The organism is Thalassolituus sp. UBA3500, from assembly GCF_002377545.1.
Lineage (GTDB): Bacteria > Pseudomonadota > Gammaproteobacteria > Pseudomonadales > Oceanobacteraceae > Thalassolituus.
Genome location: NZ_DFQB01000001.1, coordinates 271,019 through 328,689 on the forward strand (window position 1 = coordinate 271,019; position 57,671 = coordinate 328,689).

The 57,671-nt window shown below is 51.4% G+C and carries 55 protein-coding genes (1 of these 55 cut by a window edge); 39 read left to right on the forward strand and 16 right to left on the reverse strand.

Translation table 11 applies throughout. The features are described 5' to 3' along the window. Positions 1-2,296 (reverse strand): ATP-binding protein (locus tag B2R29_RS01265; protein WP_301179429.1); only part of this gene is annotated, 2,296 nt, incomplete at its 3' end. 127 nt (positions 2,297-2,423) lie between these two features. Between B2R29_RS01265 and cysM the strand changes: the two genes are divergently transcribed. The 4 genes from cysM to mazG all read left to right on the forward strand — a co-directional run bounded on the left by cysM (position 2,424) and on the right by mazG (position 7,814). Further along, positions 2,424-3,329 (forward strand): cysteine synthase CysM, encoded by a 906-nt coding sequence (gene cysM / locus B2R29_RS01270; RefSeq protein WP_301179430.1) that lies wholly within the window; start codon positions 2,424-2,426, stop codon positions 3,327-3,329. A 96-nt stretch (positions 3,330-3,425) separates the two neighbouring features. Continuing rightward, entirely contained in the window at positions 3,426-4,751 is a 1,326-nt protein-coding gene (locus tag B2R29_RS01275; RefSeq protein WP_301179431.1) for an rRNA adenine N-6-methyltransferase family protein, read from the forward strand. Beyond that, positions 4,751-6,994 (forward strand): GTP diphosphokinase, encoded by a 2,244-nt coding sequence (relA, locus tag B2R29_RS01280; protein ID WP_301179432.1) that lies wholly within the window; start codon positions 4,751-4,753, stop codon positions 6,992-6,994. Before B2R29_RS01275 ends, relA begins: the two co-directional genes overlap by 1 nt. 1 nt (position 6,995) lies before the next feature. Beyond that, entirely contained in the window at positions 6,996-7,814 is an 819-nt protein-coding gene (mazG, locus tag B2R29_RS01285) for a nucleoside triphosphate pyrophosphohydrolase (protein ID WP_301179433.1), read from the forward strand. A 66-nt stretch (positions 7,815-7,880) separates the two neighbouring features. On the opposite strand, the gene B2R29_RS01290 is transcribed toward mazG, so the two are convergent. Further along, entirely contained in the window at positions 7,881-8,213 is a 333-nt protein-coding gene (locus B2R29_RS01290) for a type 1 pili tip component (RefSeq protein WP_301179434.1), read from the reverse strand. 248 nt (positions 8,214-8,461) lie between these two features. On the opposite strand from B2R29_RS01290, the gene ppc reads away from it, so the two are divergent. The 6 genes from ppc to B2R29_RS01320 all read left to right on the forward strand — a co-directional run bounded on the left by ppc (position 8,462) and on the right by B2R29_RS01320 (position 15,949). Continuing rightward, positions 8,462-11,095: a phosphoenolpyruvate carboxylase gene (ppc, locus tag B2R29_RS01295; protein WP_301179435.1), complete on the forward strand. Its 2,634-nt coding sequence runs from the start codon at positions 8,462-8,464 to the stop codon at positions 11,093-11,095. Between the two features lie 191 nt (positions 11,096-11,286). Continuing rightward, on the forward strand, positions 11,287-11,940 hold the full coding sequence (adk, locus tag B2R29_RS01300; protein ID WP_297533234.1) for an adenylate kinase: 654 nt from the start codon (positions 11,287-11,289) through the stop codon (positions 11,938-11,940). Between the two features lie 536 nt (positions 11,941-12,476). After that, positions 12,477-13,511, forward strand: coding sequence for a hypothetical protein (locus tag B2R29_RS01305; protein WP_301179436.1), 1,035 nt, complete (start codon positions 12,477-12,479; stop codon positions 13,509-13,511). A gap of 135 nt (positions 13,512-13,646) precedes the next feature. Then, positions 13,647-14,342 carry a tRNA (adenosine(37)-N6)-threonylcarbamoyltransferase complex dimerization subunit type 1 TsaB gene (gene tsaB, locus B2R29_RS01310; protein WP_297533232.1) on the forward strand — a complete coding sequence of 232 codons (696 nt, stop codon included), beginning with the start codon at positions 13,647-13,649 and terminating at the stop codon, positions 14,340-14,342. An 18-nt stretch (positions 14,343-14,360) separates the two neighbouring features. Then, positions 14,361-15,158: an undecaprenyl-diphosphate phosphatase gene (locus B2R29_RS01315; protein WP_301179437.1), complete on the forward strand. Its 798-nt coding sequence runs from the start codon at positions 14,361-14,363 to the stop codon at positions 15,156-15,158. An 89-nt stretch (positions 15,159-15,247) separates the two neighbouring features. Next, on the forward strand, positions 15,248-15,949 hold the full coding sequence (locus B2R29_RS01320; protein ID WP_301179438.1) for a class I SAM-dependent methyltransferase: 702 nt from the start codon (positions 15,248-15,250) through the stop codon (positions 15,947-15,949). Here B2R29_RS01320 and plsB read toward each other — a convergent pair. Together plsB and B2R29_RS01330 are read right to left on the reverse strand one after the other, a co-directional pair. Beyond that, the gene (plsB, locus tag B2R29_RS01325; protein ID WP_301179439.1) at positions 15,946-18,396 is read right to left on the reverse strand and encodes a glycerol-3-phosphate 1-O-acyltransferase PlsB; all 2,451 of its coding nucleotides are present in this window, start codon (positions 18,394-18,396) and stop codon (positions 15,946-15,948) included. The genes B2R29_RS01320 and plsB overlap by 4 nt on opposite strands. An 81-nt stretch (positions 18,397-18,477) precedes the next feature. Beyond that, on the reverse strand, positions 18,478-18,708 hold the full coding sequence (locus B2R29_RS01330; RefSeq protein ID WP_301179440.1) for a SlyX family protein: 231 nt from the start codon (positions 18,706-18,708) through the stop codon (positions 18,478-18,480). 150 nt (positions 18,709-18,858) lie between these two features. On the opposite strand from B2R29_RS01330, the gene B2R29_RS01335 reads away from it, so the two are divergent. After that, the gene (locus B2R29_RS01335) at positions 18,859-19,350 is read left to right on the forward strand and encodes a cold shock domain-containing protein (protein WP_301179441.1); all 492 of its coding nucleotides are present in this window, start codon (positions 18,859-18,861) and stop codon (positions 19,348-19,350) included. A 251-nt stretch (positions 19,351-19,601) separates the two neighbouring features. Here the strand turns inward: B2R29_RS01335 and B2R29_RS01340 are convergent, their stop codons facing one another. After that, the gene (locus tag B2R29_RS01340; RefSeq protein WP_301179442.1) at positions 19,602-20,372 is read right to left on the reverse strand and encodes an inositol monophosphatase family protein; all 771 of its coding nucleotides are present in this window, start codon (positions 20,370-20,372) and stop codon (positions 19,602-19,604) included. Between the two features lie 152 nt (positions 20,373-20,524). Between B2R29_RS01340 and B2R29_RS01345 the strand changes: the two genes are divergently transcribed. The 15 genes from B2R29_RS01345 to B2R29_RS01415 all read left to right on the forward strand — a co-directional run bounded on the left by B2R29_RS01345 (position 20,525) and on the right by B2R29_RS01415 (position 34,432). Beyond that, positions 20,525-21,295: an RNA methyltransferase gene (locus tag B2R29_RS01345; RefSeq protein ID WP_301179443.1), complete on the forward strand. Its 771-nt coding sequence runs from the start codon at positions 20,525-20,527 to the stop codon at positions 21,293-21,295. Continuing rightward, on the forward strand, positions 21,292-22,086 hold the full coding sequence (gene cysE / locus B2R29_RS01350; protein WP_084188495.1) for a serine O-acetyltransferase: 795 nt from the start codon (positions 21,292-21,294) through the stop codon (positions 22,084-22,086). The genes B2R29_RS01345 and cysE overlap by 4 nt, the downstream gene beginning before the upstream one ends. 76 nt (positions 22,087-22,162) lie before the next feature. Further along, complete coding sequence (gene iscR, locus B2R29_RS01355; protein WP_301179444.1) at positions 22,163-22,660, forward strand: Fe-S cluster assembly transcriptional regulator IscR; 498 nt, start codon at positions 22,163-22,165, stop codon at positions 22,658-22,660. Positions 22,661-22,716: 56 nt separating this feature from the next. Further along, complete coding sequence (locus tag B2R29_RS01360; RefSeq protein WP_301179445.1) at positions 22,717-23,880, forward strand: aminotransferase class V-fold PLP-dependent enzyme; 1,164 nt, start codon at positions 22,717-22,719, stop codon at positions 23,878-23,880. 101 nt (positions 23,881-23,981) lie between these two features. Continuing rightward, positions 23,982-24,407, forward strand: coding sequence for a nucleoside-diphosphate kinase (ndk, locus tag B2R29_RS01365; RefSeq protein ID WP_301179446.1), 426 nt, complete (start codon positions 23,982-23,984; stop codon positions 24,405-24,407). Positions 24,408-24,489: 82 nt separating this feature from the next. After that, complete coding sequence (rlmN, locus tag B2R29_RS01370; protein ID WP_301179447.1) at positions 24,490-25,623, forward strand: 23S rRNA (adenine(2503)-C(2))-methyltransferase RlmN; 1,134 nt, start codon at positions 24,490-24,492, stop codon at positions 25,621-25,623. Then, positions 25,623-26,411, forward strand: coding sequence for a tetratricopeptide repeat protein (locus B2R29_RS01375; protein WP_301179448.1), 789 nt, complete (start codon positions 25,623-25,625; stop codon positions 26,409-26,411). The genes rlmN and B2R29_RS01375 overlap by 1 nt, the downstream gene beginning before the upstream one ends. An 8-nt stretch (positions 26,412-26,419) precedes the next feature. Continuing rightward, complete coding sequence (gene ispG / locus B2R29_RS01380) at positions 26,420-27,526, forward strand: flavodoxin-dependent (E)-4-hydroxy-3-methylbut-2-enyl-diphosphate synthase (RefSeq protein ID WP_301179480.1); 1,107 nt, start codon at positions 26,420-26,422, stop codon at positions 27,524-27,526. Positions 27,527-27,552: 26 nt separating this feature from the next. Beyond that, the gene (hisS, locus tag B2R29_RS01385; protein WP_301179449.1) at positions 27,553-28,833 is read left to right on the forward strand and encodes a histidine--tRNA ligase; all 1,281 of its coding nucleotides are present in this window, start codon (positions 27,553-27,555) and stop codon (positions 28,831-28,833) included. A gap of 38 nt (positions 28,834-28,871) precedes the next feature. Beyond that, entirely contained in the window at positions 28,872-29,537 is a 666-nt protein-coding gene (locus tag B2R29_RS01390; RefSeq protein WP_300428725.1) for a YfgM family protein, read from the forward strand. Further along, positions 29,537-30,739, forward strand: coding sequence for an outer membrane protein assembly factor BamB (bamB, locus tag B2R29_RS01395; RefSeq protein WP_300428724.1), 1,203 nt, complete (start codon positions 29,537-29,539; stop codon positions 30,737-30,739). Before B2R29_RS01390 ends, bamB begins: the two co-directional genes overlap by 1 nt. Positions 30,740-30,772: 33 nt before the next feature. Beyond that, positions 30,773-32,275 (forward strand): ribosome biogenesis GTPase Der, encoded by a 1,503-nt coding sequence (gene der, locus B2R29_RS01400; RefSeq protein WP_301179450.1) that lies wholly within the window; start codon positions 30,773-30,775, stop codon positions 32,273-32,275. Between the two features lie 59 nt (positions 32,276-32,334). Then, positions 32,335-33,315 (forward strand): GlxA family transcriptional regulator, encoded by a 981-nt coding sequence (locus B2R29_RS01405; protein ID WP_301179451.1) that lies wholly within the window; start codon positions 32,335-32,337, stop codon positions 33,313-33,315. Between the two features lie 6 nt (positions 33,316-33,321). Beyond that, entirely contained in the window at positions 33,322-33,762 is a 441-nt protein-coding gene (locus tag B2R29_RS01410; protein ID WP_301179452.1) for a YbaN family protein, read from the forward strand. 1 nt (position 33,763) lies between these two features. Next, a complete protein-coding gene (locus B2R29_RS01415) occupies positions 33,764-34,432 on the forward strand; it encodes a phosphatase PAP2 family protein (protein WP_301179453.1) in 669 nt (222 codons plus the stop codon). A gap of 321 nt (positions 34,433-34,753) precedes the next feature. On the opposite strand, the gene B2R29_RS01420 is transcribed toward B2R29_RS01415, so the two are convergent. From B2R29_RS01420 to B2R29_RS01435, 4 genes are all read right to left on the reverse strand, one after another. Further along, complete coding sequence (locus B2R29_RS01420) at positions 34,754-35,575, reverse strand: Tim44 domain-containing protein (RefSeq protein ID WP_068440644.1); 822 nt, start codon at positions 35,573-35,575, stop codon at positions 34,754-34,756. Next, positions 35,575-37,686: a methionine--tRNA ligase gene (metG, locus tag B2R29_RS01425; RefSeq protein WP_301179454.1), complete on the reverse strand. Its 2,112-nt coding sequence runs from the start codon at positions 37,684-37,686 to the stop codon at positions 35,575-35,577. Before metG ends, B2R29_RS01420 begins: the two co-directional genes overlap by 1 nt. A gap of 109 nt (positions 37,687-37,795) precedes the next feature. Further along, entirely contained in the window at positions 37,796-39,082 is a 1,287-nt protein-coding gene (locus B2R29_RS01430) for an HlyC/CorC family transporter (protein ID WP_301179455.1), read from the reverse strand. Positions 39,083-39,166: 84 nt separating this feature from the next. Next, positions 39,167-39,967, reverse strand: a complete 801-nt coding sequence (locus B2R29_RS01435; protein ID WP_301179456.1) for a cytochrome C assembly family protein — start codon at positions 39,965-39,967, stop codon at positions 39,167-39,169. A gap of 172 nt (positions 39,968-40,139) precedes the next feature. Here B2R29_RS01435 and ffh point away from each other — a divergent pair, with 172 nt between their 5' ends. After that, positions 40,140-41,546, forward strand: coding sequence for a signal recognition particle protein (ffh, locus tag B2R29_RS01440; protein WP_068440636.1), 1,407 nt, complete (start codon positions 40,140-40,142; stop codon positions 41,544-41,546). Between the two features lie 189 nt (positions 41,547-41,735). Then, the gene (locus B2R29_RS01445) at positions 41,736-42,155 is read left to right on the forward strand and encodes a secondary thiamine-phosphate synthase enzyme YjbQ (RefSeq protein WP_068440633.1); all 420 of its coding nucleotides are present in this window, start codon (positions 41,736-41,738) and stop codon (positions 42,153-42,155) included. 16 nt (positions 42,156-42,171) lie between these two features. Here the strand turns inward: B2R29_RS01445 and B2R29_RS01450 are convergent, their stop codons facing one another. Together B2R29_RS01450 and B2R29_RS01455 are read right to left on the reverse strand one after the other, a co-directional pair. Then, positions 42,172-42,885 carry a hypothetical protein gene (locus tag B2R29_RS01450; RefSeq protein WP_301179457.1) on the reverse strand — a complete coding sequence of 238 codons (714 nt, stop codon included), beginning with the start codon at positions 42,883-42,885 and terminating at the stop codon, positions 42,172-42,174. Next, positions 42,879-43,943 (reverse strand): hypothetical protein, encoded by a 1,065-nt coding sequence (locus B2R29_RS01455; protein WP_301179458.1) that lies wholly within the window; start codon positions 43,941-43,943, stop codon positions 42,879-42,881. Before B2R29_RS01455 ends, B2R29_RS01450 begins: the two co-directional genes overlap by 7 nt. A 117-nt stretch (positions 43,944-44,060) precedes the next feature. Here B2R29_RS01455 and B2R29_RS01460 point away from each other — a divergent pair, with 117 nt between their 5' ends. Together B2R29_RS01460 and B2R29_RS01465 are read left to right on the forward strand one after the other, a co-directional pair. Continuing rightward, positions 44,061-44,753 (forward strand): hypothetical protein, encoded by a 693-nt coding sequence (locus tag B2R29_RS01460; protein WP_068440625.1) that lies wholly within the window; start codon positions 44,061-44,063, stop codon positions 44,751-44,753. 28 nt (positions 44,754-44,781) lie between these two features. Beyond that, positions 44,782-45,177 (forward strand): hypothetical protein, encoded by a 396-nt coding sequence (locus B2R29_RS01465; RefSeq protein ID WP_301179459.1) that lies wholly within the window; start codon positions 44,782-44,784, stop codon positions 45,175-45,177. A gap of 43 nt (positions 45,178-45,220) precedes the next feature. Here B2R29_RS01465 and B2R29_RS01470 read toward each other — a convergent pair whose 3' ends face one another. Beyond that, the gene (locus tag B2R29_RS01470) at positions 45,221-46,336 is read right to left on the reverse strand and encodes an NADH:flavin oxidoreductase (protein WP_301179460.1); all 1,116 of its coding nucleotides are present in this window, start codon (positions 46,334-46,336) and stop codon (positions 45,221-45,223) included. A 205-nt stretch (positions 46,337-46,541) separates the two neighbouring features. On the opposite strand from B2R29_RS01470, the gene B2R29_RS01475 reads away from it, so the two are divergent. The 6 genes from B2R29_RS01475 (at position 46,542) to B2R29_RS01500 (ending at position 52,496) form a co-directional block, all read left to right on the forward strand. Next, complete coding sequence (locus tag B2R29_RS01475) at positions 46,542-47,048, forward strand: DUF3087 family protein (RefSeq protein ID WP_301179461.1); 507 nt, start codon at positions 46,542-46,544, stop codon at positions 47,046-47,048. 82 nt (positions 47,049-47,130) lie between these two features. Continuing rightward, the gene (gene thrC / locus B2R29_RS01480; RefSeq protein ID WP_068440796.1) at positions 47,131-48,540 is read left to right on the forward strand and encodes a threonine synthase; all 1,410 of its coding nucleotides are present in this window, start codon (positions 47,131-47,133) and stop codon (positions 48,538-48,540) included. An 89-nt stretch (positions 48,541-48,629) separates the two neighbouring features. Further along, on the forward strand, positions 48,630-49,097 hold the full coding sequence (locus B2R29_RS01485) for a DUF2947 domain-containing protein (protein WP_301179462.1): 468 nt from the start codon (positions 48,630-48,632) through the stop codon (positions 49,095-49,097). A 92-nt stretch (positions 49,098-49,189) separates the two neighbouring features. Continuing rightward, complete coding sequence (locus B2R29_RS01490) at positions 49,190-49,936, forward strand: ATP-dependent zinc protease (protein WP_301179463.1); 747 nt, start codon at positions 49,190-49,192, stop codon at positions 49,934-49,936. 20 nt (positions 49,937-49,956) lie between these two features. After that, entirely contained in the window at positions 49,957-51,489 is a 1,533-nt protein-coding gene (locus B2R29_RS01495; protein WP_301179464.1) for an inactive transglutaminase family protein, read from the forward strand. Next, positions 51,486-52,496, forward strand: coding sequence for an alpha-L-glutamate ligase-like protein (locus B2R29_RS01500; protein ID WP_301179465.1), 1,011 nt, complete (start codon positions 51,486-51,488; stop codon positions 52,494-52,496). Before B2R29_RS01495 ends, B2R29_RS01500 begins: the two co-directional genes overlap by 4 nt. Here B2R29_RS01500 and B2R29_RS01505 read toward each other — a convergent pair. Beyond that, the gene (locus tag B2R29_RS01505) at positions 52,449-53,288 is read right to left on the reverse strand and encodes an HDOD domain-containing protein (RefSeq protein ID WP_301179466.1); all 840 of its coding nucleotides are present in this window, start codon (positions 53,286-53,288) and stop codon (positions 52,449-52,451) included. The two genes, B2R29_RS01500 and B2R29_RS01505, sit on opposite strands and share 48 nt — an antisense overlap. A gap of 133 nt (positions 53,289-53,421) precedes the next feature. On the opposite strand from B2R29_RS01505, the gene B2R29_RS01510 reads away from it, so the two are divergent. Together B2R29_RS01510 and B2R29_RS01515 are read left to right on the forward strand one after the other, a co-directional pair. Continuing rightward, a complete protein-coding gene (locus B2R29_RS01510) occupies positions 53,422-54,312 on the forward strand; it encodes an NAD(P)-dependent oxidoreductase (RefSeq protein ID WP_301179467.1) in 891 nt (296 codons plus the stop codon). Continuing rightward, a complete protein-coding gene (locus tag B2R29_RS01515; RefSeq protein ID WP_301179468.1) occupies positions 54,309-55,091 on the forward strand; it encodes a hydroxypyruvate isomerase family protein in 783 nt (260 codons plus the stop codon). Before B2R29_RS01510 ends, B2R29_RS01515 begins: the two co-directional genes overlap by 4 nt. On the opposite strand, the gene B2R29_RS01520 is transcribed toward B2R29_RS01515, so the two are convergent. The 3 genes from B2R29_RS01520 to B2R29_RS01530 all read right to left on the reverse strand — a co-directional run bounded on the left by B2R29_RS01520 (position 55,073) and on the right by B2R29_RS01530 (position 57,048). Beyond that, positions 55,073-55,495 carry a DUF1289 domain-containing protein gene (locus B2R29_RS01520; protein ID WP_301179469.1) on the reverse strand — a complete coding sequence of 141 codons (423 nt, stop codon included), beginning with the start codon at positions 55,493-55,495 and terminating at the stop codon, positions 55,073-55,075. The two genes, B2R29_RS01515 and B2R29_RS01520, sit on opposite strands and share 19 nt — an antisense overlap. 109 nt (positions 55,496-55,604) lie before the next feature. Further along, positions 55,605-55,817 carry a cold-shock protein gene (locus B2R29_RS01525; protein WP_068435608.1) on the reverse strand — a complete coding sequence of 71 codons (213 nt, stop codon included), beginning with the start codon at positions 55,815-55,817 and terminating at the stop codon, positions 55,605-55,607. 262 nt (positions 55,818-56,079) lie between these two features. Beyond that, entirely contained in the window at positions 56,080-57,048 is a 969-nt protein-coding gene (locus B2R29_RS01530; RefSeq protein ID WP_301179470.1) for a bile acid:sodium symporter family protein, read from the reverse strand. Positions 57,049-57,204: 156 nt separating this feature from the next. Here B2R29_RS01530 and B2R29_RS01535 point away from each other — a divergent pair, with 156 nt between their 5' ends. Beyond that, on the forward strand, positions 57,205-57,671 hold the 5' portion of the coding sequence (locus B2R29_RS01535) for a flavin reductase family protein (protein WP_301179471.1). It continues 145 nt past the right edge of the window; 467 of the gene's 612 nt are visible here — the first part of the coding sequence; its start codon is at positions 57,205-57,207; the stop codon falls past the right edge of the window.

Consider the following 57,671-nt stretch of genomic DNA (forward strand, 5'->3'; position numbering starts at 1 on the left):
AATCGCTGAAGCCATTGGCTATTAATGCCTGCCGTTCGTCTGACATCGCGTGAGCAGTCAGCGCAACGATAGGCAGGTTACGTTTGCCTGGTAGCTTACGAATGCGAGCGGTCGCTTCATTGCCTGACATTCCAGGCATCTGGATATCCATTAAAATCAAATCCGGACAGTCACGCGTCGCCATCGCAACGGCATCAAAGCCTGAGGGTGCCTGTAGGGTGTTTACGCCTAATTCATTCAGTAACGTTACTGCCAGCTTGAGGTTAGCTTCGTTGTCGTCGACGGCCAGAACGGTGGGCACTTCCTGCGGCGTTGGCGTATCCGGTGCCGCAAGTGGTTCTACGTTGTGACCGCACAGCTGCAATACCTGCCTGACCAATTGAGTCTGTGTATAAGGTGCTGTAAGGAGCGGTGTTGTCAGCGATGCACTCATACGTTCTGGCAGAGCATTTCTGCTGATATTCAGCACGGGAATTCCTTTACCGGAACAGATTGTCATCCATTCTTCCATGCCGCCCTGACTGATCATCTGGCGATCGCAGAAAATGATAGCAACGTCGGTCTTCTTCTCGCCGCAGGTGACCGGAACTTCGTTGGGGCTATGATATTCCTTCAGGGTTGCTCCGCGTTTCTCGAGCAGCTCAATGGTGTCGCGTGATGGTGCACCGCTCGGATTGATCAGGGCAATTTTGCAATCGGCCAGAGACTGTGGGAGTTGAGCATTTTCTTCATCGATTTCTGCTTCGATGGTAAACGAGAACGTCGACCCTGCGCCTTCGTCACTGTGCACTCTGATATCGCCTCCCATTGCCTCGACAAGGGCTCGGGAAATAATCAGACCTAGCCCTGTTCCGCCATACTGACGGGCGATTCCTGGGTCTGCCTGGGAAAATGCCTGGAATAACCGTGCTTGTTGTTCTGAGCTGATACCGATACCGGTATCAGCGACATCGAATTGGATGCTGATATGCCCATTCTTTTGTTGAATAGGAATCACACTGATCGAGACGCCGCCTTCGTGAGTAAACTTCACTGCATTGCTGCAAAGATTGGTGAGTACCTGTTTGAGACGTAAACGGTCAGACACGATCAGATCAGGCATATCCGGCGAAATATACTGATAAACCTCAATGCCTTTTGAATATGCATTCGGTGTCAGTACCTGCAGAACCTCTTCAACGAGGTCGCGAAGGTCGAAATTTTCCGCTTCAAGAATCAGCTTGCCGGCATCAATTTTGGACAGGTCGAGAATATCGTTAATGATATTAAGAAGATCTTCTGATGATCTGCGAATCGTGTCGACGTATTCGCCCTGACGCTCATTTACCTGAGTTCGGGCGAGAAGATCTGAGAAACCAATAATACCGTTGAGAGGCGTTCTGATTTCATGAGACACGTTGGCAAGAAACTCGGATTTTGTGCGGCTGGACTCAAGGGCATTACGGTGCTCAATCATCAATTCGTGGTTACGGATTTCCAGTTCGTCGATGGTTTCCTGACTTTCTCTGGCCGATTGCTCCATCGAATGCTGGTGCTCGATATTCGCACGCTGAATGGCGGCAGCCATGGCATTCACACCCGCCGCGAGGTCCTGGAGCTCTCCGGTTGAATTTACGTGAATACGAGTATCCAGTTTTCCACCGCGGATTTCATTCAGTGCGTTCAGAATATCCTGAACCGGATCAGAAATGTTCCGGCTGATGCGAATGGCGAAAAATGATCCCAGTAACAGGACGAAAGCGATGATGGACAAAGAAGAGGCGAGCAACTGGTACTGCATTAATCGGGTATTGCTATTCGACAGCTCGATTTCTGCCCACCCAAGCAGGCGCAATTCGGTATCTTGCGTTTGAGCATAAAATTGCTCGGTCAGCTGATCTGAGATTACCAGGTTTTGCGCAAAAATCGGGGCCTTTACCCGAACTGAGCCCGTTGTTGTCGCGAGCTGTAGCTGGTTTTCTTTCAGCTCTGTGGCACTGATCCGGTCAGTGATCATGCGTGGCCCTGAATGAGCCAGAAGGTTCATATCCTGATCAAACAGATTGACCGCACGTACATCACGCTCTTCAAGCATGTTGTTGGCAATGTTCTGGAGAATGCCTGTGTTACCGGTCATAACGCCGTACTCACAGGTGGGCGCCAGTTGTTTGCCCATGGCAAGGGCACGTGCTTCGAGCAGGTCGCTCAGGTCGGTCGCCCGACCAACGATGAAGAACATCCCAAGGACCAGCGATACCATGACACCGGGTAAGAGTGCCATCAGAAGGATGCGATTGCGGATGCTCCAGTTATTCATACGGGCGTGTCTGATAAAAATCCCAGAATATAGGTCGGACTGTCGCGGTGCAAATCTGACATGCACTACCTCCGCCTCTTAGTTAGAATAGCGCGCCATACGTATACGCCTGATTACCGGAGTCCTCATGACAGATCCTCTTTATCCTACCATCGCAGACTGTGTTGGTCAGACGCCTCTGGTTCGTCTTCAGCGGATGCTGGATACCGACAATGGCAGTCAGGTTCTGCTCAAACTTGAAGGCAACAATCCCGCAGGGTCAGTCAAGGATCGTCCGGCGCTGTCGATGATTCAGCAGGCTCAGGCGCGTGGCGATATATCTCCGGGAGATACCTTGATTGAGGCGACCAGTGGTAATACCGGTATAGCACTGGCAATGGCGGCAGCCATCATGGGCTACCGGATGATTCTTATCATGCCAGATAACGCCACCATGGAACGTCGCTGGTCGATGGAGGCCTATGGTGCTGAGCTGATACTGGTTTCGAAAGAAGAAGGTATGGAGGGGGCTCGTGACCTTGCGCTTAAGATGGAAAGCGAAGGCAAAGGTGTTGTATTGAATCAGTTCGGCAACCTGGATAACCCCGAAGCGCATTACCATGGTACAGGGCCGGAAATCTGGCAGCAGACCCACGGTAGGGTTACGCACTTTGTCAGCTCCATGGGTACAACCGGAACAATCATGGGCACATCACGTTACCTCAAGGAACAGAATCCAGATATTCAAATTATTGGCCTTCAGCCTTCGGACGGTGCAGCTATTCCGGGAATACGTCGCTGGCCGCAGGAATATTTGCCGACGATTTTTGACAGTCAGCGTGTAGATACGTTGAAGGATATCAGTCAGGATCTCGCTGAAAACACCATGCGTGAATTGGCGCGACGGGAAGGGATTTTTTGTGGCGTCTCGTCTGGTGGTGCCGTGGCCGCCGCACTGGATATCGCGCGCTCTCATGAGGGAGCCACTGTCGTAGCGATCGTCTGTGATCGGGGTGATCGTTACCTGTCGTCAGGTGTTTTTGCGACCTCTTGAATCAATGAAAAACGCCCCAATTTAGTGCTTCACGAGAATATCTGCCTCAGGCATTGATGCGGTTTTACTGAACGAACAACAACGGATGGAAGACGTGTGAAGCAGTCAGGAAAGGGCCGTGAACTCAGCCTGATCATCGACAACCTGAATTCTGAAGGGCAGGGAGTTGCCCGTTCCGGGCGCGATGTCTATTTTGTGCCGGGTGCATTGGTCGGGGAAAAAGTCCGGGTGCGCATGCTCGAGCGCAGTAAGAAAATATGGCACACCCAGCTTCTGGCCATCGAAGCAGACGAGGCTGAAGCCCGTCGCCCCGCGGATTGCCCTCACTACCAGCGCTGTGGTGGATGTGACCTGCAGCATATGCAGTACGATGCGCAGGTGCAGTTCAAACAGAGCCGGGTCGAGCGTGAATTCGGCCGCCAGAAAGTAACGGTTGATACCTGGGCCGCGCCTCTGGTCAGCGAAGAGTGGCACTACCGACGCAAGGCGCGTCTGGGGGTTCGCTTCAGCAAAGAACAACAAAAGAATTTCATCGGTTTTCGGGAGGCAGCAAGCTCGCATCTCACTGACATAGACCGGTGCATCGTACTGCCTGATCATCCGGCTCTGAACTGGTCAGAGTGGCGGCGCATTATCGGTTCTCTGGAATCGGCTTCTCTGATAACTCAGATTGAACCGCTCTGGGCTGATAGTGCTCTGGTGTTTATTCTCCGCGTTCTCAAGCCTCTCTCAACCAATGATCAGCGAGTCTTGGTTCAGGCGTTTGAAGACTGGCAGACCACATCGGATTTACCTTTGCAGGTATGGGTCCGCACCGAGAAACATGCCGCCCCTGTGGCTTTGTGGCCAGCAACTCCCGCAGACATCTGGCACGAAGTCGATGGCTTAAAGCTGCGTATTCAGGCCGATGACTTTATACAGGTGAATCGTTCCATTAATCAAAGCATGGTGGCACAGGCTCTCGAGTGGCTGGAACCGGCGCAAGATGAGCAGATCTGGGACCTGTTTGCGGGTCATGGAAACTTCTCAATGCCGCTCGCTAAACGCTGTAAACATGTTATTGCAGTAGAGGGCCAGCAGGCGATGACAGACAGCCTTCAGGCGCAAGCAGAGAAATTGGCCCTTTCTTTGCAAACCAAGTGTGCTGATTTATCGGCATCAGGTACGCTCGAATCGTTAACCGAGCCTGATGCAGTGTTACTCGATCCGCCGCGCGCTGGTGCAGATACGGTCATGTCGGAATTGATTCGCAGACGAGTCGGCAGGATTCTTTATGTTTCCTGTGACCCTGCAACTCTGGCACGGGACCTCGCACAATTGTTACCCGCGGGTTATGAGGTTATTAAGGCAGGAATTATGGATATGTTCCCGCAGACGCATCATGTCGAAACCATGGTGCTACTGAAGTATCGGGGAAAATAATGGTTAAGGTACGCGAAGATCACCCACTGTTACACGATGGGTCTCTGGATATAGATCGTTGGTTAGAAGAGATTTCTCACACCTCTGATCTGCATAACCCAGAAGAACTGCGTGATGCATTGGAGCTGGCCAAAAAGCTGTCTGACGAGGCGATTGCAAATCGCACTTACTGGTCAATTGATAGCGTCCAGATGGGTATCGAAATGGCGCAGACGTTAATTGATCTGCGTCTTGATAATGCATCGATCATTGCGGCGATTCTTTATCGTGCAGTCCGTGAAGGGCGTTTGGCACTGCAGAAAGTAGAGCGACAGTTCGGTGAAGAAGTCGCCAAATTGATTGAAGGTGTTCTGCGAATGGCTGCCATCAGCGCTATTCAGAACTCCAGCGATGAAGTCGTTCTTGGCCAGCGTCAGGCACAGGTCGATAATCTGCGCAAAATGCTGGTGGCGATGATTGATGATGTCCGTGTTGCGTTGATTAAACTTGCAGAAAGAACGTCGGCGATTCGCGCAGTAAAAGATGCGCCCGAGGAAAAACGACGTAAAGTCGCTGAAGAAGTTTTCAACATCTATGCACCTCTGGCACACCGGCTGGGGATCGGCCATTTAAAATGGGAACTGGAAGATCTCTCCTTTCGTTACCTGCAGCCAGATGCTTATAAGAAAATTGCTTCGCTGATTGACGAAAAGCGACTCGCGCGTCAGGACTATATTGACAACGTTGTTCAAACATTACGTGATGAGCTGAATGCGGCTGACATACATTGTGATGTCTACGGCAGAGCAAAACATATCTACAGTATCTGGCGGAAAATGAGCCGTAAGAATCTCGATTTTTCGAAGATTTACGATATTCGTGCAGTGCGCATTCTGGTGCCTGAACTCAGAGACTGCTACGCAACTCTGGGGATTGTTCACTCACTCTGGCGTCATATTCCGAACGAATTTGACGATTACATCGCGAACCCGAAAGAAAACGGATATCGGTCACTGCATACTGCAGTCATCGGGCCTGATGGCAAAGTTCTGGAAGTACAGATCCGCACCAATGCGATGCATGAAGACGCAGAGCTGGGTGTATGCGCGCACTGGCTTTATAAAGGCACAGACATCAACGCGAAAGATCAGGGGTACGAACAGAAAATTGCCTGGCTGAGGCAGGTGCTTGAGTGGCAGGAAGATCTTGATGATTTACCTCGCTTCTTTGGCGAATTGCGTAGCGATATTAACCCGGACCGGATTTATGTATTTACTCCCGAAGGGCATGTAGTTGATTTGCCGACTGAGGCCACTCCTGTTGATTTTGCCTACCGTGTGCACACTGAGGTTGGAAATAAATGCCGGGGTGCGAAGGTTGATGGTCGTATCGTTCCGCTGACCTATCGTCTCAATACGGGCGAGCAGGTCGAGATTCTGACACACCCGGCAGCGCACCCTAGTCGGGACTGGCTGTATCCTGATTCAGGATACATACATACAGCGCGTGCACGGGCAAAAGTAGCGCACTGGTTCAAGCTTCAGGATCGCGACAAAAATATTGAAGAAGGGCGCCAGCTGGTGCTGCATGAAATGGATCGCCTGGATCTCGTCGATGAGCCGCTTCATGACGTTGCCCGCCAGTTGAATATGAAGGCCGTTGAAGACATGTTTGCCGCCGTCGGTGCAGGTGACCTGCGTCTCGGGCAGATTATTCATCAGTTGCTCAAACAAGCGGATACCAATACGCACCGCCAGCAGGAATTGCCCCTGCTGCGTCGGCACGAAGCCTCGAAATCAGATGCCGCCGACGACGTATTTATTGAAGGCGTTGGTAATCTCATGACTCAGATGGCGCAGTGCTGCCATCCGGTACCGGGGGATGATATCCGTGGCTATGTCACGATAGGGCGCGGAGTGACTGTCCACCGTAGTGATTGCGAAAATCTCCTGCATCTTGCAGCGATGGAATCCCGGCGTGTGCTGCAAGTGAGTTGGGGGCGTCGTCCTGGCAAATTGTATCCGGTGGAGATGGTGATCAGTGCCTATGACCGGACCGGTCTGCTGAGTGATGTCAGTGCGTTGCTCGCCAATGAAAAAGTGAACGTCGTTGCAGTGAATACGCGCTCCGACCAGGGTGATAATACGGCGTCCATGAGTCTCACCGTGGAAGTTGATAGTCTCGAGCGTCTCGCTCGGGTGATGAACAGAATCGAGCAATTGCCCAACGTCGTAAAAACACGGCGCGTGCGGGCAGGGGGCTGACGTGGCTTTTACTGTTCAGGATCTGACTTACGTAATGAGCCGCCTGCGCGATCCAGAGACGGGTTGCCCGTGGGATCTTAAGCAAAATTTTGCCTCGATATTGCCGCATACCCTTGAGGAAGCCTATGAGGTTGCTGACGCTATTGAGCGGCAGGATTGGCCACACCTTGAAGAAGAGTTGGGTGATTTGCTTTTTCAGGTCATCTTCTATGGTCAGATGGGCAGCGAGAAACGGTTGTTTACCCTCGGGAGCATCGTTGATCGTCTGGTTGCTAAGTTAATCCGGCGTCATCCCCATGTATTTCCAGAAGGTACGATTGAGAGTCAACGTGCCCCAGATGAAGTGCCCGATGAAGAGTGGATTAACCAGCGCTGGGATGAAATAAAAGCGGAAGAAAAGGCGCTGTCACCGCAGGTCAGTAAAACCACGTTGCTGTCCGATGTGCCCGTCACCTTGCCGGCCATTACACGGGCGGTGAAGCTTCAGAAAAAAGCCTCATCCGTCGGCTTTGACTGGCCTGAGAAAGATCCAGGCGTCGTAGACAAGATTCGTGAAGAGCTTGATGAAGTTATCGTCGAACTCGAAGCTGGGAATACGGAACTGCTGGAGAAAGAAATCGGTGACCTGCTGTTTGCTGTTGTGAATCTCGCCCGTCATCATAAAATAAATCCTGAGGTTGCTCTGAGAGGTACCAACGAGCGTTTTCAGAAGCGTTTTGATCATGTCGAGCAGGCCTCAGACCATGCCGGCGGTTGGGAAAACATGTCCGCTGACGACATGGATGCGGCTTGGCGACGAGCCAAGCAACTCAGCGACTGAATAACACGTCAGCGATGGGAAAAACATAAAGCAACTTCCCATCGCATCCCTTTTAATTGTGCTTGATCAGTGTCTGTCTCCAGACAGCACTTCACGATACTTTCGCGCTAATTCGAGAAAGCGAGGGGTAAGCCCAACATCTTCATACAGCGGGAATCCATCTTCGTCTTCAGCTACCACCTTATCGCCAGCGATGTAGGGGAAGCCCGACGCCATATCATCCAGGGCTGCGCTGATAAGATCCCGGAGAATCTGCTCTTTCGACATAGAAGGAAACATTTCCGCCAATGCCTCGATGCGAGCGGCATCGTTGACACTCAATGGCAATGAATAGCTTTCCTCTGTGAGTTCAGCCCCAAATTCAGAAGCCCAGTGTTGCATCAGTTCATTAACTTTCACGTCATACTCCTCACGCTATTGCCTATACTGTTCAGGCAGTAAAGTTATGGCAAAAGTTTCTGCTTTTTTCATCCTCTTCTGGAAACTTTGGCAGGGAAATAAATCTGAGCGGTGGCAAGCAACCGCAGTGGCCTTGAGTTTCCGCGGATTTAGCGCACACTGAAGTATCCACTTTTTACAATCTACTGACGCCGTCAGGGCAAAATCAGAACCGGTCTGCATACTATGAAGACCATAGGGAGATGATAATGAAAGAACTCGACGCGCTGCTTCGCGATAAAGTAAGAATGTTGGGAAACGCGCTGGGAAACACCATTCGTAATGATCTTGGCGAAGATACATTGGCGCAGATAGAAACGATCCGTAAACAGGCAAAGCGGGCCCGGACGGGGGATGAAGAAGAGCGGGATAAACTGCTGGGCCTGTTAAAAGGCCTGAGCGACGATTCCTTAGTCCCCGTGGTGCGGGGCTTTAATCAGTTTCTTAATCTGGCCAACCTGGCGGAACAGCAGCATGGTATCAGCTGGCGCAGAGAAGAAGCTGGCGAAGAGTCCACCGATACGATGTTTCCGGATCTGATAAAACGTTTAGTCGAAGCCGGTATTGAGGGTGACGATCTTACGTCCAAGGTTGCTGCGGCGAATGTTGAACTCGTACTCACCGCACACCCAACTGAAGTCACCCGCCGTACTCTGATTCAGAAATACGATGAGCTATCGCATCTCTTACAACAGCGTGATGATTTGCATGACGACCATCCATCTCTGGCGTCGATTGAAGAACGCATCTCTTGTTTAATTAACGAGATATGGCATACCGACGAAATTCGTAAGGTGCGCCCGACCGCCGTTGATGAAGCCAAGTGGGGTTTCGCGGTTATCGAGAACTCCCTCTGGTATGCCATCCCTGAAATGTTACGCAGCATGAACATTGACCTGATGGAAAGGGGAGCGCCTGCATTACCGTTGGACGCAGTACCTGTTCGCTTTTCGTCATGGATGGGGGGAGACCGGGATGGTAACCCAAACGTAACTTCAACAGTGACTGAGGAAGTTCTGTACCTTGCACGATGGATGGCCGCTGACCTCTATTTACGGGATATCGAACATCTCGGCAGCCAGTTATCTATGTATGCGGGCACAGCCCAATTCAAAGAAAAGTACCAGAGTCATGAGCCTTATCGTGAGTGTCTGCATGAGTTGAGAGCCCGGCTGGAAAATACTCGCGAATGGGCACAGGCAAATGTTGATGGTGAAGTTTGTGAGCTGGAGCCTTTGCTCGATGACGCTGAGTTGATCGAGCCTCTAAAAGCTTGCTACGACAGCCTTGTCGGATGTGGGCTGAAATCCATTGCCGATGGTGACCTGCTAGACACGTTACGTCGGTGTGCCTGTTTCGGGCTTGCCCTCGTTCGTCTGGATGTGCGTCAGGAATCAACGCGACATAGCGCCGTGCTGGCCGAAATCTGCGATTTTTACAGTTGGGGTAACTACCTTGAATGGTCCGAAGAAAAGAAACAGGAGTTTCTATTAAAAGAACTGACATCGCGACGTCCATTGATACCAGAATTCTGGGAGCCGTCAGATGAAGTTGCTGAAGTTCTGGCGACGACCAGAGTACTCGCTCAGCCGATCGGTCGCGGGGTGTCCTGTTATATTATTTCGATGGCCAGTGAGCCGTCTGATATTTTATCCGTTGCACTGTTATTAAAGTCTTCGGGTGTCCGGCACAACCTGCCTGTCGTCCCTCTTTTTGAAACCTTATCTGATCTTGAACAGTCCGGCCCGAGAATGGAAAAGCTGTGGCAGGTTCCATGGTACAGAGAATACAGCCAATGTCGTCAGCAGGTCATGATCGGTTATTCAGATTCATCGAAGGATGCAGGCCAGCTTGCTGCCGTTTGGGCGCAGTATCAGGCACAGGAAATTCTGTCCCGGGTCGCCGATGAACAAGGGTACTCGCTGCGATTGTTTCATGGCCGGGGGGGAACCGTTGGTCGTGGCGGCGGCCCGGCGCATCGGGCAATTCTTGCTCAACCTCCAGGGTCGGTGCGTGGCGGTCTGCGGGTGACCGAACAGGGTGAAATGATACGATTTAAGTTCGGTCTTCCCGAAATTGCGGAGCGGAATCTGAAAATTTATATATCCGCCGTACTCGAAGCTAACCTGTTACCCCCTCAAGGACCCGTTAAGGAATGGCGCGATACCATGAGTGAGCTAGCGGGCGTTGGTGTTGACTCTTATCGTGCCATGGTTCGGGATAACCCTGATTTTGTGAGTTATTTCCGCGCTGCTACGCCTGAGCAGGAGCTTGGAAAGTTATCACTCGGAAGTCGTCCGGCAAGACGACGTTCTGGTGGAGGTATCGAAACCCTGCGTGCGATCCCATGGATTTTTGCCTGGACACAGATCCGTTTAATGTTGCCCGCCTGGTTGGGGGCAGACAGTGCTTTGGAAGACCAGATTCACCGGGGCAAGCTGTCTACCTTACGGCAGATGTACTGTGAGTGGCCATTTTTCAGAACCTACATAGATATGCTGGAAATGGTCTTGTCGAAGGCGGATGCCGCGATTGCCGCGTATTACGAAGCCTTGCTGGTTGAGCCCGATATGCAACCGCTCGGAAGCCTGTTGCGGCAGCGTCTCGGTGATGTGACGGTACTGGTTCTGCAGGTTAAGGAGCAAAGCGAATTATTAGAGCACAATCAGAGTCTGCAGCAGTCGATGCAGGTCCGTGATCCATATACCGATCCTCTGCACTATCTTCAGGCCGAGCTGCTCTATCGTGAGCGTCAGTCCGCTGATGTGGTCAGTACAGAAGTAGAGAAAGCGCTCATGGTTACCATGGCGGGCATTGCTGCTGGGATGCGTAATACGGGCTGATTGCCCGTGTTCTCTGGCTCTCAGAAGGCCCCGACCAAGGTTGTGCTGGTTGTACAGGTGATTTCATCTAGAATCACTTGAGCAATAGCTGGCTAAAGAGTAAGGTTAGGCCTATTTTTCTCTCTGGCTGATCAAATATTGAACAATAATGAACAGTCCAGTACCGATTTTGTTTATCGAGGAGCAGGCTCATGCGCGTCATTCTTCTAGGGGCTCCGGGTGCGGGTAAAGGTACCCAGGCCCAGTTCATCTGTGAAAAATTCTCAATTCCCCAGATTTCAACCGGGGATATGCTGCGAGCTGCAGTAAAGGCAGGCAGTGAGCTTGGCCTTAAAGTGAAAGAAATTATGGAAACAGGTGGCCTGGTATCTGACGAGATTATTATTGATCTGGTTAAAGAGCGTATCCAATCTGACGATTGCGCCAATGGTTTCCTGTTTGATGGCTTCCCGCGTACGATTCCTCAGGCTGAAGCCATGATCGAAGCCGGTGTTGATATCGACTACGTTGTCGAGATCGATGTCGATGACGAAGAAATTGTTAAGCGTCTGAGCGGCCGTCGCGTTCACCCGAATTCAGGTCGTGTGTACCACGTGATTTATAACCCTCCAGTAAATGAAGGGAAAGATGACGAAACTGGTGAAGATCTGATTCAGCGCGATGACGATCAGGAAGACACTGTGCGTAAGCGTTTATCAATCTATCATGAGCAGACCGCTCCATTGGTAAGCTTCTACAAGAAGCTGCGTGAAGAGAAGGGCGAATCAGCTCCAGAATACGTTCATGTTCCAGGTGTAGGTTCTTTGTCTGACATCACTGAAAAAGTTACGAGCGCTTTAAGTTAAGTTCTCAAATAACTCTAATGAAAGGAGCCGCAAGGCTCCTTTTTTGTTTCTATAAATTAATACCCGAATAAGAAATAAAGTTCAGCCGGTGTTCCTGTTGCGCTTAATTCGCTCTTCCTCTTACCGACTTCCTTCCAGAAATTTTCAATTCATATGGCCATTATTGATCCATCAACCATGTGTTAATGATTCATAGTCTCCGGGATAAATCTCGATTAGCCGAAGATTCATTGAAACTGACACCCGATAGATGGCGTCGGGAACTCAGCCGGATTTTGTTCTCTAATTAACGGTATGGGCCCTGAAATTTCACTCATTTGGGCCAGATATGCATTCTGCATTTAAAAAATCGAGGATTTTTTTGTTTTTTTTATGAAAAATACTATTATTCCGTCGGTTACTTTATATACTGTATTGAAGTATGAAGATTTACTTATGTGAATTATCACTACTAAGTAAGTCCACAACGAATCGGGGATTCACTGATTATCAGCCCCACCGCTTTTATAAACAGGTAAGTAAAAGAGGAAATACCTATGGCTAAAACTAAAGCACCTGCCAAGCGCGGCCGGAAGCCTGCGGCGAAAAAGCCGGTTGAGTCTGCGGTACCTGCTGCTGTTGCAAAGGCAACGAACGCCGTTGAAAAAGCGGTGGCAGCTCAGTCCAAGCAGAAAGAACGTGTCACTGCCGCTGAAACCAAGCTGAAGCAAGCAAAAGTGAAAGCTGCTGGTCCAAAGGCCACTGCCGCGACTAAGCGCTCAGTAGCGACTGCTACTAAGGCGGTCAAAACTCAGAAAGAGAAACTCTCTGAATTGACGCAGAAGGTTGCTGAAGCCAAGAAAGACCTCAAAATTGCAGAACTGAAAGCCCGCATTGAAGCGACTGCTGCGAAGGCTGAAGAAACTGTTAAAAGTTATGCTAAGACACTGGCTGATAAAGCAGAGGCCGATCTCGAGAAAGCTCTGACTAAATTTGCTACTCAATGGCGTAGCAAGCGCGATAAACAGGACGCCCGTAAAGTTAAAGCTCGCACTACCGCTGAGAACAAAAAGGTATCTGCTGCCTCTAAGAAAGTAGAATCATCAATTAAATCGCTCGAAGCTAAGCCAGCGGCGAAGCGTGGTCGTCCTGCTAAGGCATCTGCGCCAGCGAAAGCAAGCACGGCGCCGAAGAAGCGCGGTCGTCCAGCTAAGGCAACCACTGCTGCAAAAGCCAGTACCACTGCCGCACCGAAGAAACGTGGCCGTCCAGCTAAAGCGACTACAGCAACTAAAGCGACTAAGGCAGCTACCACTGCGGCACCTAAGAAGCGCGGCCGTCCAGCTAAAGCTACGACAGCCAAAGCGGCACCTAAAAAAGCAGCAGCTAAGAAAACAGCAGCCGCTAAGCCGTCTGCGGCACCGAAGAAGCGTGGTCGTCCAGCTAAGGCAGCGACGACAGCAGCTAAGCCAGCGGCGCCGAAAGCAGCGCCAAAGAAGCGTGGTCGTCCACCTAAGGCGGCAGCAGCTAAGCCAGCAGCGCCAGCACCTGCTCCGGCTGCTGAAGAGAAGAAAGATTCTTCAGAATCTTAATTCTCCGCTTTGTGAAAGAACCCGGCTCGTCCGGGTTTTTTTATGCCTGACGTTCCTCGCTGTCCGACAGTGAGCTGCGGCATTCTCCCGCTGAATCCTGATATACTCCCCGCATCATTGATCGGTGGTATTCAAATGTCTGTAATTCTCACAATCGACGCATCTTCCTCACTCTGCTCTGTTGCGCTGAATATCAACGGCGAACTGGTCTGGAATACAGAAGAACAGCCAAGACGTCACGCCCAGCGTCTGCTCCCGATGATAGACGATATTCTGGCTGATTCAGGTATTTCCAGGCATCAGCTTGATGGTCTGGCGTTTGGTCGTGGCCCAGGGTCATTTACCGGAATACGGATTGCCGTATCTGTGGCACAGGGGCTTGCTTTAGGATTAGATCTTCCTGTCTGTGGTGTATCGTCTCTTGAGACTGTAGCACTCGCTGCTGCTTCAAATGATGAGACTGCAAGCAAGGTGCTTGCGATTATGGATGCACACATGGGAGAGGTGTTCTGGGGGCAGTTCGACGTTATAGATGGAATGACTCAGGCCGGTGGTGTTGAGCAGGTGGGGTCACCGGAATTATGCCTGACGCAGGCAAGTGAATTCGGAGGGCTGCTTGCTGGTGATGGCCTCAGCTTAGCGCCTTTTAGTGAGTTGAATTCAGCATACGCAACGATTCAGCCGGAAGCTCGCATCATGGCAGCACTGGCGGACCGGGAATGGAATAATGGCAATTTCGGCTCACCCGATAATCAATTACCGGTATATCTGCGTAACTCTGTTGCATGGAAAAAGCTGGATGAACAGCCAAGCCTTCTGAAGCGAAATTAACATAGGAAGTTGTTACCCGTGGATCTACTCGAAATTATTGTCCTTGCAGTATTACAGGGCCTGACCGAATTTCTTCCAATCAGTAGCTCTGCGCATCTGATTCTGCCTTCCCGCATGTTGGGTTGGGAGGATCAGGGGCTCGCATTTGATGTGGCTGTTCATGTTGGAACACTCGCGGCTGTTATTGTCTATTTCCGTGCAGAGATTATACGTCTGTTACAGGGCTGGTTAACGACCGGCTTTACCCGACACCCCAATGCCGATGGGCGGCTGGCGTGGTACGTCGCGTTGGCAACTATTCCGGCAGGGCTTGCTGGTTTATTGCTGAACGACTGGATTGAGGTGAATCTTCGTTCTACGGCGGTAATAGCAGCGACTACCATAGGCTTTGGCATTCTTTTGGGGGTTGCGGACCGGGTCCGGCACGGCCGAGCAGGCTTAGGGGAGATCACACTCCTGATGGCGATGGTGATAGGCGTAGCTCAGATGTTCGCATTGATACCAGGCACATCACGGTCAGGGATTACTATTACGGCGGCACTTCTGATTGGTATGCAGCGGGTCGATGCGGCTAAGTTTTCGTTTCTTCTTTCTATCCCCCTTATTCTCGCCGCCGGTGGTTTAAAGACGCTGGAATTAGCCGAGCAGTCGACCGCTGTTGACTGGCAATCGCTGGTGCTGGGAATTGCTATCTCGGCAGTCAGTGCCTGGATTTGTATTTATTATTTTCTGGCGTTTATTAATCGGATCGGCATGATGCCATTTGTTATTTATCGATTAATTCTTGGCGCTATATTGCTTCTGTTTTTCGTATAGATATGACCCACATATACTGCGCTTCTGAATTAGTACCTCACTTACGCACGTTTGCCGATTCATTTGGGTTGACGATCGCGAGCGCAAAATTGCCTGAGGACCTTGAGTACCATCTTCACCATGATGGTCATGCCCTGGGATTGGTCCGTGCTGATGTGCCGAAAGCCAGAGTTTTTGTTGATTTCTGCGCTGGTGCTACGGCCCACAGGCGCAAATTCGGAGGCGGTAAAGGCCAGGATATTGCCAAGGCGGTCGGTGTCAGTTCGGCGTACATACCAACAGTGGTGGATGCGACAGCCGGGCTTGGCCGGGATTCTTTTGTGCTGGCAACGCTAGGCTGTCAGGTGACGGCCATTGAACGTCAGCCTGTCGTGGCCGCCTTACTTCAGGATGGACTGGAACGAGCGCGCACGGATGGCGAAGTTTCGGATATTGTTGGGCGTATTGATTTAATACATGCGTCCGCGCATCAATGGCTTGCTGCTCAGGCGAGTGCCTCCGTAGATATTGTGTATCTTGATCCTATGTTTGAACATGACCCGAAGAAGAAGGCGGCGGTCAAAAAAGATATGCAGGCGTTTAGAGAGGTTGTTGGTCAGGATGTCGATTCTGACGACCTGTTAGGTCCGGCACTGCATGCAGCACGCTGTAGGGTCGTTGTTAAGCGTGCCCGTAAGGCGCAACCCCTTGCCGGACGCAGGCCATCATACAGCATCACAGGTAAGTCTAATCGCTTTGATGTTTATGCTTTGGCCAGAGTGGAAGCTCCGGCCAGAGCTGTTCTGCTTTAAAGGCTTATGAGAATAGTCTGCCTCAGGTTGGCGTCCAACAGGTTTTCCAGGATCGCCATCAGCGGATTGAGATCTTCGTCGAAAGATAGAATGTCGTCCTCACCGCAGCTGATCATTCCACTCTCGATTAATTGACGGATAAGGGCACGGAACAGTGCTTTATCGAAAAACTCCGGCGCGTTTATCCCATACAGTAAGCTCAGACGTTGAGCCAGAAGTGTCGACTGCTCTTCCAGTTGTTGGGCTGTCAGGTTTCCACTGCCCTGGTGTTTCAGGCGGGAAATCGACAGAAAATAGCGTTGAAGCGTTTGTGAAATTGGATCGGCGAGGCTTTGCAGCATCGGCAGGTTGTCCCCATCAATGCGGCAATGATAGTGACCATCACTCGGCTCAAGATAACCACGTTTTTCCAGTACGTCCAGCCAGCTGTTAATTGCTTCTTCGAGCGTATCTTCTGTCCAGTGAAGGAAGAGTTCAGCCTTAAGGAAAGGGTACAAGGCCTGACAACTTTCGAGGATGTCTGCCTGTGTACAGCGGCGATTATTCAGTAGCAGGCAGGCGATTAATGATGGCAAAGCAATAATATGAAGAACATTGTTACGGTAATACGTAAGAGTGACTGCCTGGCGTTCGTTGGTCTGAATCAGGTCGCCCATATCATGTGAGCTGCGGGATACACAACCCAGCTCTTCTGCGTGGGCTAGCCAGTCGCTTGCGTGTCCGTCGGGCAGTACAGTCATGTCAGAGTATGGCACCATCGCCAGGAGGTCACGGTACGCTTCCATATGACGCATCAATTGATTTTCATCCATTGCCTGTCGTGGCGATGCCAGAATAGCGAGTGCGATCAGGTTAATAGGGTTGACCGATGCTGCCCGGTTTATTTCGGTGACTACCGTCGTTGCCAGTTCATCCACCAGTTCTGGAGCCCAGTCCGGTCGATAGTTGCACGCTTCGTAATCCTGATTACTCCAGCCAGGATGACGCTCTTCGAGGTAAGGCGACAGGTGAATAGGCTCGCCAAAGGTTACATTGACCTTACCGAACGATTTTTTAAAGGAGCGTAGCGTACCCAGTACATCAAGAAGACTTTCTTTTTTCTTCGCTTTTCCGCGCAGTTCGCCGAGGTAGCTTTTTTCTTCGAATACTTTTTCATAACCAGTATAAACAGGTACGAACACCATCGGCTTTTTAGAGTCGCGCAGGTAAGAACGCACGGTCATCGCAAGCATTCCAGCTTTTGGGCTGAGAGTCCGGCCTGTACGCGAGCGGCCACCTTCGACGAAATATTCTGACGAATATCCATGGGTAAATACCGAATGCAGGTATTCATCAAACACGGCTGCGTATAGGGGGTTGCCACGGAAGGTCCGACGCATAAAAAAAGCACCGCCACGACGAAGAATTGATCCGACGACAGGCATATTGAGGTTGATGCCCGCGGCAATCTGAGGGAGCTGCAGTCCATGGTGATAGAGAACGTAGGAGAGCAGGAGGTAATCAATATGGCTGCGATGGCAGGGAACATAGACGACAGTGTTGTCTTTGCCGACTTCTTTTACCTGCTCAATATTGTGAACAGCGGTTCCGTTGTAAATCTTATTCCATACCCAGGTCAGCAGGATATCCAGAAAGCGAACGTTGGTGTATGAAATATTCGACGCAATTTCATCGGCGTACTTGAGGGCGCGGCGTCTGAGCTTTTCGCGTTTCAGACCATTCTCTTTTATTTCGTCTTCAATGGCCTGGCGAACCATCGGGCGGTTCGGAATCTGATGGACGAGGGTACGTCGGTGAGAAAGCTCAGGGCCTAAAACCGATTTTGTCACTTTGCGATTGTGCACTCGTAACACACGGGCCAGTTTACGGGCGACCAGTTCAGGGGAGGTTTCTCCCGCCGCCAGTTCACGCAGGGACAAAGGTTCAGAGAAATGAACAAAGGTATTGCGCCCATTGAAAAGAATCGCAAACATCGTCATAACGCGACCGCCGAGGCTACCGGCATTTTGAAGCCAGATACGCAGGAATGAACGTTCGCGTTCGGGGGAGCGCCCCCACATTACCCGGACTGGCATGACCTGGATGTCGCGACTGTCATCCGCAAGCATCCATTCAGCTTGCCTTTTCAGGTGGCGAGGAATTGTCGCAAGTCCATCTTTGCGGAACGGGTTTCCGGGGCGTCGATAAATACCAAAATAAGGATTACCGGGTAGGGTACCGTTCAGTCTTTGTTGAAAAGGCGCTTGCCAACCACGCTCAGAAACTTCTTTGTTGATGACGATCTGCTCAGCGTAGGAAGGATAGAGCATTGCGTAAATGACCGGCTGGTCAGGGGCCAGTTTCACTTTATCTTTTTCGGCACCAATGATTTTCGTCTTGACCAGTTTATAAAGCAGCTTTTGCTGCCACTGATTGATTCGTATACGTAACTTTCGGATGACGCTCATAGATGAACCTGTAAAAAAGAACCACTTCAAGTCGCGGATTATATGTTATCCACGTGACAATTACTGGTGCTGCACAGCCAATTAATAGTGCGGTGGTGGCGGTTCGTCCGCTGGGTTGGCAATTCCACTGTCGTTTGACTGGATTTGCTCCATGCGTCGATACATATGTTGCAGTGCTTCTTTAGCTAACCGGAATTCGGCTGAAACGGTCGCGAGTTCCTGATTCAGAGTCTCTACCGTATCCTCGAGATATGCGATGCGCGTTTCAAGTTGAGTGACTCTTTCGGCCGCGGGCGGCAATTTATTTTCCATGATTGCAGTCTCTATGCGCTATCGTGTTGATTTTTTTGGTTAATTGGGCTTTCATAGCCCACTTGTCAATGGTCTGGGACGGTATTTTTACGTATATCGGGCATCCCGTCGCTGGCCGGCATAATAACAACGAGTGATTCGGGATAACACATGGGTAAGTTAATGGTTCGTAAATTAATCGTAGCAGTCATATTTGCAGTAATAGCGCCGTTTGTTGTTGTAGCGCTGATTGCAGGTCTGGCTAAAGATGTTCAACTGGCCAGCGGTGCTGTTGTCAGCTTTTCAACATTGCTGAATTCAGAGGGGATGGCAGTCGCACTGATTGTTATGGCGATTCTGGCATTCATCATCAGCTTTGTGTCAGCGCAGCTGGTTCCGGCGCGTCGTCGTCGTCAGCGTAGCAGTGGCACTATGGTCGAAAGTGATGTGGAAGACGGTCGTGAACGCGGTGTCGTTAAATGGTTCAACGTGAAAAAAGGCTTTGGCTTTATCACCTGGGACGAGGGCGAGGATGTGTTTGTCCATTTCCGCTCTATCCGTGGGCAGGGGCATCGCTCACTGACCGAAGGTCAGCGTGTTAAGTTCAGCGTTGTTCGCGGAGATAAAGGCCCTCAGGCAGAAGATGTATCAGCGATACGCTGAACCTGATGAGCATCAAAAAAGCGGCCTTGGCCGCTTTTTTTGTATCTGACATCAGCCTCATCAGAGGCTGTTATATTTTCTCTTGATGCAGAGAGAGTTCATCGCAGCTCTGCGACTCACATAGCCAGCAAAGCGTGATTTTCAGATGAGACCAGAGCATAGGCTTCCTCCTTTCTATAACTGGAGTATAGACAGGAGGTCCCATTGTGCTTCGGCATGACCTGAAAGTCAGGCTGTTGAGGTGATTGATCTCAGAGCTTCAGCAACGATTTCAGCAGGCGTGGATTGGCCACAGCAACATTCGCTGGGGCTGACACTCGGGGAGCACCATCGATGGCTGCGAGCAGACATCCAGCTTCAGAGGTCAGGAGTGTGCCGGCGTTCAGTGAAATGGCATCCAGGTCAGAAACCAGCGCTGCCTGGAAGCGGTCTGCCGCAACGTAGGCCATGGTCAGAATACCTGAGCCAATAGAGCGTACGTCGTAGTTTGATTCCATCAGGCGCATCACTTTGGCGCGTTGGTCGGCAGCGTTGTCGCTGAGTCCCATGGGCTGAGTGAATGCAGTAATGGCATCCGTCAGGGTAGTGACGCCACCGCAGCGGATACGGCGACCATTCAGCTGAGTACCACGACCACGCGAAGCACTGAACTCATCGCCGTTCATCGGGTTCAGAACTACGCTGTGCTCTGTACGGTCTTTGTGCAGACAATTGATGATGATAGCGAACGCCGGAATACCTACGCGGAAGTTAGCGAGATCATCGATCACACAGATTTGCCAAACGGGTTGGCCTTCTTTACCAGCATTAAAGCCTGTTTCGCGGCCTTCGAAGTTGTCGTCGGCAAGTGACTTTTTCAGCTCGAAAATAATGCTCTTCTCGAGACCAATGGTGCAGTCAGCAATAAACTTAGCTTTTTCCTGATCAGTACTCTGAGCAGCATCAAAACGGTCAAGACGACGAACCAGATCCTGACCGGCGTTGCGCGCAGCGCGCAGCGCCAGATTCACCATGGGTTGCATAGGGTATTCCTGTTGCTTTAAAGAACGTGAGGCAGGGCGACAGGCCTTGCCTCCAAAAATCGGCCGCGAAGTATAACAGCGTAAAACTGGTTGGCGAAGTCCCTTTTGCGCTACACTTTCCGCCTTTACATTCCTACCACGTCGGGTCTTACATGCTGAACAGAATCTGTGTCGTGATGGTTAACACCACACATTCCGGAAATATAGGTGCAGCGGCGCGGGCGATGAAGAACATGGGGCTGAGTCGCCTGCTCTTAGTCGACCCTATTGCCAGTATTGATGAAGAGGCAATTCAACGCTCTTCCCGTGCCGAAGATATTCTCCATAACGCTGAAATTCATCCGACACTCGAGAGCGCGATTGCCGGCTGTGGTCTGGTGGTTGGCACCAGCGCCCGGAGTCGCAGCGTCCCATGGCCCTTGATGACACCTCGTCAATGCGGGGAAAGGGTGGCTCAGGCTGCAGCTGCGGGCAATGATATTGCGCTCGTCTTTGGACGGGAAAGCCGGGGGCTTACCAACGAAGAGCTACATCTGTGTAATGCGCACGTACATATACCGACGGATGAAAGCTTTTCATCACTGAATGTGGCCCAGGCGATTCAGGTCATGGCCTATGAAATGCGCATCGCGCTGACTCAGGATGAGAGTTCAGGCGCGGGACAGCGCTGGGGTGTAGACTGGGATTATCCGATGGCAACGCATGATCAGTTGAACGGTATGTTGCAGCATATGGAGCAGACTCTGGTTGAGATTGGCTTCCTTGACCCCAATACTCCCAAGCAACTGATGACACGTGTGCGCCGGCTGTTTCAGCGGGCGGCTCCGGATCGCATGGAAATTAATATTCTCAGGGGCATGCTGGCGGCCATTCAACGGCGCACAGATGCCTCAGAGTCTGATGAAAAAGGGGATAAGGCTTGAGTATCCGTCAATTGCGCGAAGATATCGCATGTGTGTTCGACAGGGACCCGGCGGCACGGAATACCTTCGAGGTACTCACAACCTATCCGGGTGTCCATGCGATCATGCACTACCGCCTGGCCAACTGGTTATGGCGTCGTGGCCTGAAATGGTTCGCGCGTGTGCTTTCTACGTTCAGTCGTTGGATGACGGGAATCGAGATTCACCCGGGCGCAACCATTGGTAACCGCTTCTTCATTGATCACGGCATGGGCGTGGTGATTGGTGAAACCGCTGAGATTGGCGACGATGTGACCCTTTACCATGGTGTGACTCTTGGTGGCACAAGCTGGAATAAAGGTAAGCGTCACCCAACCTTGCACGATGGTGTTGTGGTCGGTGCAGGCGCTAAGGTGCTAGGCCCGATTACTGTAGGCGCTGACGCTCGTATTGGTTCTAACGCTGTGGTGACCAAGGATGTGCCTGAATCTGTCACTGTGGTGGGCATTCCAGGGCGTATTATCCGCAAGGCGAGTACGGATGCTGAGAACCGCCGGCGGGAAATGGCTGCGAAGATAGGGTTTGATGCGTACGGTATGACCGATGATATGCCCGACCCGATCGCGCGCTCGATCCACAACCTTATGGATCACATGCATCACGTCGATAAGAAAATCGACAATATGTGCCGTGCGTTGAGTAATCTGGGCGACCACAGTTGTGAGGATGCGCTTCCTGAGTTGGAAGAGGAAACCTTTGTCAGCCTGCATGAGCGCCTCGAAGCAGAACGAGAGAAGTCTTCCGGGGACTGACAAAAGCTTGCGCAAGATAGTTGACTGTTTTAGTCGGAGATACGCATAATCAGACCAGTACTAACGAGGTGAAACTATGCGTTTAACGACGAAAGGCCGTTATGCCGTAACAGCAATGCTCGACCTGGCCATTCATGCGCGTCAGGGACCGGTGAGTCTGAATGACATCTCCGGCCGTCAGGGGATCTCCCTGTCGTATCTCGAGCAATTGTTTGCCAAATTGAGACGCAATGGTCTGGTCTCCAGTGTTCGCGGCCCGGGCGGAGGCTATCAGCTGAGTCGTGACGATGCCGATATCAACGTCGCTGAGATTGTGGATGCGGTCAACGAATCCATGGACGCTACCCGCTGTAACCGCAAAGGGGATTGTCAAGATGGCGAAGAATGCCTGACGCACCATTTGTGGATGGACTTGAGCGATCAGATTCACAACTTTCTTAAGAATATATCCCTGTACCAACTTATCGAGCGTCGCGAAATCAAAGATATCGCCAGTCGTCAGGAGCGTGGTGTACGCGACCGTATCGACAGTCTCTTGATTACTGACAGCATGGATAACACCCGCTCGGCTTGACGCCGGAGATCCGCTGAGGACAATGCGCGTTAAAACCCTGTGATGCGGATACCGTAATGAAATCAATTTATCTCGACTACGCAGCGACGACTCCCTGTGCACCGGAGGTCGCTGACGCAATAGCAGCCTGTCTGACACTGGAAGGTAACTTTGCGAATCCTGCATCACGGTCACATCGTTATGGCTGGCAAGCGGAGCAGGCGGTAGAGACTGCTCGTGGTCAGGTGGCCAGTTTGATTGGTGCTGATACACGCGAGATCGTCTGGACATCCGGCGCGACAGAAAGCAATAATCTCGCGGTCAAAGGCTTTGTTGAGGCCCTTCGTCGCGAACAACCTCAAGCACCACTTCATATCATTACGTCTGCTATCGAGCATAAGGCAATTCTCGATACGGTTGCTTATCTTGAAGCATGGCACAAAGTGGATGTTACCTACCTTGCTCCCAACGCAGATGGCTTGATTCAGCCAACACAGGTGGCGGACGCTCTGACTGAGAACACCTGCCTTGTCACCCTGATGGCGGTCAACAACGAATTGGGAACGATGACCGATATCCCAGCGATAGCGAATATCCTTAAGCGCCACAAAGCGTTGCTGCATGTCGATGCCGCCCAGGCCGTTGGTAAGCTTGAGGTGAATGTGAACGACTGGGGCGTTGATATGCTGTCGGTATCAGCACACAAGTTTTATGGGCCCAAGGGGATCGGTGCTTTGTACGTGCGTCGTGATCCTCAGGTGCCACTAGTTAGTCAGATTCATGGTGGTGGTCACGAGCGCGGCATGCGCTCTGGCACCTTGCCAACGCATCAGTTGGTGGGCTTCGGCGAGGCGGCTCGTCTGGTCAGTGAGCAACTAGCGATGGATGAAGCACGTATCCGCGAGTTGCGAGATCGTCTGTGGGCTGGAATATCCGAACTCGGTGATGTTTGGATAAATGGACATCCTGAAGCACGGGTCGCCAATCACCTCAACGTAAGCTTTGCGGCTGTGGACGGTGAAATCCTGCTCGCCAGTCTGGCCAAGGTGGCCGTATCGTCGGGCTCTGCCTGCACGTCTGCCAGTGTTGAACCATCCTATGTTCTGAAGGCGATTGGACGTAGTGATCAGTTGGCCCATGCCGGTTTGAGATTGAGTGTGGGGCGCTATACCACAGAAGAGGAAATCGACTTCGCCATCACTGAGATTTCGCGTGTTGTGAGCCTGCTTCGTAAACAGTGAGTGAGTTGCGGCATCCTTTATACAACTTTCATAGAAAGGTGCGTATAATCCGCGGGTTTTGAACCCTAAACACACACAAATACCTACATTGGAGCTAAAAAATGGCTGTAGAACGCACTCTGTCCATCATCAAACCAGATGCTGTTGCTAAAAACGTAATCGGCGAAATCGTAACTCGCTTTGAAAAAGCTGGCCTGCAGGTTGTTGCTGCAAAAATGCTGAAGCTGGACGACGAAAAAGCTGGCGGTTTCTACGCTGAGCACAAAGAGCGTCCTTTCTTCGGTGATCTGGTTGGTTTCATGACTTCTGGTCCTGTTGTTGTTCAGGTACTGGAAGGTGAAAACGCGATCGCTAAGAACCGCGAATTGATGGGTGCGACTAACCCTAAAGAAGCTGACGCTGGCACTATCCGTGCTGACTTCGCTGAAAGCATCGATGCTAACGCTGTTCACGGTTCTGACTCTGCTGAGTCTGCAGCGCGTGAAATTGATTATTTCTTCAATGCTGAAGAAATCTGCGCACGCTAAGTGATGCAGTGGGGCAGTAGCAACGCTGGCTGCCCCGTTCACCCTGCCGGCTAGCCCGGTGCTGTACTTCAGGTATTCCAATATGTCCGACACTTCAGAAAAAACCAACCTGCTGGGCCTGTCACCTGCAAAGATGGAAGCATTCTTCCTGAGCATTGGTGAGAAGAAATTCCGTGCGCAACAGATGCTGAAGTGGATTCACCAGTACGGCGAATCGGACTTCGAAAAAATGACAAATATGGGCAAAGCTCTGCGTGCCAAACTGGCAGACGTCAGTGAAATTGTCCTGCCTGAGGTCGTATACGAAGATTTCTCAAAAGATGGCACCCGCAAATGGGTGATGCGTATGCCGGGAGGCAGTGCCGTCGAAACCGTTTACATTCCTGAAAAAGACCGTGGCACGCTGTGTGTCAGCTCGCAAATCGGTTGTGCGCTGGACTGCAGTTTCTGCTCAACAGGTAAACAGGGGTTTAACCGCGATCTGACAGTCGCGGAAATCATTGGTCAGCTATACGTTGCCGCTATGAGTTTTCATCAGCCGGGCGAGCGTCGTGAACGTCGTATTACCAACGTCGTTATGATGGGTATGGGCGAGCCGCTGCTGAACTTTGACAATGTTGTCGACGCCATGAACCTGATGATGGACGACAACGCTTATGGCCTGTCGAAGCGTCGTGTCACTCTGAGTACATCAGGCGTCGTGCCTATGATTGATAAGCTGGGAGACGTTACCGATGTTTCTCTGGCGATATCGCTTCACGCACCGAATGACGAGTTACGCAATACACTGGTACCTCTCAATAAAAAGTACCCGCTGAGTGAATTGATCGCAGCGACAAACCGCTATCTCGGGAAGCTGCCCGACAAGCGAAAAGCCACGATCGAATACACACTGATGGACGGCGTTAATGATGAGATGGTACACGCGGAAGAGCTGGCTGAACTTATGAAGCTGGTACCGTGCAAAATCAACCTGATTCCGTTTAACCCGTTTCCTAATTCAGGATACCGTCGCCCGAGTAATAACCGGGTTTATCGTTTCCGTGATTATCTCGTCAGTCAGGGACATGTCGTGACGATCCGCTCTACCCGAGGCGACGACATCGATGCCGCCTGCGGGCAGTTAGTCGGTAAAGTGGAAGATCGTACGCGTCGCAGTCAGCGTTATATTGATGCCGTTCAGATTGACGCCGAACAGGGAGGTCGAGCTTCGTAATGAATGTTTTCCGATTATTGATTGTCAGCCTGGCCGTTCTCTCTCTTCAGGCGTGTGTGACCGTCGAAGAAAGTCGTTTCAGCAAGAAAGCCTCTCCTGAAAAAGCGGTAGAAAACTACACCCAGCTTGGCCTCGGCTATTTACAGAAAGGTCGTCCTGACTGGGCTCGGGACCGTCTTCAGAGAGCCCTGGAAATAGACCCGAATGATCCTCAGGCCAACGATGCCATGGGATTGGTCTGGCAAACCGAAGGTGAGCTGGATCTGGCTGAAGACTCTTTTAAAAAGGCGCTTCGCGAAGACCCGAAGTTTACTCTGGCGCGTCACCATCTGGGCCGCCTGTATGCGCGTATGAAGCGCTACAAAGAAGCCCGCGACCTGCTTAGCGAAGTAGCGAATGATCGTTATTACAACAATCGTGTTGGTGCCTATAACGATATGGCGTTGAACTTCTTTCGCATGGGAAATTCACAGGGTGCCATTGAGGCGTACACGCAGTCTTTACGCCTCGCACCCTACAATGTGGATGCGCTGGTGAATATCTCCACGCTGTTGTTCGAAGCTCAACGCTACGATGAGTCACTGAAGTACTTTGATCGCTTCGATCGCCTGGTCGAACGTGACCAGACCGAACATACAGCGCACAGTTTATGGTTAGGAATTAAGCTGCTGACCATCCATCAGCAGACATCCCGCGGTGTTGCGCTGGCCGCTCAGCTGAAGCAGCGCTATCCGGACTCTGAAGAATATCGAATGTATCAGGAATCACTGAACGGTGCTCAGTCATGAATAAAAACATGGAAAACCCGATCAAGCGCAGAAAGAGTCGCAAAATCTGGGTGGGCGATGTCCCGGTAGGTGGCGATGCCCCTATTGCTATTCAGACCATGACCAATACAGAAACGACAGACGTTGCTGCAACCGTCGCCCAGATTCGCCGGGCTCAGGATGCAGGCGCAGACATTGTGCGTGTTTCTGTTCCGACAATGGATGCTGCAGAAGCGTTTGGTGAAATACGGAAACAGGTCGATATCCCTCTGGTATCCGATATTCATTTTGACTATCGCATTGCCCTGCGTGTGGCAGAGCTGGGCGTCGATTGTCTGCGCATTAATCCGGGCAATATCGGGCGTGAAGATCGCGTCCGGGCCGTTATCGACGCGGCGAAGGATAAAGGTATACCGATTCGGATAGGGGTAAATGCGGGCTCACTCGAAAAAGATCTGCAGAAAAAATATGGCGAGCCGACACCTGATGCGCTGGTTGAGTCGGCCATGCGTCATATCGACATTCTGGATCGCCTTAACTACCCGGATTTTAAGCTCAGCCTGAAAGCGTCAGATATTTTTATGACGGTTGCTGCGTATCGCAAAATAGCCGATCAGATTGAGCAGCCGCTGCATCTGGGCATTACTGAAGCCGGTGGTTTGCGTGGCGGCACGGTTAAGTCGTCTATCGGTCTTGGCCTGTTACTGTGGGATGGCATTGGCGACACCATTCGTGTGTCATTGGCGGCAGACCCGATCGAAGAAGTGAAAGTTGGCTGGGACATGCTGAAGTCACTGAAACTGCGGTCGCGCGGTATTAACTTCATCGCTTGTCCAAGCTGTTCACGTCAGAATTTTGATGTGATTAAAACCATGAATGAGCTGGAAATGCGTGTCGAAGATATCCGTACTGATATGGATGTCGCTGTCATTGGTTGTGTTGTTAATGGTCCGGGTGAAGCGAAAGAAGTCGATTTGGGGTTGACCGGCGGCCAGCCAAATCTTGTGTATATCGATGGCAAGCCAGCCGGCAAACTGACAAACGATGGATTGGTGAACGACCTGGAACGCATGATCCGGGAACGCGCAGCCATCCTCGACGAAGAACGTAAAGACCTGATTACTACGGCAAAGTAACCGGATCAGGCAGGACAGAGTAAAACATGGCAAAGAAAATTCAGGCAATCCGCGGTATGAACGACATACTGCCAACCCAAAGTCCGGTCTGGCAGTATCTAGAAGGAACGGTAAAAGAAGTTCTGGCTGGTTACGGTTACGATGAAATCCGTATGCCAGTGCTGGAGCAGACGGCGCTTTTCAAACGCTCGATCGGCGAAGTCACCGATATTGTTGAAAAAGAAATGTATACCTTTGAGGATCGCAACGGCGATAGCCTGACACTGCGTCCGGAAGGTACCGCCAGCTGTGTGCGTGCGTGCGAAGAACACGGTCTTCTTTATAATCAGACTCAACGCCTTTGGTACACCGGCCCTATGTTCCGTCATGAGCGTCCACAGAAAGGGCGCTACCGCCAGTTTTATCAGATTGGTGTTGAGACCTTTGGTATTGCCACCCCGGATATTGATGCCGAACTGATCCTGATGACGGCGCGCCTGTGGGAGCAGTTGGGGCTTGCAGACTCCGTCACCCTGCAACTGAATACCCTGGGGAGCAACGAAGCCCGAGCCCGCTATCGTGATGCGCTGGTCGATTACCTGAGTGCGCGCAAAGATCAGCTGGATGAAGACAGCAAGCGTCGTCTTGAGACGAATCCGTTGCGTGTGCTCGACAGCAAGAATCCTGAAACTCAGGCCTTGCTGGCCGATGCGCCAGAGTTACATGATTACCTTGATGATGAAAGCCGGTCCGATTTTGATGCTCTGCGTGCGGTACTCGACGCAGCTGGTGTAAAGTACGAGATCAACCAGCGTCTGGTTCGTGGGCTGGATTACTACTGTAAAACAGTTTTTGAATGGGTAACGGACAAACTGGGAGCCCAAGGCACTGTCTGTGCTGGTGGCCGATACGACGGTCTGGTCGAGCAGCTGGGCGGTAAGCCAACACCCGCTGTGGGTTTTGCCATGGGTGTTGAGCGTCTGATATTGATGCTGGAAACGCTCGAAGTGATTCCGGCTGAAGTGATGCAGACCGTCGACCTGTATGTGTGCGGTGTTGGTGAAGGTGCAAGTCTTGCATCACTGATGCTTTCAGACAGTCTGCGCGCAGAGCAACCGTGGTTGCGAGTACAGACCCATTGCGGTGGTGGCAGCTTCAAGAGCCAGATGAAAAAAGCAGACAAAAGCGGTGCCTTGTTTGCACTCCTGCTTGGTGAAACTGAGATTGCTGAGAAGCAGGTAACTGTGAAAGACCTGCGTGGTGAAGCCGGACAACAAACCATTGCCCAAAGTGAACTGGGTCAGTGGCTGACAGATAACCTGAGCTGATTAACAGACAATAAAAATAGCTTGTCGGAGACGAGATAATGACCGATTTAAGAACGGATGAAGAACAGGCAGAGATCATCAAAAAATGGTGGTCAGAGAACGGTACCAGTCTGGTATCAACAGTGGCTGTTGCGATCGCTGGTGTGGTTGGCTGGAACTATTGGCAAGACAGCAAGCAGGCGACCGGTGAAGCGGCGTCAGCGGTATACACTCAATTGGTAGAGCTTGCAGCTCAGGAAAATACCGATGCGGCCGCGGATATGCAGCGTCTTGCTGAGCAACTGAAAACCGATTTCAGTGACACGGCATATGCCGACTTCGGCAGTCTTTTCATTGCTCGTATTGCTGCTGAAAATGGCGACTATGAAGCCGCTGCGGCTGAGCTTCAGGCCCTGGTTAATGACGCAGATGCTGAGCCAGTTAAGCTGGCGGCACAAGCACGCCTGGCGGCTGTATTAACACAACAGGGTAAAGCCGATGAAGCACTGGCAGCACTGCCAGAAAAAGCTGATCCGGCGTTTGCTCCACAAATTGAAGAAGCGCGTGGTGACGCTCTGTTCCGTAAGGGCGAGCTGGCGAATGCGCGTGATGCCTATCTGCGAGCCATGGATGCGGCACAGGCGCTGGGTCAGAACAACAGCATTCTGCAGCGCAAAATTGATAGCCTGAATACACCGGATACTACTTCCTCTGAGGACGCCTGATGCAGTCGCGCCACTGGTTTAAGTCTCTGTTTATCACTGCATGTGCTGCCGCGTTAGCTGCGTGCGCATCCACCAATGATCGGGTACTGCCTGACGCGTCTGGCGAAGCAAAGCCCGACGTTGTCTGGCGTATCAATCTTGGTGAAGGTCCGGGAGTAACCTACACCCGCCTCAAAGCAGCGGTAGACGGTGATACCGTTTATGCAGCGGATACCGGCGGCACGGTAACAGCGGTTGAGCTGGCATCGGGTGATCGACTCTGGACGAAAGATCTGGAACAACCGATTCTTGGTGGCGTTTCTTTCAGTGATGATCAGTTATTTGTCAGCCTGCGAGAGGGTACACTGGTTGCACTGTCAGCCGATGATGGCTCCGAGCTTTGGCGGGCAATGCTGCCAAGTGAGGCTGTGGCGCAAGCGGCGGCTGATGAACAGCGAGTATTTATTCAGACGGTTGACGGGCGCGTTACGGCACTCGAGCGCGATACCGGTGCCCAGGCATGGTCCTACGAAGCTGGTATGCCCGTACTTTCTGTACGAGGCACAGGCACGCCGTTAATTACCGATCGCCTGGTAATTACTGGCTATGCAACGGGTAAGCTGGTCGCCCTTGATAAAGTGCTGGGTATTCCGCGTTGGGATATTCGCCTTGGCGTACCTGACGGTCGTTCTGAGCTTGAACGTCTGGTAGACGTTGATGGCTCTCCAGTGTCTGATGGCCGAATCATTTTCGCCGCTGCGTATCACGGTAAAGTTGCCGCAGTGAGCGAGATGGGTGAAACCATCTGGCAGGAAGAAGGTTCAACCTACACCAGCCCTGAATTAGCTCTCGGCAGCGTTTACCTGACGCTCGATGACGACAGTATCCAGTCGTATGACATGATGACGGGTGCGAAAGCCTGGTTACAGACTGAGTTAATGGGGCGTGGCCTGGGGCAGGTCACAGCCACAGGAACGTATCTGGCCGTTGGCGATGAAGAAGGTTATGTACACTTTATCAGTCAGGTCGACGGCGGTATCGAGGGTCGTATCATGCTTCGTCCGAGACCTCTGCACATAAATTATCCGCACCAGCCGGAGGCGACTAACTGGCGCCTGTCTCGTGGTCGCGACTTCGGTATCCGTAGCAACATGCTGGACACAGATGAAGGCTTATTGGTGTATACCAATGCCGGTGATCTGGCCTTGATCGAACTGCGTTGATGCCTCACATTTTCTTATCCGAGGTTTCCTGACATGGTACCTGTTATCGCCCTCGTCGGGCGCCCGAACGTGGGCAAATCGACGCTCTTTAACCGACTGACTAAAAGCCGTGATGCGCTGGTGGCAGAGATCGCCGGGCTGACGCGTGACCGTAAGTACGGTGAAGGGAAAGTGGGTGATCATCCTTTCATTGTGATTGATACCGGCGGTATCAGTGGTCAGGAAGAAGGTATCGACTCGGCTATGGCAGGTCAGAGCTTTCAGGCGATTCAGGAAGCAGATATCGTTTTCTTTCTCGTCGATGTTGGCGCGGGCATTACAGCTGGCGACAGAATGATTGCTGAGCACCTGCGTCGCAATGGTAAAGCTGCCTATCTGATTGCCAACAAAATCGACGGTAAGAACCCGGACATCGTACTCGGTGAGTTTTTCGAGCTGGGTATGGGGGAGCCTCTGCCTATTGCTGCAGCGCATAACCGGGGCATTTCGGCACTGATCGACTACGTTATGGACGAGTTGATTGAAGAAGAAAAAGCCGAAGAAGAAGAGACTGGTTACTACTACGAAGAGGGTGAAGAAGACGTTCACCACGAAGAGCTTGATATAAAAGGCATCAAGATCGCCGTAGTCGGGCGCCCGAATGTCGGTAAATCAACACTGGTAAACCGCTTTCTTGGTGAAGAGCGTGTCGTTGTGTATGACGAAGCCGGAACGACCAGAGACAGTATTTATATTCCGTATGAACGGCACGGTCAGGAATACACCTTGATTGATACTGCGGGTGTACGCCGTCGTAAGAACATCTCAGAAGCGGCAGAGAAATTTTCCATTATTAAAACGCTGCAGGCTATTCAGGACTGCAACGTCTGTATTCTCGTATTGGATGCACGCACCGGTATCGTGGAGCAGGACCTTCATATGCTCAGCTTTGTGCTGAACTCCGGTCGTGCATTGGTCATTGCCATTAATAAATGGGATGGCATGGACGCTGACGATAAACAGCGCGTCAAAGACGAAATTGACCGCCGCTTCGATTTCCTGACGTTTGCCGATATGCACTTTATCTCAGCGCTGCACGGTACGGGGGTCGGTCACTTGTACGAGTCTGTGGATCAGGCCTATGAGTCTGCGATGGCGAAATGGCAGACCAACATGCTGACCCGCATTCTTGAAGATGCTATCGCCGCGCACCAGCCGCCTATTATTCGTGGCCGTCGCCCTAAGCTGCGTTACGCGCACCAAGGGGGCTCGAATCCTCCACGTATCATCGTTCATGGCACTATGGTTAATGAACTGCCAGAAGATTACAGGCGCTACCTTGCGAACACGTTCCGGCGTGTGCTGAATATCTCTGGTACGCCTATCCGGTTTGAGTTCCGCCAGGGTGACAATCCTTTCTCTGACAAGAAGAAAGAGGTTCGTCACTCCAGTAAACGTCGTGCTGAGGCTGTAGAGCGGACGGAGAACAAGCGCCGGATCAAACGCGATAAAGCGCGTAAGCAACTCAAGAAGTCTTACCGTAAGCCCGGTGGTTGACACTTGTTTATCCGTGCTGAGAGAGGCAATATAAGCCCTCTCAGTGTGGAATGTGTCATATGCATAACGTTGTCATTACAGCCTTTCCAGGGGCCATGTCATCTGCAATCGCAGGTGTAGCGGATCTTCTGGTATCCAGTGGCGTTCTGTGGAATGTTATTCAGGGTGAACCCCACGAACGTTACTTCAGCGTCAGAATTGCTTCGGAAGACGGTAATCCGGTGCGCTGTGTGAATGGCATCGAAATTTCTGCGCATATGAGTTTCGCTGACATTGACCACACAGATATTCTGATCGTTCCTACCATTGCTGTTCATATAAACGACGTCCTCAAGAAAGAGCAGGCCCTTACCGAGCTTCTGCGCAAAGCAGATAAGAAAGGTTGGACGATCTGTGGAAACTGCACTGGTAATTTCCTGCTGGCTGAATCCGGTGTACTGGACGGGCGGAAAGCAACCACCCACTGGGGCTATCGGGATTTCTTTGCAGAGCGCTATCCCGGCGTTGAACTGGCCGCAGATCAATTAATTACCCGTGATGGCGATATCTACTGTGCTGGTGGAGGCCTCGCCTGGTTCGACCTTACCCTGCACCTGATTGAGCGTTTCGTGAACCATGAAGTGGCGATGCAGACGGCCAAAGCTTTTGTGTTTGACTACCGCCGTGACAGCCAACTTTCTTATTCTCTTATGCGTCTCGCTAAGCCACATAAAGACGATCGGATCAGCGAGATTCAGGAGTGGCTGGACGCACATTATGCCGATAAGGTTCTTGTCGAAGAGCTGGCATCGCAGTTTGGTATGTCGAAGCGCACTCTGATCCGACGTTTCAACAGTGCGTTGTCGATGTCACCCAATGCTTATATTCAGACGGTTCGTATTGAGGCTGCACGTAAGCTGCTCGAAGAAACCGAACGAACAGTGGACGTGGTAATGAATGAAGTCGGCTATGAAGATGGTAGCTCGTTCCGGCGATTGTTTCGCTCTAAAACCGGGCTCACACCAACGGAATACCGCCGACGCTTCAGCCGTAGGTTGTAACAGCCAATGAGCAATAACGTCGCCAGCAACAGAAGAACGATACGAAACCCCGTCGTCCGACATCTGGTTATGGGCATCGGATGGTTGAGTGTTGCTCTGGGTTTTATTGGGATATTTCTGCCTGTCTTGCCAACAACACCTTTTCTGCTGCTATCGGCCGCGTGTTTCGTGCGTACCTCACCAAAGTTTTATCAATGGTTGGTAGAACACCCGAGGCTGGGTCGTTACCTGATTTACTATCTGGATGGTCAAGGAATGCCTTTAAAGGCGAAGGTGTACACCTTACTGTTGATGTGGACCATGCTTCTCCTGACCGCCTTTGTCATTCTGCAGCGTCCTATGTTGCACTATCTTCTTCCGGCCATAGGGCTGGGGGTTTCTATCTATATTCTGCGCTTGCCGACGCTGAAAATAGCGCCAGAACTTCCGAGCGATAAGAGCAAATAACATGTTGAATACCTTAAAAGTACACGCTGACTGGATCAGTTTTATTCTTCTCGCGGCCTTGTTTGTTGTGTATCCGCAGATTGATCTGGCGGTTAGTGGTTGGTTCTATGATCCGGTGTCTGGAGACTGGTGGGGAAGTGACAGCGCTGTGGCGGATTCAATTTATGGTATTTTTCGTTACATCCCTTATTTCCTGGTGCCGGTACTTCTTTTTTCGGTGATTGCTGGGTTCTTTTCGTTTGGGCCTGATAAGGCGAACCAGAAATTGCTGACGTTTTTGTTGGTCACTCTCCTTGCTGGCCCCGGCATTTTGGTACACAGCGTGTTTAAAGAGGGCTTTGACCGTGCACGCCCCAAAAATGTCGAGCAGTTTGACGGACGTAAAACCTTCACTCCGGCTTTTGTTATCAACGAGACCTGCAGCAAGGGCTGTAATTCATTTGTCAGTGGCCATGCAGCAATGGGCTTCTGGTTTATGACGCTCGGTTGGCTGTTCAGCAGTCGCAAGTGGTTCTGGGCCGGGCTGGTTACCGGTGTCGTTTTAAGTGCGACACGTATCATTCAGGGGGGACACTTCCTGAGTGACACACTCTTTGCTGGGTATGTCTGTTATTTCACATTCCGCCTGTGTGGTTGGTGGATTCTTAGACAGAGCAAGCCAGCGATTTGAAAGCCGTAATAGATTAAGAATTTGATACCGCTATTACCAAGAACTGGCGCGAATTGTTACTGATCTGGCTATATTACACCTGTATAACGTTTGTATTACAGACTAATATCAATGCAAAGGTTCTGACATAGGGATCTTTATCTCCACTTTTAAGCCCGGTTTTCACCGGGCTTATTTTTTTCCTTCTTATATATCGTTTTACGCAATGGTATTTCCTGCGGTTCAGCCTGGCGTTTTCGCGTGTGCAATCAGCGTTCAGACTTTTCTGGTGGTATAAAAAAACGCCGGACGAACCGGCGTTTTTAAGCGAGAAGCTAAGCATTACTCAGCTTCAATACCGACAACCAACCAGGGCGCATTGTCGTCACGGAGGTCGCGTTCAAGATGCCATACATCGAAGATACCATCTTCAGATTTTTCCAGATCATCTTTGCAGCGGCCACGGAACAGAACACTGATTTCGCGGTGGGTTGGCGTCTCATCAGCGCGCACAATTTCTGCGTTAAGGTCCAGAATTTCCGTCTTTGGCGGAACCATCAGACGGTTGCGTTGAGCGGCCAGTGCATCGTACAGCTCAGGGCTAACATACTCACGAATCAGGTCGAGGTTGCCGTCGTTCCAGGCTTGTTGAACAAGGTGATAGTGCTCGAGTGCGCCTTGTGTGAAGGCTTCTGCATCAAAGTCAGCAGGCAACGACATAGGTTGATCAGGAGCCACGGTTGCACTCGCAGTCTCGTTCGCTGACTGAAAGCTCTGATGAGTTGCCGGACCGTGCGCCGCGGCGGCTGCCTGGCGCTGCTGAGCTTGCCCGGCTCCACGCAGAAGGCGAATGATGACGAACGCAGCAAGACCCAGCAGAAGGATGTCCATAATCTGAATGCCTTCGAATGCGCCGCTGCCCAGCAGGTAAGCGAACAGGCCACCGGCCAGCAGGCCGCCCATCATTCCACCCATCATACCGCCTTTGGAAGGGGCAGCCTGAGTGTTACCTGAGGTTTTGTCTGACTGCTTTGCCGGCGCGCTGCGTTGCTGCGTAGGGAAGCTTTTCCCAAAGCCGCCGCTACCAAACCGTTTCGCGTGAGCTTCACTCACTACACCTAAGGTCAGCAGCATGGCCGACAATACCGTGATTAATGCTTTCATTACATTACCCTCATGCCCGGTTGGGCGCCGTCGTGCGGTTCAAGTAGGTAGATTTCGCTGCCGCCAGGGCCGGCGGCAAGCACCATGCCTTCTGACAGACCAAACTTCATTTTACGCGGAGCCAGGTTCGCGACCATTACAGTCAGTTTGCCTTCCAGGTCTTCTGGCTTATAGGCCGCTTTAATACCTGAGAATACGTTCCTGGTTTCGCCATTGCCAATATCCAGAGTCAGCTGCAGAAGTTTGTCTGCACCATCAACGTGGTCGGCTTTGATAATTCGGGCGATTCGCAGATCGACCTTGGCAAAGTCCGGGAATTCGATAGTGTCAGCGATTACTTCATTGCCATCTTCTCTGAGCTCTGGCCCTTTGTTCTTGGCCTTCTTTTCAGCTTTCTTATCTGCTTTTTTGTCGGCTTTCTGATTTTTTGCAGCCGCTGCGCCACCGTTCTCTTTTTCGAGTTCGGTTTTTGTTTCTTCGAGAATGGCGGTGACCTTGTCCATTTCAGCTCGAGCCAGCATAGGCTTGAACTTATTAATCGCATGGCCAGTCAGGATGCTGCGGCGATCTTCCCAACCCAGTGATTCAAGGTTGAGGAAGGCTGCGGTTTTATCAGCAAGTTCAGGCAGCACTGGTGAAAGGTAGGTCATCAGCTGACGGAAAAGGTTCACCGCAACAGAGCAGACTTCCAGTACTTCCTGTTCGCGGCCTTCTTCTTTCGACATGGCCCATGGCGCTTTTGCCTGAATGTATTCGTTGGCACGATCAGCGAGTGTCATGATTTCTTTCATGGCGCGGCTGAATTCGCGCTTCTCATACAATTCTGCGATCTGGTCGCCGGCGTTAATGAAGTCATTCACCATGGCTTCCTCAGCACAGTTCTCACTGAGTACGCCACCGGACTTCTTGATGAAGTTCGCGGTGCGGCTGGCAATGTTGATCAGCTTGTTCACCAGGTCGGAATTAACGCGCTGGACGAAGTCTTCGAGGTTGAGATCGAAGTCATCGACGCTGCTACCCAGCTTAGCGGCAAAGTAGTAGCGCAGATACGTTGGATTCAGGTGGTTCAGGTACGTACGTGCCTTGATAAAGGTGCCACGTGACTTAGACATCTTGGCACCATTAACAGTCACGAATCCGTGAGCGTTGACGGCGGTTGGGGTACGGAAGTCTGCAGCTGACAGCATGGATGGCCAGAACAGCGCGTGGAAGTTAATGATGTCTTTACCGATAAAGTGATAAACCTCGGCATCGGAATCCGGCTTCCAGTAATCATCGAAGCTCAGATCTTCGCGGCGATCACACAGGTTTTTGAAGCTCGCCATATAGCCGATTGGGGCATCAAGCCAGACATAAAAGTACTTGCCTGGTGCATCTGGAATCTCAAAACCAAAGTAAGGTGCATCACGGGAGATATCCCATTCCTGCAGCCCCGAGTCCAGCCACTCTGACAGCTTGTTAGCGACTTCGTCCTGTAAGGTGCCAGAACGTGTCCATTCTTTCAGAAAGTCCTGAAAATCCGGCAGTTTAAAGAAGAAGTGCTCGGACTCTTTTTCTACTGGGGTAGCACCTGAGATAACAGAGTATGGCTTCTTCAGTTCGGCTGGGGTGTAAGTCGCGCCGCACACCTCACAGTTGTCGCCATATTGATCTTCGGCATCGCACTTAGGGCAGTTACCTTTGATGTAGCGATCTGCCAGAAACAGCTCTTTAACGGGATCATAAAGCTGTTTGATGTTGCGGGTAGCGATATGGCCTTTGTCGCGGCATGCTTTGTAGATAGTCGCAGACAGTTCCCGGTTTTCTTCACTATGAGTGCTGTGAAAATTATCGAACGCGATCTGGAAGTCGGCAAAATCGGTTTCGTGCTCGGCTTTAACGCGGGCAATCTGCTCTTCAGGGCTGATGCCTTCTTTCTCAGCACGCAGCATGATGGCTGTGCCGTGGGCGTCATCCGCACAGACATAGGTACACATGTGTCCGCGCGCTTTCTGGAAGCGGACCCAGATGTCTGTCTGAATGTATTCCAGCAGGTGGCCAAGGTGAATGGAGCCGTTTGCGTAGGGCAGGGCACTGGTAACTAGTATTTTGCGAGCGTTCTGATCGGTCATGACAATTCGTTTCGGTGGCTCTGAAAAAGTGGGGTCATATTGTAGCGGCTCCGCTGGGGCAGTTATACCCCAGCGGCATCGGCGGACATTCGCAGGTCAGAAAAACCTGTCAGTCGTCGTCGCGGATATTCGGGTCAATCGTTACTTTGGCACTGCGTATCGTGTTGTCTTTGATCTGCATGATTTCAATACGGTAGCGGCCAATGCGGAGGCAGACGGGAGATTCAGGAATATGCTCCAGGTACTCGACGATCAGGCCGCTCACGGATTTCGGCCCATCAATCGGTAATTCCCAGTGCATCGACTTGTTTACATCGCGGACGAAAGCGGTGCCATCAATGATGAAACTGCCGTCTTCCTGCGGATGAACATCCGGCGAGCTGGCTGCGGCAACATCGGTCGTAAACTCGCCGACGATCTCTTCGAGAATGTCCTCGAGAGTGCAGATGCCATGAACATCACCGTATTCATCGACCACAAGTGCAATGCGACGCTGATACTTCTGAAAGTTAAACAACTGGGTATGCAGAGGCGTGCTCTCAGGGATGAAGTAAGGCTCGCGCGAAAGCTTTTCGATGTCTTCTTTCAGATATTCACCGGATGAAAGAAAGCGGCTGATATTCCGGGTATGCAGAACGCCGACGACATTGTTGATGTCTCCGCGGAAGACAGGCAGGCGCGTGTGTTGCGTGGTACGCAGCTGCTGAATGATGTCGCTCAGCGGGTCGTCGAGGTCGATACCCACCACTTCGTTTCGCGGCACCATAATGTCGTTCACCGTCATCTTCTCCAGGTCAAGAATGGAGATCAGCATGTGCTGGTGACGTTTCGGTATCATAGAGCCCGCTTCGCGGACTACGGTACGCAGTTCTTCGGTACTCAGGTTGTCTGGTGTCGCATTGGCGACATCAACACGAACCAGTTTAAGCAACCAGTTGGCAATAGTATTAACAAACCACACCGCTGGATGAAGCGCCCATTGCAGCCACAAAAGGATCGATGAGGCCGGGAAGGCGATTTTCTCCGGCGCAATCGCTGCCAGAGTCTTCGGTGTCAGTTCTGCGAAGATCAACACAATCAGGGTGAACAGTATGGTGTTTACGAACACCGCCAGATCCGGATTGTCCGGCCATAGCCGCTGGCTGATGATGGTTGCTAAGGCAGCCGCAGCAAAGTTCACCAGATTGTTGCCGGTGAGAATGGTACCGATCATCCGGTCTGGCTTCTCAAGAAGCTTAACCGAGCGCATGGCTCCTTTGTGCTTACTCTTGGCGAGGTGGCGCAAGCGGTAACGGTTCAGAGACATCATGCCGGTTTCAGAACTTGAGAAGAAGCCTGACAGCACGATTAAAAGAGCGAGTATGCCGAAGAGCACACTCAAGGGAACGTCGTTCAAGACGGTGTCCTATAACTGATACGATTCCGCCATCATAGGCACTGACGTTGGGGTGTCAAGCGGGTGATAAATGGGCTCTGTGGCTCAAGCTCGTTCGAGTACGTACTCAAGAACGAATTGGGTGCCAAAATAAGCAAGGATAAGGAAGCCTGTCCCCGTGAGTGTCCATTTACCGGCCACGGGGCCTCGCCAGCCAAAACGGTATCGACCAAAGAGAAGTGTGGTAAAAACGACCCATCCAACCAGTGAAAACGCGACCTTATGAATGAGGTGCTGATTGCTCAGGCTTTCAACGACGGGTAAGCCGACAATGAACGAGGCGGTCAGTAAAAGCATGGCCAACCAGAGAATTTCGAACAGCAGAGCATCCATAGTCTGCAATGGCGGCAGAGAGCGGATGAGGCCCCGGGTCTGGTGTTTTCTCAGATTTCTGTCCTGGAGAATGACCAGAATCGCCTGAACCGATGCGATGGTGAACAGGCTGAAGGCAACAATCGATAGCAGTATGTGCCAGATCAGCGCGTAACTCAGGTCCGTTAACAGCACCTGATGTTGGATCACCGCCCCCAGAATTGCGACAACCGCGCCCATTGGCAGCAGGCCAGTGAACAGATTATCGACGGGTTTACGCCAGGCTGAAAACAAAAGAAGCAGGGTAATAATCAGTGCGATCAGCGAACCGACCTGAAACATGGCCATATTGAGAGCATGTTCACTGACCAGCGTGACAGACAGTGAGGCCAGGTGCAGAAGTGCGCCAATTGATGCAAAGCCCAGCAACAGGCCTCGCTGTGGTGCTTTGCTGCCCTTGATGACAAGTAGCTGGCGCAAAGCGGCAAACAGATAAAAACCGGCAGCCGGTACTGCCAACGCTAATGCTGTCATGAAACTTCCCCAACACGAATAGCGCCAGTGTCGCATAAGGGGCCACCTCAAGGAAGTGCAATCATGCCAGCTCGGGCTACTTGCAAAGCTCCGCGCCGCAGCATTGGGAACCTGAAGGCCAACGCGGTATACTTGCCCACTTATTTATTTACCGTCAGACAGAGTCATCAAGATGTTTGAAAGCCTTACCGACCGCTTGGGCAGTGCCTTAAAAGGCATTACTGGCCAAGCGAAGCTGACCGAAGAGAATATCAAAGGCACCATGCGTGAAGTGCGCATGGCGCTGTTGGAAGCCGACGTGGCCCTGCCGGTCGTAAAAGATTTTACCGCGCAGGTCAAAGAGCGTGCTGTCGGTACCGATGTACTGAAGAGCCTCAACCCTGGGCAGGTATTCCTGAAAATCGTCCATGAAGAACTGCAAAGTGTCATGGGCGAAGCCAACGAGAAACTGAATCTGGCGACACAGCCTCCAGCCATCGTGATGATGGCGGGTCTGCAGGGCGCAGGTAAAACAACGACCGTTGGTAAGCTTGCGAAGTATCTTGCTGAGCGAGAGAAAAAGAAAGTGATGGTGGTTTCTGCGGACGTGTATCGTCCTGCGGCGATCAAACAGCTTGAAACTCTGGCGAATGAAGTCGGTGCTGGCTTTCACCCATCGACGGCAGATGAAAAACCGATCGATATCGCTAAAGGCGCCATCGATGCTGCCCGCCGTGGTGCGTACGATGTTCTGCTGGTGGATACCGCGGGTCGCCTGACGGTCGATGAGCAGATGATGGGTGAGATCAAAGATCTCCACGCTGCTATTACGCCGATAGAGACTCTCTTTGTTGTCGACGCGATGACAGGTCAGGACGCTGCGAATACAGCTAAAGCATTTAATGATGCCTTGCCTCTGACCGGTGTCGTGCTGACCAAATCGGACGGTGATGCGCGCGGTGGTGCTGCTCTGTCAGTGCGCCATATTACGGGTAAACCGATCAAGTTTATGGGTATGGGCGAAAAGACCGACGCGCTCGAGCCTTTCCACCCTGATCGTGTTGCTTCACGTATTCTCGATATGGGCGACGTTCTCACTCTGATCGAAGAAGCAGAACGTAAGATCGATAAGTCGAAAGCCGACAAGCTCGCCAAGAAACTGAAAACAGGCAAAGGCTTCGATCTGGAAGACTTCCTTGATCAGATTCAGCAGATGAAAAACATGGGTGGCCTGACGGGTATGCTGGATAAGCTGCCGGGTATGGGTAACCTGGGTGCAATGGCCAAGCAGACGACCGCTGCGGAAGGCCAGTTTAAGCAGATGGAATCCATCATTTTCTCTATGACCCTTGATGAGCGCCGCTTCCCGGACAAAATCAATGGCTCACGTAAAAAGCGTATTGCAGCGGGTTCTGGTACGCAGATTCAGGATGTGAATCGCGTTCTGAAGCAGCACAAGCAAATGCAGAAAATGATGAAAAAGGTCACGGCCAAAGGTGGCATGAAGAAAATGATGCGCGCTATAGGCGGCATGGGAGGACCAGGTGGTCCGGGCGGTGGTGGTATGCCGCCGGGTGGGATGCCTCCTATGATGCGCTAAGCAGCTGGCCCGAAGCTAGCTGCGTTGCAACAACTGTGTTGCAGAGTTTTCCGGAATGCTCACGTATTACAATACGCTCCCCTTCCATAAAATTCTGCGCCATGTTGTTGCGGCCTCGCTGACGCTTCTTCATTTCATAGATATATCCCGCTCCGAATATCACTTATTTTCTGACACAAGGTGTCGCCTATGTGGACCCAGAAAACCATTCAGTTAAAAGCTCGCGCTCGCGGCTTTCATTTAATTACCCGTGAGATTGAACAGGCGTTGCCTGAGCTTGCCGATGTTTCCGTTGGTCTGCTTCATGTGTTTATTCAACACACCTCAGCGTCTCTGACAATTAACGAAAACGCTGACCCGACAGTGAGAGTGGACTTTGAAGAAGTGTTCAGCCGGTTGGTGCCTGAAAATCAGCCATACTACAAACACAATGACGAAGGCCCTGACGATCTGCCCGCCCATATTAAATCCAGCTTACTTGGACCATCTCTTACCATTCCAGTGACGAATGGCAGGCTCGCTCTGGGGACTTGGCAGGGAATATACCTGTGCGAGCACCGTGATTACGGTGGTAGTCGTCGGTTAGTACTTACTCTGCAGGGAGAGTAGTGCCGGAATCGAATGATCAGGCACTTTCAGTTGTTCTGGCTTTGTCGATCTGAGCCTGAATCTCTGGAGAGAAGTCGATGCGGATGGATTTGATGAAATCGAAAAGGTCGTTTTCAGCCTCAAGTAGCATGGCGTCGCTATGCCCGTCGGGTAGCTCAAAGTTGTAATCCCCTGTGTCTCCTTCAATCATCAGCAAAGTATTTGAACTAAGCGGAGTAACGAAACACAGATCTGGTGGACCAAGCTCAGCATATCCTGTACGCATATATGCCCAATGGATACCATTTGATTTAAGTTCCACGGCTTCATCAATTGAACTCGGAAATACAAAAAAATCTGGATTGAAATCATTTTCAATCAGTTTTTCTTTAAGGTGATCTCTTATCTCTATTAAGTAGCGCTTTGCATCATCCACGGATAGCCTTGTCGCAGTGGCACTCGCTTTACTGACCTGAAAGATTTGTACCATGAGATGGGTAGAAGATAGTTCTAAACCGGAGCTCTTCCGGTAGTATTGAAAAGAACTCCTCATAACACGCTTATAAGACATCCAGTCTTCTGACGGTACATCGTACGTTGCATGGTCCGACAGTGAGCCAATTTCTGTGTCACAGGACTTGGTTTTTTCTATGCTCGCAGTCGGAACAGGGATGTATATGCTGGCAACGTCCGTAGTGAACGTGAATATTACCTGGTCCGAGAAATCTGGTCCTGTAAGAAGTTTTACCATGCCAGTGTCCCAGTTAAATTCTTAACGTATTCAATAAAGCTGGATTTTATGCTTCCAGTACTTGAGTTGTAGTTTGAGAGGGCCGTGTTTGAACCTGATCCAGCTTTGGCCAATGCCTCCTTCAGATCGGTATTAGACGAACTTATTTCTGATGATACTTTTGCCGATGCCAGCGCTCTTTTATTATCGGTGAATTTACCCTCTATTTTGGCACCTCGGCGCTGAAATGCATTAACGACCTGAGCGGTGTCAGCGACGGGGTTTGTCAGTATAAAGTGGTGTTTATCTAGTAGATTGGGTAAGTGCTCTACGGCTAATTGCAGTAACTTAACCGTGTCACCCTCGATCTGCCATTTTATCGGTTTACCATTACTACGGTGCTTCTGTGTTTCACTTAATACACTAGCAAGCTCTTTCGCAACCACGGCCGGGCGCATGGCTCTTGAATCCGGTGTCATCCATAGCCCCATCTCATTCTCAATCGCAGCTGGAATATAGAAAAAATTAAAACTGTTTGGAACCTCCCAGCCGTCAACCCCGGCAAGAGTTTGAAGTACCCTTGCTGCCCGCGTTGCTTTTGCATGCGCTTTGATAAAGCCTTGCTCGTGTTCAGCAATTTTCGTGAGTACCTCAGCTGATTTACCTTCAAAGCTTTGATATAGCCCAGCTTGGTCTTCACCTTCTTCAGAAGCCCGTTGAACACCTGTGATATACACCCCGGCAGGAGTTTGATTGTCTTCAGAGCCTTGATGAATCTGATAGTAAATCGCCAGCTTGCCAATACTCTCCATATATTCGAATGGCGTACCTGTGTTCTGGTTGGCAGTGACATTGCCACCTAAAGCGCCCAGCTGCTCAATTTTGGAGGTCATTTGTAATGCGCTGGCTTCATCCGATTGAAAGGCATGAGCAAACAAAGGCGCCAGAGCAGCGTCGATAAATACTTTGCGGCCTCGGTTGGTATTGGTGTTCTTTGAAAATGGAATAAACTGGCGTGTGTCGGCTTTGCTGCCCAGAGTGTAGGCGAGTTTACGGCGGTGATGTACGATCATTGACACTATTGAGGCTCCCTGTCAGCTTTGCTGTCCTATTGGTGTGCAAGAATACCAGTCGGTCTGGCCCCAAACAACACACACTCAGGATTCGTTGGACGTTTTTTTGCAGAGCAACTTCTTATGAGACTGTTAAATTACGACACTCTGGATATCGTCGGTTTTGCGGGCGTGAGAGAACGCATTCTGGTGATGGACTCGCGTCAGTTCGGATATCAGAAGCGTGAGGATACCTGGGAGGGCTTGGGCCAGTTAATGTATCTTGCGCACGCGTACTTTAAGCCGGGTGGCAGCACTGGGCGTCATCAACACAGCGACATCGATATTGTCAGTATCGTTACCCGCGGGCGTCTTCATCATGAAGGCTCGGCAGAGGTACAACCGGATAGCGTAGCTGAAGACAGTACTCAAGGCTTAGTCGAAATTAAAGCCGGGCAGGTTATGGTGCAACGCTCGGGAAAATCCGGTTTTATGCACAATGAAATCAACCCAGATGCTGATATTGTGGGTATGGTACAGCTTTGGCTTCAACCGGCAGGTAGCGTTTCCGAGAGGGCGAGCCAGACTGTCATCGATGTTGGTCGTGGCCTGACAACTGTGTATCAGGGTATAGATACCGAACTAAGTATCTCTTGTCTCATGGAAAAGGAACTGCTGTCACTTCAGGACGGCTGGCTTTGCTACTTATTTCAAGGTGAACTGGAAGCAGGAAATCATACGATTCTCCGCGGCAGTCTTTTCTATCCTGATGAAGGTGAGTATCTGGCCAAAGTCGAAGACACCCGATTACTTATAATTAAAATATTAGCGGAATAATTACTTCCAGAACTAATGAGGAACAACAATGTTCAGAACTCTATTGATGCTATGTGTATGTATGGTGCTTACAGCCTGCAGCGGCACACCCTCAGATACCTTGGTTGAAGAATCTGTTGCACAGCAAAAGACGATCAGCAATATGATTCGGGTAGTGAGTGTAGAAAAGTTAAATGGCTGGAAGGATCAGGAGTTTTATGTGGCCGATGTTCGCTATGAGCTGGAATTCCTGACCGACTACAAAACCTTTAGTGAATCGTTACAAGACGAGACGCCGGATAACCTGGTAGGTAGTTTTTTCAACGGTTTCGGATTGCTCGCACTATCAATGCAGTATGGAAAGTTCGAGAAAGGACAGAAAGTAACGGAGCGAGCCGAATTTCGTTTTCGTGATACTGAAAACGGTTGGCAGTTGGCTGAGTAAATGAGGAGCAGCATCACGCACCTGTGATGCTGCTCTGATGAACTTATATTAATTCCATCAACGCTTTCTTACTGTAATCCGTCAGTTCGTCAAAGCGCCCTTCACGAACTTTTATAACCCATTCAGGATCTTGCAGCAGAGCACGACCCACAGCGACGAGTTCAAACTCATCATTGCCTAAGCGCTCGGCCAGTTCATTAATGTTGCCATGGGCAACGCCCGATGCGTCAATCATGTCGCGCTTATCTTCGTCAATAAAGCCGGCATTCAGACCTACACTGCCGACAGTGATCGCAGGTTTTCCGGTCAGTTTTCTGGTCCAGCCAGCAAGATTCATATCAGAGCCTTCGAATTCTTTTTCCCAGAAGCGACGAGTAGAGCAGTGGAAGATATCAACGCCAGCATTTACCAGCGGCTTCAGGAACGCATCAAGCTCTTCCGGCGTATTGCACATGCGTGCGCTGTAGTCTTGTTGCTTCCATTGAGAGAAGCGGAAAATAATCGGGAAATCAGGCCCGACCCGATCACGGATTGCCTGAACGATTTCACAGGCAAAACGGGTACGTGCTACCTGGTCACCACCGTACTCATCATCGCGCTGATTTGTTCCTTCCCAGAAGAATTGGTCGATCAGGTAACCATGAGCGCCGTGAATCTCAACCGCATCAAAACCAATGCGCTGTGAATCCTCAGCGGCTTGAGCAAAGGCTTCGATGACGTCGTTGATATCGTCTTTAGTCATTGCTACGCCGGTTTCGCGGCCGGGCTTGAAAAGGCCCGATGGGCTGTAGCCGGGCACGGATGGATCAGGCTCTGTACCTTCTTTGCGGACAGCACCTACGTGCCATAGCTGAGGAGCGATTTTGCCGCCCTTAGCGTGCACAGCGTCTACCACTTTCTTCCAGCCGGCTAAGGCTTCTTCACCGTAGATAAATGGAACGCGGGCATAGCCGTTTGCGCCTTTATGTCCGACACAGGTGCCCTCGGTAATGATCAGACCGACTCCGTTTGCTGCACGTCGTTCGTAATAGGCGACGTTCAGGTCGTTAGGCACGTTTCCCGGCGAGTAGGTGCGGGTCATGGGCGCCATGACGATACGGTTGCTGAGTTCGAGCTTGCCAAGCGTTATCGATTGAAACAGTGCATCTGTGGTACTCATGAGGGCTCCGTTTTTTGCTGTTATCGGTAGTGAGTGATGGCACTCTGACATTGGACTCTAACACTGCATTCCCGCCCGGTATCGAGCTATTTGTGCCATATAAGAGTGAGGTGATCTGAAAAACACTGTTGCGAATGCGTTCGGGGCGGTTACGATGCCGGCGTTAAACAGAGAGTTAACCGGACAAGTGTGAAACTGAGAAAATATGAAACTGAAAAAAATCGATAAAGCACGTTATCAGGAGCGTCGTTCACGCATCCAGTGGGCAATGATCGCAGGCTTGTTCGCAACGAGTCTGGGGTTCGCAGAATTATACCGTTATCTTTTTGTCGGCGGAGAATCCAGTCTGGCGCTCAATGCTGCGGGGGTGGCGACCGGCGTAGCCATCGTTACTTTCGTGTTGTTCAGGCTTCGCGATACGCCGTATTTCGATGAGGTTAATTATGTCTGGAAGCTTAAACAGGAGCTGAACCGGATTTATCGTAAGACGAAACCATTGGATCAGGCGCTGGAAGCGGGCAGTCGCGACGCGTTGATCATCAAGTTGTACAGCCTTGAGGGCTCGCGTCAGGTATACGATCTTGATGACAACACTCTGACGATGTCTGAGCTTGTTAAACAGTTGGATGAGTTGAAATCCCGCATTGAAAACGAGACGCCGGGCGTTACCCATGACGACTACCGGCCCGAACTGTTAGAGCGGCTGTCGTGACCGCCGCGCGGGTGCGCAACGCTGTCAAAGCATGTAAACTACGCGCAATTTTCTGAGCACCAGTTTAGGTTCTACAACCATGATGAAATATATCTCCACGCGCGGTAATGCGCCGGAACTTACTTTTGAGGATGTCCTGCTGACAGGGCTGGCGTCTGATGGCGGCCTTTACGTACCAAAGGAAGCACCGCACTACACGCTTGAAGAGATCGAATCATGGCGTGACCTGCCATACACCGAACTGGCGCATAAGATTGTTTATCCGTTTGTTGAAGGTTGTGTTGATTCAGATGCCCTGAAAGGCATGCTCGAAGACGTTTATAACAACACTAACTTCGGTCACAAGGCGATTGCTCCGCTGCAGCAGCTGGATCATAACGAGTATGTTCTTGAGCTGTTCCATGGACCGACTCTGGCGTTTAAAGACTTCGCCCTGCAGCTGCTTGGGCGCCTGCTCGATTACGTGGTTACACGTCGTCAGGAGAAGGTCGTGATCATGGGGGCAACGTCAGGTGACACTGGCTCTGCGGCCATCGAAGGTACTAAAGCCTGCGACAACGTTGATATCTTTATCCTTCACCCATATGGCAAAGTATCAGAAGTTCAGCGCCGTCAGATGACGACCGTTGAAGGTGACAATATTTACAACATCGCCATCGAAGGTAACTTCGACCAGGCTCAGGACATGGTTAAAGCCAGTTTTGGCGATCAGAGCTTCCTGCGTGGTGAACGTAAGCTTGTCGCAGTGAACAGTATTAACTGGGCCCGCATCATGGCTCAGATCGTTTACTACTTCTATTCAAGCCTGAATCTTGGCGGCCCTCTGCGTCCAATGGCGTACTCTGTGCCGACCGGTAACTTCGGCGATATTTTCGCGGGTTACATGGCCCGTAAAATGGGTCTGCCGATTGAGCAGCTGATCATTGCAACCAACAACAACGATGTACTGCATCGTCTGATGAGCAAGAACCAATACGAAGTTCGTCCTCTGAAGCATACGATCACGCCTTCGATGGATATTGCGGTGTCCAGTAACTTCGAACGCCTGCTCTTTGATCTGTATGACCGCGACGGTGCCAAGCTTGCTGGTCTGATGGCGAAGATGAACGCACGCGACGACGTTGTCTCGCTCGACGAAGATAAATTGGCCAAGGCGCGTGAACTGTTTGACAGTCTTGCGGTCGATGAAAAGACGACTGTTGAAACAATGCAGCTGGTGTTCAATGAGACCGGCTATTTGCTTGATCCGCATACGGCGATTGGCGTTAAGGCTGCACGCGAGTGTCGCCGCAACCCGAACATCCCGATGATCACGCTGGGTACGGCGCATCCGGTTAAGTTTGAGGATGCCGTTGGCCGGGCTGGGTACGAAATGCCGGAGCTGCCGCATCACCTGACGGACCTGATGGAGCGTGAAGAGCGCCTGTCGGTATTGCCAGCAGATCTTGAAACGGTGCAACAGTTCATCGCAGAGAATACGTTCCGCGACTGATCTGGAGTGTCCCCTGAGCGCCGTCGTTTGGATATCGGCCAGCGGCGGCGTTTTTGTGTCAGTAGCCCAGAAATCACACAGGAAGCTTTATGGAATATCAGTCTCTCAGTGAGTACTCGCAGAGTTGGATTTTTCGCCACCGGGAGTTGCCTGTGCCGCAGGAGCTGCTGGACGACATCCGCCCCCTGAGTGAATCATCAGCACTCGCATTCTGGCGCCAGCAGATTAGCAAAGAAGCGACGCATGCTGCGCACTTCATGAACGATGACTGGCCGAACCGTAACGGAATCTGGCATGAGAAAGCCGAGTGGCAGCCGCGCTGGGAATCTGATGAAAATGCGCTCCCCGAGGAACTGGATTTCGATGACTGGGAAAGTAACACCACCGTGTTTTTCTGCTACGACTGCCATAATGTGATCCAGACGACCTGGGGGACGTTCAGACAGTGCTGGAAGAACTTTCTATTTTACGACGATGAACCTCTTCTGCTTGGCCGACGTCGCATGCAGGTTGCGCGGTTCCATTCTGATGGCACCTTTGAAACAGGTGTTCGTTGAATAGAAACAGATGTGCGATGGGTGATTCGGGTCATTCCGTCGTGAACAGCATCTGTGATTAAATGCTCGCTTCTGTTTTATCGGGAATACGTATGCGCTTTCAAGCGGTAGTCATTGTTGCCTTCTTAACCTCTTTATCCGGGTGTGCTCACTGGCCCAGTGCTGAACACCGCGATGTCACGCTTGATCGCGTTGAGGTGTTGTTAGAGCAATACTGCCAACCCGCACAGAGTGATGATTCTGATCTCGATGGCATACAGCAATCCCTGAATGAGCAACAGCAGCGTCTTGATACCCTGACACACTCGATAGATCGCCTGGCTCAGCGCCCGGTGTCACAGGTACCGCGTCCGGCGCCTGCTCCGCAGTGCCAGCCGGCATTAACGAAGGCAACGACCGTCGCAGATAGTAAAGTTGTAGTGGGTGCAACCGAGTGGGTCTTTCTGTCTCCTCCGGGGCGCTACTTGTCGGCCCGGGTTGATACCGGGGCGGAGACGTCTTCTATCAGTGCCCGCAATATCGTGCGTTTTGAGCGTGATGGTAAGCGCTGGGTATCCTTCGATCTGGATACCGGCAATGCCGATAACGATATTCATCTCGAAGTTCCGTTGGAGCGAAACGTCCTTATCCGTCAGGCATCCTTTGATGACGTTGACCGTCGTCCTGTGGTTGTTTTTGATGTAAAGCTGGGCGATAACCTGCATCAGCCGACTGAATTCACGCTTGCCGACCGTTCACGGATGTCTTATCCGGTGCTACTGGGCCGCTCCTTTCTGAAAGACGTCGCTGTCGTCGATGTTGGCCAGGAATTTATTCACCCCCGTTCTAAAAAACGCTGAAATACTCAGGTCGCTAATTTATGAAACCCGCCTCTACTCTGAGCTTTTATACACTGATCGTATTATTGGTTCTGGCTGGGGTCTCTTTGATTCTGCAGCGTCACTGGGTATACGAGGTTCCTTTAATACACGGTGAAACCCAGACGGTCTGGTCGGTTGAGGCGCTGGTCGAGTTTGAAGCCGGGGATCAGCCTGTGAAGGTGTCGATGGCGCGGCCGGCCGATCAGCCCGGCTTTACCTTGTTGCGACAGTCAGGGGCATCGCCGGGTTATGGCCTTAATTTTGTTGATGGTCCTGACCCTCGTGCCGAATGGACCATCCGTCGTGCGAATGGTATCCAGCAACTTTATTTTCAGGTGGATGTACTTGAGTCGGATATGGCTCAGTCTGAAGTGATCGCTCCGCCTGTGCTTATGGAACCGGATTGGCAGGAGCCTTATCGGAGTGCCATCTACCGTCTATCGAAAGACGCATGGGATGCATCATCAGACAATTTCAGCTTTGCTCGCGAACTAATCAAGCGCCTTACCGAAGAAGAGTCACCTCAACATATCCAGTTGTTGAAGCGTGCCTACAATGGTCGTTTACCGAATCTGCTGGCCGAAGTACTGAACAATTCATCGGTACACGCGAGCGTCGTTTATGGTCTCGAGCTGGAAGATCGCCGTCGTCGCCAGATGCTGACGCCGTTACTCCGTGTCTGGGATGGCGATAGCAGTAGAGTTTTCCGTCTGTATGAAATCAAAGACGAGCGGCCTCTGGCAGATGATGAAGAAAAGCCGTTATTGCTTTGGGAGCAGCGAGGTGCGTCGGTACTTGATGTGATTGGCGGTGAAAACTCGCGTATACGTTTTTCTATGTTACGCCGTGAAGAATCGACCTATTCTGCGTTGAACGACAGCTTGCCACTGCAGTCCTCCTTGCTTAATTTTTCAATTCACAGCTTACCGGTGGCAGAGCAGGCGATGTTCAAAACCATTCTGCTGTTACCGGTGGGTGCTCTTGTCGTGTGCTTGTTGCGGATTCTGATCGGCATACGGACGTCGGGTACCTTTATGCCAGTATTGATCGCGATTGCTTTTATGCAGACATCTCTTGGTACTGGTATTGTCGGTTTTATACTCGTTGTCGCCGCAGGGCTTGTAGTACGCGGGTATTTATCGCGTCTCAACCTGCTACTGGTTGCGAGAATATCCGCCGTGATCATATCGGTCATTGCGATTATCAGTCTCTTCAGTGTGCTCTCATACAAACTGGGGCTGACAGAAGGACTGAAAGTCATGTTCTTCCCTATGGTCATTCTGGCCTGGACGATTGAACGTATGTCGATCCTCTGGGAAGAAGAGGGCGGCCGCGAGGTAATGATTCAGGGCGGTGGCAGCCTGATTACCGCAGTGCTGGCATACGGTGCGATGCAGCACCCATTGATACAGCACCTGACGTTTAATTTTATGGGCGTCCAGTTCATTGTATTAGCACTGATACTTCTTCTGGGCTCATACACCGGGTACAGGTTGTTTGAACTACATCGTTTTGCGGTGCTTAAACGTTGAAGCTTCTTAACTCACTGATCTCCCCGTGGAGGCTTTCCCAGTTCGGCATGCTGGGGATTAACGAGCGTAACCGACGTTATATTGGTCGCTACAATCCTCGCAGCCTGTTTCCTTTGGTCGACAACAAACGTTTGACCCGTACCACGCTGAGCTCAGCTGACATTCCAATGGCAGCGCTTATCGGCGTTGTTGACCAGCAGTCTCAGGTTAAGAAAATCGCCAGCCTGGTCGAGGGGCATCAAGGGTTTGCGATCAAGCCGTCAAAAGGCAGTGGCGGGAAAGGGATTCTGATCGTCACCCACAAAGACGGTGACGAATGGGTTAAGGCCAGCGGTGGCCGGCTGACGGTTGATGATCTCAAACGTCATATTTCCAATATTCTCTCTGGTCTATACAGTCTTGGTGGCGCTGCCGATGTAGCACTCATTGAGTCTTTGATTCATCAGGCACATCATTTCGATGATTACACCGTGGAAGGCGTGCCCGATATTCGGGTTATCGTGTGCCGGGGATATCCGGTTATGGCCATGGTCAGACTGTCTACGCACGCATCGGATGGCAAGGCGAATCTGCATCAGGGAGCTGTGGGGGTGGGTATTGATATCGCGACGGGGACAGCTCTGGCGGCGGTTCAGCATGGCCAGCTCCTGAACCAGCATCCAGATACAGGCAAGCACCTGGGCGAACTGGCTATTCCAGACTGGGAAGCGTTGCTGATTATGGCATCACGTTGCTATGACGTTACAGGGCTCGGGTATCTGGGAATCGACATCGTCGTCGACCGGGATCACGGTCCACTTCTACTTGAACTCAATGCTCGTCCGGGCTTGGCTATCCAACTGGCGAACAATGCCGGTTTGTTACCGCGCTTACGTCGACTGGATAAACTGACGGCTGCTGACACGCGCCTTCGACCGGAAGAGCGTGTGCGCCGCAGCCGTGAGTGGTTTGCCGATGACTCAGTCTTCGATAAGACTGTCCAGCCCGGAGTGAAGCTCGCCGAGTGATGCAAGGTCGCTGTAGGCTTTGTTCACATTCATACCGATCTTGTCGGCCACCTGGAGAGGGAAGCCAGCAACAATCTCATCTTCAGACAGATTATGATCGTGGGCATGCTTCAGGTAGCGAGCGATATAAATGATACCGGCTTCTTTACTGTACTCTTCTGAATTCTCTGGCAGGTACTGCTGCGCAATAGCATTCTGAATAATTTCAGGAAACTTCCAGCGTTTCGCCAGCTCTGCACCTACATCGGCAGAGTTATAGCCAAACTGACCGTTTTCCAGCATATGGCGCTTCGACGTGCTCATGGCTTCTGACTGGTCAATACTCGCGGCTTCTTTCGGATAAAACATCCGTATAAGAAGATCGCCCACGGAGTGCATCATGCCGCAGGTAAAGGCAGTGTCTTTGTCTGTATCGGCGGTGAAGCCCGCAATCCATTTCGACAGCTCGGCGATACTGAAAGCGTCTTTCCAGAAAGCGTTCTGATCGAAGCCCTCTATTTTAGAGAAAGCACTGGTTACCCCGGATGCCAGCACCATAGTGCGCAGTGTGCCGAAGCCCAGAAGCATGACAGCATCCTGTGGCGTAGCAACGGTACGTGGAACACCGAAGTGTGCTGAGTTCGCAAGACGAAGCACTTTTGCGGTCAGTGACTGGTCTTTAGCTACTTTGCCGCTGATTTCATCAATATCCAGAGAATGCTCGTCCCCTCGGAAACTTTCCATCAGTTCCTGAACGACGCGTGGAATATGTGGGAGCTGCTTAGGTTCAGCGAAAATTGAGGCCATGTTCATAGTTATACTTCCTTCTCAAGTAACTGATGATAAGCATAGGCGAGGCTCCCGAATCTGCTTGTGATTCAAACGTTAACTTTCGTTAATGGTAAACTTCGGGCCTTGAAATAAGCACCTGATCTGAGGAGTCGACATGCAGTCATCGCGTATTGGATTTATTGGTATGGGCCTGATGGGAGTACCTATGAGCCGCCGGCTACAGCGGGCGGGATTCGATGTTTCTGTCTGGAACCGCAGTCCGGATAAATCCAAACCTCTGGCAAAAGAGGGAATCCGGGTTTGTGAACACTTACATGAGCTGATTTCCTCGTCCGATATATTGATGACTTGTGTAACAGATACGTCGGCGGTGCGCGCAATTGTGGAAGGGCCGGGTGGCATCGCTGAACACGGTCGGGAAAGTCAGGTATTGATTGATTTTTCGAGCATTGATCCACAGTCGACGCGAGACATGGCAGACACTCTTTTTAATAAAACGGGCATCCGATGGGTAGACGCACCTGTGTCAGGTGGTGTTGCTGGTGCTGAGCAAGGAACGTTGGCGATCATGGCCGGAGGAGACGCAGCGTTGGTTGATAGTGTACGCCCTCTGCTTCAGCCTTTATCTCAGCGAGTGACCCATATGGGGCCAACCGGGTCCGGGCAAGTCACTAAAATCTGCAATCAGATGATTGTCAGTTGTAATGTACTTGTCATGGCAGAAGTGATGGCGCTGGCTGAAAAGTCCGGTGTCGATGCGAAGAAGATCCCAGAGGCGCTGAAGGGAGGATTTGCTGACTCCATCCCCCTTCAGTTGACCGGCCCACGCATGGCAGAACGGGATTTTGACCCAGTGAAATGGCATGTGAAAACCCTGCTGAAAGACCTGGATATGGCAAACGCGTTAGCGAAAAATTCCGCCAGTGCCGTGCCGATGGCAGGGCAGGCAGCAGAGTTGATGCGATTACATGCCACCCAGGGCAGTGCTGAATGTGATCCTTGTACGCTGATCGAAATGTACACCAGCAAGGACGAAGAGGCATGAAGCTGACGGCAAACCTTTCATTGCTCTACACAGAGCTACCCATGTTGGAACGCTTTGCCGCAGCGGCTGCGGATGGCTTTACGGCGGTAGAAATTCAGTTCCCCTATGAGACGCCGGCGAACGAACTTCGCCGAGCATTGGATGATGCGCGCCTTAAATGCGTTCTGATCAATGTGCCTGCGGGCGATCTTATGACAGGAGGCCGGGGGCTTGCTTGTGTCCCCGGGCGTGAGGCTGAGTTTGAGACGGCGCTCAACCTGTGCCTCGACTACGTAAAGGTTCTCAAGCCCTGTTGCGTTAATGTGCTGGCTGGAAGAGCAGCCGCGCAGGAGCGCGAGACTGCCCTTAAGGTATTGCGAGGCAACGTCAGCAAAGCCGTTGAGCTGCTTGCACCGGAAGGGGTACAGGTAACGCTTGAAGCGATTAATACCTTCGATATGCCCGAGTTTCTGATTTCGTCTTTTGCTGAAATGAAACGCTTTACCGAAAACGCTGGTGTCGATGTCAGAATGCAGTTTGATATTTACCATATAGCACGTATGAATGAGCCGGTAGAGTCGCTTCTTACTTCATATGGCGCTGATATTGGCCATATTCAGTTCGCAGATGTGCCGGGCCGACACGAGCCAGGCTCAGGTGACCTGAATTTTGATCGCTTGTTTGCGGCAGCGGAACAGTCTGGTTATCAGGGATGGTACGGTGCTGAATACAGGCCTACAACGGAGTCGACGTCGGCAGGACTTAGCTGGATGAAGAAGTATCAGAACAGGTCGAACTGATTGTCTTTGTTGGCGCGTGGAGGAGCTGGGTCAGGCTCTGAAGGTGTTTTAGTCACAGGCTTTGGATCTGCCGTTTGGTATTCCTGTTTGCTGGAGGGCACTTCAGCGGCAGGGTGAGTTTTCTCTTCGGCGATTTTTTCTGACAGTGTATCTGCAACGAACAGGTCGAGCTGGGAGATGTCTGTTTCTTCTTCAATCGTATCTTCACTTGGTCCCGCGAGAATTTTCAGCCGACGTCGCTCGCAAAGATTAATAACCAGTTGTTGTTGAAACGGAGTGAAATCATTCCAGTGAAACCGCTCTTTGCGGGAGCGCAGGCAGCCTTTGCAGTACCCCTTGTTATTGGAAGTACAGACACCGCGGCACGGGTTTGGAATTGTGAACAGTTCGCCCTGATCTAACATAAACAGACTTGTCTTTGTTTTGTCACAGAGTACCAGCATTCAGGCTGGTGTCGAGCGGGAAGCTCAGGGGAGGGGAATGCGGGCCCGGAATCAGACCGGGCCACAGCAATTATTCGGCAGGAGTTACGTTTTCTGCCTGAGGACCTTTCTGACCCTGAACCACTTCCATGGTTACGGCCTGGCCTTCTTCCAGTGAACGACGGCCGTTGCCGTTGATTGCACTGTAGTGAACGAAAACGTCTTTTCCGGAATCCTGAGCGATAAAGCCGAAGCCTTTCTCGTCATTGAACCATTTGACTGTGCCTTGAACTAAATTTGCCATACTTTTTTCCTGAGATATTGTGCTGACTATATCAGCGGACTTGCTGTGTTACGGCATTAGTCAATCACTGGCCGGGGCTTCCGGAAGGTCTTTCTATAATGCCCTTATCGACCGAGATGCCTCATAAATTGATATGTTGCACTCGTCAATTGGCCCCCCTAATACGAGAGACGCGGTCATAGTATCCCAAGATTCAGTGCATACCAAGCGCTTACTGAGGAAATATCCCGCGGTTTTGACGCCTCTTTGTATAACGTTTGTATTAATTGTCGTCTTTGCTCAAAGCGCGCCGGATCTGGCGTTCTGTCCGCCATTTCCAGAAGGCTGCCAGAATAGCACCTGCAATATTCTGCCAGACGCTGAATAGTGCGCCGGGAAGAGCAGTCAGCGGGCTGAAGAAGCTATTGGCAAGCGCGACCCCAAGACCTGAATTCTGCATTCCTACCTCAATGGCGATAGTCCGCGCTTCTACTTCGGTGTTGCCGTTCCAGCGCGCGATGCCATAACCCGCGAGTAAACCAATCAAGTTGTGAAGAACAACGGCCAGAATCAGCGAGTGACTGAGTACTGCCAGTTCATCAGCATTGCTGGCAACGATCACTGCAATGATTAGCAGAATCGCCCCGGTAGCGAGTGTCGGCAGGTACTGGCTGACGCTTTTCTGAATAGCAGGCAACCAGCGGTTCACCAGAACACCTGCCCCCACTGGAATAATGACTATTTTCGCAATCATCAGCAGCATACCTATGGTATCGATATCGATGATGCCGGTGTGGGTCAGTTCTTGCGTGAAGTCACGTGCATAAAATGCAATCAGGAAAGGCGTCAGGAATACGCCCCACAGCGTTGATGCGGTGGTCATTGTGACAGAGAGAGCGACATCGCCCTTGGCCAGAAACGTCATCACGTTCGATGCTGTCCCCCCTGCGCAGGCACCGACAATAATCAGACCGATAGCGACCTCTGCGGGCAGTTTAAGCAATAGAGCGAGACCCCAGGCGATCAGCGGCATCAGGCCAAACTGTAAGATAATACCTAGCGCAACAGGTTGAGGTTTTTGCCAGATACGTCTGAAGTCACTGAAGCGCAGGGTTAGCCCCATCGAAAACATAATGATGGTCAGAAGCGGTACAATAGTGCCGGTCAGCCCAAGCAGTGGCTCAGGATTCTGCCAGGCCAGAAGGCTCACAATAACGGCCAGAAATGGAAAAGCGCGCTCGGCGGTAAGCATAGATATGTCTCCGGTAACAGGTGGCCGGTTATATCGGTAATTGTGGACAGGTGCAAGTTCGCCGGATAGCGGTTAACCTGAGCGCTTTGGTAGAGCATTTGTTGTAACTATTGGCCTAACTATTGCCGTAATTCTCGGTGTCCCTAAGGAGCTATTTTGGATATTCAGTTCAGCGATAAAACCCCGGTAGAGCGATATCACTTACTGGTGCAATCTGTCATTCCGCGACCCATCGCATGGATTCTCACCGCAGAAGAAGATGGTGGATTAAATCTGGCGCCATATTCCTTTTTTGCACCGGTATGTTCGGCACCACCGACCCTGGTTGTGTCTGTTGGCCAGAAGTCTGCTGGCACTGAAAAGGACAGCTATCGCAATTTAAAGCGCTCGGGGTGGTGTGTCGTCAATATTGCTGATGCCAGTCAGGTGGATTCGTTGAATATGAGTTCCGCAACGCTTGCCGCGGGGGTGAGTGAAACCAGCAGTTTTGATATTCCGGTTGAACCTCAGGAAAGCTGGCCACTCCCTCGTGTTGCAGCGGCGCCTGTCGCCTTCTTGTGTCGTTACCAGCAACAGGTCGATCTGGGCGCTGCTCCTCAGCATGTTATTTTTCTCGAGATAGA

Excerpts from the sequence above, each read along its gene's own strand:
- B2R29_RS01465 (WP_301179459.1), top strand. The coding sequence starts at position 44,782 with ATGTTCAGAACTCTATTGATGCTATGTGTATGTATGGTGCTTACAGCC.
- B2R29_RS01330 (WP_301179440.1), bottom strand. The coding sequence starts at position 18,708 with ATGGAAAATAAATTGCCGCCCGCGGCCGAAAGAGTCACTCAACTTGAA.
- ispG (WP_301179480.1), top strand. The coding sequence starts at position 26,420 with ATGGAAAACCCGATCAAGCGCAGAAAGAGTCGCAAAATCTGGGTGGGC.
- B2R29_RS01495 (WP_301179464.1), top strand. The coding sequence starts at position 49,957 with ATGAAACCCGCCTCTACTCTGAGCTTTTATACACTGATCGTATTATTG.
- B2R29_RS01475 (WP_301179461.1), top strand. The coding sequence starts at position 46,542 with ATGAAACTGAAAAAAATCGATAAAGCACGTTATCAGGAGCGTCGTTCA.
- B2R29_RS01450 (WP_301179457.1), bottom strand. The coding sequence starts at position 42,885 with ATGGTAAAACTTCTTACAGGACCAGATTTCTCGGACCAGGTAATATTC.
- B2R29_RS01335 (WP_301179441.1), top strand. The coding sequence starts at position 18,859 with ATGGGTAAGTTAATGGTTCGTAAATTAATCGTAGCAGTCATATTTGCA.
- B2R29_RS01505 (WP_301179466.1), bottom strand. The coding sequence starts at position 53,288 with ATGAACATGGCCTCAATTTTCGCTGAACCTAAGCAGCTCCCACATATT.
- B2R29_RS01460 (WP_068440625.1), top strand. The coding sequence starts at position 44,061 with ATGAGACTGTTAAATTACGACACTCTGGATATCGTCGGTTTTGCGGGC.
- B2R29_RS01305 (WP_301179436.1), top strand. The coding sequence starts at position 12,477 with ATGGCTAAAACTAAAGCACCTGCCAAGCGCGGCCGGAAGCCTGCGGCG.
- tsaB (WP_297533232.1), top strand. The coding sequence starts at position 13,647 with ATGTCTGTAATTCTCACAATCGACGCATCTTCCTCACTCTGCTCTGTT.
- ppc (WP_301179435.1), top strand. The coding sequence starts at position 8,462 with ATGAAAGAACTCGACGCGCTGCTTCGCGATAAAGTAAGAATGTTGGGA.
- der (WP_301179450.1), top strand. The coding sequence starts at position 30,773 with ATGGTACCTGTTATCGCCCTCGTCGGGCGCCCGAACGTGGGCAAATCG.
- iscR (WP_301179444.1), top strand. The coding sequence starts at position 22,163 with ATGCGTTTAACGACGAAAGGCCGTTATGCCGTAACAGCAATGCTCGAC.
- B2R29_RS01340 (WP_301179442.1), bottom strand. The coding sequence starts at position 20,372 with ATGCAACCCATGGTGAATCTGGCGCTGCGCGCTGCGCGCAACGCCGGT.
- B2R29_RS01515 (WP_301179468.1), top strand. The coding sequence starts at position 54,309 with ATGAAGCTGACGGCAAACCTTTCATTGCTCTACACAGAGCTACCCATG.
- B2R29_RS01530 (WP_301179470.1), bottom strand. The coding sequence starts at position 57,048 with ATGCTTACCGCCGAGCGCGCTTTTCCATTTCTGGCCGTTATTGTGAGC.
- relA (WP_301179432.1), top strand. The coding sequence starts at position 4,751 with ATGGTTAAGGTACGCGAAGATCACCCACTGTTACACGATGGGTCTCTG.
- rlmN (WP_301179447.1), top strand. The coding sequence starts at position 24,490 with ATGTCCGACACTTCAGAAAAAACCAACCTGCTGGGCCTGTCACCTGCA.
- ndk (WP_301179446.1), top strand. The coding sequence starts at position 23,982 with ATGGCTGTAGAACGCACTCTGTCCATCATCAAACCAGATGCTGTTGCT.
- B2R29_RS01375 (WP_301179448.1), top strand. The coding sequence starts at position 25,623 with ATGAATGTTTTCCGATTATTGATTGTCAGCCTGGCCGTTCTCTCTCTT.
- B2R29_RS01410 (WP_301179452.1), top strand. The coding sequence starts at position 33,322 with ATGAGCAATAACGTCGCCAGCAACAGAAGAACGATACGAAACCCCGTC.
- B2R29_RS01445 (WP_068440633.1), top strand. The coding sequence starts at position 41,736 with ATGTGGACCCAGAAAACCATTCAGTTAAAAGCTCGCGCTCGCGGCTTT.
- metG (WP_301179454.1), bottom strand. The coding sequence starts at position 37,686 with ATGACCGATCAGAACGCTCGCAAAATACTAGTTACCAGTGCCCTGCCC.
- adk (WP_297533234.1), top strand. The coding sequence starts at position 11,287 with ATGCGCGTCATTCTTCTAGGGGCTCCGGGTGCGGGTAAAGGTACCCAG.
- B2R29_RS01435 (WP_301179456.1), bottom strand. The coding sequence starts at position 39,967 with ATGACAGCATTAGCGTTGGCAGTACCGGCTGCCGGTTTTTATCTGTTT.
- B2R29_RS01520 (WP_301179469.1), bottom strand. The coding sequence starts at position 55,495 with ATGTTAGATCAGGGCGAACTGTTCACAATTCCAAACCCGTGCCGCGGT.
- B2R29_RS01470 (WP_301179460.1), bottom strand. The coding sequence starts at position 46,336 with ATGAGTACCACAGATGCACTGTTTCAATCGATAACGCTTGGCAAGCTC.
- ffh (WP_068440636.1), top strand. The coding sequence starts at position 40,140 with ATGTTTGAAAGCCTTACCGACCGCTTGGGCAGTGCCTTAAAAGGCATT.
- B2R29_RS01405 (WP_301179451.1), top strand. The coding sequence starts at position 32,335 with ATGCATAACGTTGTCATTACAGCCTTTCCAGGGGCCATGTCATCTGCA.
- B2R29_RS01525 (WP_068435608.1), bottom strand. The coding sequence starts at position 55,817 with ATGGCAAATTTAGTTCAAGGCACAGTCAAATGGTTCAATGACGAGAAA.
- cysM (WP_301179430.1), top strand. The coding sequence starts at position 2,424 with ATGACAGATCCTCTTTATCCTACCATCGCAGACTGTGTTGGTCAGACG.
- B2R29_RS01415 (WP_301179453.1), top strand. The coding sequence starts at position 33,764 with ATGTTGAATACCTTAAAAGTACACGCTGACTGGATCAGTTTTATTCTT.
- thrC (WP_068440796.1), top strand. The coding sequence starts at position 47,131 with ATGAAATATATCTCCACGCGCGGTAATGCGCCGGAACTTACTTTTGAG.
- B2R29_RS01360 (WP_301179445.1), top strand. The coding sequence starts at position 22,717 with ATGAAATCAATTTATCTCGACTACGCAGCGACGACTCCCTGTGCACCG.
- B2R29_RS01345 (WP_301179443.1), top strand. The coding sequence starts at position 20,525 with ATGCTGAACAGAATCTGTGTCGTGATGGTTAACACCACACATTCCGGA.
- B2R29_RS01485 (WP_301179462.1), top strand. The coding sequence starts at position 48,630 with ATGGAATATCAGTCTCTCAGTGAGTACTCGCAGAGTTGGATTTTTCGC.
- hisS (WP_301179449.1), top strand. The coding sequence starts at position 27,553 with ATGGCAAAGAAAATTCAGGCAATCCGCGGTATGAACGACATACTGCCA.
- bamB (WP_300428724.1), top strand. The coding sequence starts at position 29,537 with ATGCAGTCGCGCCACTGGTTTAAGTCTCTGTTTATCACTGCATGTGCT.
- B2R29_RS01510 (WP_301179467.1), top strand. The coding sequence starts at position 53,422 with ATGCAGTCATCGCGTATTGGATTTATTGGTATGGGCCTGATGGGAGTA.
- B2R29_RS01420 (WP_068440644.1), bottom strand. The coding sequence starts at position 35,575 with ATGAAAGCATTAATCACGGTATTGTCGGCCATGCTGCTGACCTTAGGT.
- B2R29_RS01490 (WP_301179463.1), top strand. The coding sequence starts at position 49,190 with ATGCGCTTTCAAGCGGTAGTCATTGTTGCCTTCTTAACCTCTTTATCC.
- B2R29_RS01390 (WP_300428725.1), top strand. The coding sequence starts at position 28,872 with ATGACCGATTTAAGAACGGATGAAGAACAGGCAGAGATCATCAAAAAA.
- plsB (WP_301179439.1), bottom strand. The coding sequence starts at position 18,396 with ATGAGCGTCATCCGAAAGTTACGTATACGAATCAATCAGTGGCAGCAA.